The organism is Nocardioides sp., from assembly GCF_025965415.1.
Classification (GTDB): domain Bacteria; phylum Actinomycetota; class Actinomycetes; order Propionibacteriales; family Nocardioidaceae; genus Nocardioides.
The window spans coordinates 1-47,923 of record NZ_JAOPWY010000155.1; the positions used below are offsets into that span (position 1 = coordinate 1).

A 47,923-nucleotide genomic window follows, 5' to 3' on the forward strand; every position below is an offset into this window, starting at 1 on the left:
CCTCCAGGTGGTGGAAGCGGTTCTTAGACAGCTCCACTCCACGCCCGGAGGTCTTCGCCTTCCAAGCTCATTCAGATCGTGTCGTCACACGATCTCGACCAACGTGCCCGATCAGTACACCTAGGTCGTCCCGGGTGACCGAGACGACGTACGCCGACAAGCAGGGCGCGGTGCCGCCCGTCGATCGCATCGTCACCGTGCTGTTCCTGGTCGGGCTGGCCGTGCTGGCGCCGACCTATGGTTCCTCGGCGCTGTCATCACCTCGCCGCAGTCGGCTGAGGTTTCAGTCCCTTCGGTGCGCTTCTCGACCGTTGCAACGGGCGGGAACCTCAGCAACCACCGGCTACCCGGTGATCGCAACACCAACGAGGCGCTGACTCAGCCCACGACCCGTCGCACGAGGTCGTCCCAGCCCGCCTCCAGCCGCTCGACCGGGATGCGTTCGCGATCCACCTGCTGCTGCAGGACCACCAGCTCGAGCGGCGCTAGGATCGCGCTGGCCAGCAGCGGCAGGTCGCCGTCGACGCCGAGCTCGCGGAGCAGGTAGCGCACGTGCATGTTGGCGAACGACATCGCCGCCACCGACTGGGTGCCGGCTCGCCCCGCCGCCTCGATGAGGGAGGCGTGGGTCAGGTTGGTCCGCAGCCGCGAGTGGCCGAAGGCGAGCAGCCGCTCCATCGGGGGAGCGCCCGGCCCGAGCGGCGCAGGTCCGCCGATCACCGAGGCCTGCCACTGGGTCTCCGACGTGTTGAGGACCGCAGCCATCAGTCCCTCGCGGCTGTCGAAGCGCCGGAACAGCGTGCCCTTGCCGACGCCCGCCTCCGAGGCGACCGTGTCCATCGTCACGCAGTCGACCCCCCGCGTCTCCACCAGCCGCAGCGCCGCTGCGAGGATGGCCTCACGGTTGCGCGCCGCGTCGGCCCGCTCCGGGGCGGGCTCGTTCGCCAGCGGGAGCAGTCGGGTCACAGCGCCACCCTAGGCCGCGGAGAAGGTCCCAGTCCTCGGGAATAGAAGCGGACCATGGTCCGTTTTGGCCTGCATGACTTCTGACAAGCAGACCCGCGTCGCCGTGCTCCTCGGCTCCACCCGCACCGGCAGCCTCAACCGCCGGATCGCCGAGCACCTCCGCGACAACGCCCCCTCCGGTGTGACCGTCGACGTCGTCGAGGGCCTCGACTCCATCCCGTTCTACACCGAGGAGCTCGACGGCGAGACCGTTCCCGCCGGCGCCTCCTCGCTGCGCCAGGCCGTCGCCGCTGCCGACCGCGTCCTCGCCGTGACCCCCGAGTACAACGGCACCATGCCGGCCGTGCTCAACAACGCCATCGACTGGCTGTCGCGGCCCTACGGCCAGGGCGCCATAGTCGGCAAGCCCTTCGCGGCCATCGGCGCCACCCCGACGCCGTACGGCGGCAAGTGGTCGCACGAGCACGCCCGTCACTCCGCCACCATCGCCGGCGCGGTCGTCGTGGACGGCATCGTCGTCGACGAGTCCGCCGTCGCCGGTGACCCGCTGGCCGACGAGGCCGCCGTGCAGCGCCTGCTCGGTGCCCTCGACGACCTCGTCGCGCACGAGGTCGAGGCCGCGGCCTGACGCAAGCCGCTTGGTCGAGCCGGGCGCTGACCTCGGTTTCGACACGCTCGCTCCGCTCGCTGCTCAACCAGCGGACGGGGGCGAGGGTCCGCCCGCTGCTCGACCAGCGGACGGGGCTGCGACGCCGCTGGTTGAGCCGGGCGAGGAACGAGCCCGAGTCGAAACCGAGGCTCTCGGCGCTGACCTCGGTTTCGACACGCTCGCTCCGCTCGCTGCTCAACCAGCGGACGGGGGCGAGGGTCCGCTCGCTCGACCAGCGGACGGGGCTACGGTCGACGTGTGCTCCACGACCTGACCGCGCTCGAGCAGGGCGACGCCGTACGCAACGGTGACGTGTCGCCGCTCAACCTGGTCGAGCACTACGCCGACCGCGCGGACCACGTGGGTGCGTTCATCACGACGACCCACGACCTGGCGCGCGAGCACGCGCGCAGACTGACCGAGTCGGGACGCCCCGCGGACGCAGGTCCGCTCTGGGGCGTCCCGACCGGCATCAAGGACCTCCACCCGACGGCCGGGGTCCGCACCACCTTCGGCTCCGCGGCGTACGACGACTTCGTGCCCGACGAGTCCGACGAGCTCGTGCTCTCGGTCGAGGCGGCCGGCATGCCGAGCCTCGGCAAGACGAACACGCCGGAGTTCGGGTCGCCCTGCTACACCGAGCCCGACGTCGCCCCGCCCGCCGTCACGCCGTGGGACACCACCCGCACCGCGGGCGGCTCCTCGGGCGGTGCCGCCGCCGCGGTGGCCGCCGGGCTGCTGCCCGTCGCACCCGGTTCCGACGGTGGCGGCTCGATCCGGATCCCGGCCTCCTGCTGCGGCCTCGTCGGCCTCAAGCCCTCGCGTGGCCGGATCAGCGGCGCGCCTCGCTACGGCGACCCCGTGGGGCTCGCGACCGCCGGCACGCTCGCCCGCACGGTCCGCGACGCCGCCGCGCTGCTCGACGTTCTCGCCGGTCGTCGGGTGGGCGACCCGTTCTGGGCGCCGGCCCCGTCCGGACCGTTCCTCGACGCGTGCGACCGCCCGCCCGGCCGGCTGCGGGTCGCGCGCTTCATCGCGCCGGTCATCGCGGACGTCGAGGTCGACCCCTCCAGCGTGACCGCCTGGGAGGACGCCTCCCGGCTGCTCGCGTCGCTCGGCCACGACGTCGAGGACGTCGCCGTGCCGATCCCGCCCGCCGCGGTCGCCGACTTCGAGACCTGCTGGGCCGTGCTGACCGCGCTGTCGCCCGCGCCGCCCGGTCGCGAGGACCGGCTGCGCCCGCTGACGCGCTGGCTCGGTGGACGCGGACACGCCGTCAGTGGCCCGGAGTTCGGGCTCGCCATCGGCAGCCTCCGCCAGCACGCCGCCCGTGCCCTGGCCGCGCTCGCGCCGTACGACGTCGTCCTCACGCCCACCCTCGCCCGGCCGCCCGCGCTCGTCGGCGAGCTGCGCGACGACGCTGATCCCGCTCGCGACTTCGCCGACCAGAAGGCCTTCACGCCCTGGACCAGTGCCTGGAACGTCACCGGGATGCCGGCCGTCTCCTTGCCCCTGCACCGGACCGAGGACGCCCTGCCCGTCGGCGTGATGTTGGCCGCCCGACCGGCCGAGGAGGAGCTGCTGCTCTCGCTCGCCGCCCAGGTCGAGGCCGCGGCGCCGTGGGTGGACAGGCGCCCACCCGGCTGGTGAGGTGGACGGCATGGGTGAGCTCACGCCGTACATCTGCGTCGCCAATGCGCGCCGCGCCATCGACTGGTACGTCGACGTGCTGGGCGCCGAGGTCGCGATGGAGCCGATCGTCATGGACGACGGCCGCGTCGGTCACGTCGAGCTGGCCGTCGGCGGTGGGCGCTGGATGATGTCGGACGAGTTCGAGTCGGCCGGTGTCGCCGCACCGGACGCCGCCCGTGGGGCCGCGGTCTCGCTGCACCTGGAGGTCGACGACGTCGACGCGGTGTGTGCGCGGGTGAGCGCCGACGGCGTGATGGTCGATCGCGGGCCCGAGGACAATCCGCCGGTCGGCAGGGTCGCGGTGTTCCGCGACCCCTTCGGGCACCGGTGGTTCCTCAACCAGCGCTCCGGCTGATCAGTCGTCGCCGATCCCGCGCGCGTGCAGCGCGTCGCCCGACTCGTGGGCGCGGGCGACGACGCGGATGACGAAGGGGGAGAGGTACGCCCTCGGGTTGCGGTCGAGCCCTCGTGCCCGCGCGGCGTCCCGGGTCTCCCGGGCGATCGCGATGGTCCCGGGCAGCGCGCCGATCGTGAGAGCGACCGTCAGCGCCACCCGGTCCGGGTCGACGCCGACCACCCGCAGCGGCCGCGCCCACCGGGAGAGGGCGTCGACCATCTCGTTGACCGACGTGGTGGCCGTCAGCGACAGCGCCGCCAGCCCCAGGCTGAGCAGGTCGAGGAAGGTCTCGACCGCCTTCTCCCCGCCGTACCACCACCACTGGAAGGCGCTCGCGACGACCGCGATGACGAGCACGCCGCGCGCCGCGCGCCACACCGAGCGCAGCGGCACCCGCGCCAGCGCCGCCAGCAGCAGCGTGATCACGAGGAAGGCCACGGCCCACCGCACGTCGCGCACGACCACGATCGCCAGGCTGAGCGCGGCGAGGCCGAGCACCTTCGCGCCGACGGGCAGCCGGTGCAGGATCGTGTCGCCGGGCTGGTGCAGCCCCGCCATCAGGTCGCTCACGGGACGTCCACCAGCGCGGTGTAGCGCGCGATCGACTCCGCCGGCGCTCCGTCGGCGACCACGCGGGAGTCGTCGACCACGAGCACCCGGTCGCACCGCGCGGCCAGGTCGAGGTCGTGGGTGACGAGCACCAGCTGCTGGTCGAGCCCGAGCAGCGTGTCGCCGACGCGGCGGGTGTTGGCGCGGTCGAGGAGCGTGGTCGGCTCGTCGGCGACCACGATCGCCGGCTCGAGCGCCAGCACGCCGGCGAGTGCCAGCAGCTGTCGCTGGCCGCCGGAGAGGGAGTGCACGGAGTCGTGCGCGTGGTCCGCGAGCCCGTTGGCGGCGAGCACCTCGAGTGCGCGCTCCCGCCGAGCCGCCGTGCCGGTGATGGTCCGTCGCAGCGACAGCTCGATGTCCTCGACGCACGTCGGCATGACCAGCTGGGCGGCCGGGTCGGTGAAGCAGAACCCCACCATCCGGCGTACGGCCGCTCCGTCGCGCACCACGTCGCGGCCCTCGACCGTGACCCGCCCGGACGAGGGGCGGACCAGGCCGTTGAGCAGCCGCGCGAGGGTCGACTTGCCCGAGCCGTTGGCACCGATGACGCCGACGCGATGCTCGGTGAGGGTCAGCGTCGTGGGCGCGAGGATCTCGCGCTCGCCGCGGGCGGGCAGGGGGACGCGGACCGCCGCGGCGTCGAGCTGGATCGTGGGCAAGGAGTCGTCAGTCGCGGTGCAGCAGCTGCGGGAAGGCGCGGTGCACCTCGGCGGCGATCATCGCCACCAGCGACGTCTTGACGACGTCGCCGATCCAGAAGGGCAGGTCGTAGGTGCCCGCCTCGCGGAACGAGACGTCGAAGTAGAGCATCATGCCGAGGATCCCGAGGAGGTGGATGACCAGGATGCTGGCGGTGATCGAGCAGGCGAAGACGACGAGCGCACGCGTACGACGCTCGCGGGCGACGTACTTCACGAGGAAGCCGCCGAGGGCCGCGGCGATCGGGAACGCCACCAGGTAGCCGCCGCTCGGCCCGGAGAAGACGCCGATGCCCGAGGAGTGCTCGGCGAAGACCGGCAGGCCGACGGCGCCGAGCGCGAGGTAGAGCGTGACGGCCGAGAAGCCGCGCACGGGGCCGAGAATGCAGCCGGCGAGCATGACGGTCAGCGTCTGGAGCGTGATCGGCACGCCGGCGCTGCCGACGGGGATCGCGCCGACGTAGGCGCTCGCGCTGATGAGGGCGGCGAAGGCCGCGACCAGGGCGATGTCCCGCGAGGGCGACGAGGATCCGGCGCGGGTGTCGTGCTGGTCGGAGGTGGTCTCGGGCTGGGTGGCAGTCATCGGGGGAGTCCTTGCTGAGCGCTGCAGGCGACCTGAACGGTGTTCAGGTTAGGGTGGCCGGGAAGTCGGCGTCAACGCAGTCCGAGGACCGGGAGGGTGTGTGGCCCATCACCGCAGCGACGTGCTCGCGCACGCCGTCACCCTGCTCGACACCCACGGCCTGGCGGCGCTGACCATGCGCCGGCTGGGGGCCGAGCTCGACGTGCAGCCGAGCGCGATCTACCACCACTTCGCCAGCAAGCAGGCGCTGCTCGCCGCGGTCGCCGACGAGATCCTCGCCCGTGGCTCCCGGCCCCGGACGGCCGGCGCGTGGCCGGACCGGCTGCGCGAGGTCTGCTCGGAGCTGCGCGACGCGATGCTCGCGTGCACCGACGGCGCCGACGTGGTCGCGACGGTCTGGGCCTTCGGTCTCGGTGCCGCGGCCCCGGTGGCGGAGATGGAGAAGATCCTGACGGACGCCGACGTGCCCGACGAGCTCGTCGCGGTCGCGTCGCGGACGTTGGTCCACTACGTCTTCGGCCACGCCTTCGAGGAGCAGACCGCGCGCCAGGCCGTCCGCCTCGGTGCCGTCGAGCGCTCCCTGGAGTCGCTGCCCGACTTCGACCTCGGGCTCGACCTGGTCGTCGACGGCCTGCGCGCGCGCCTGGCCTGAGTCAGGCCGAGGTGTCGACGTCGGCCCCGTGGAGCTCCGCCAGCAGCACGGCGCCGGCGAGGTCGAGCCGGGTCCTCTTGAGCAGCGCGACCGACAGGTCGACGCCGTCGAGGCTCGCGCCGCGCAGGTCGGTGCGGTCCAGGTTGGACGCGCGCAGCGCCGTCCGGTCCAGGCGTGCCCGGGCCAGGGTGGCGAGGGTGAGGTCCGACATCGACAGGTCGGCCTCGCGCAGGTCGACCCCGGTCAGGTCGAGGCGGGACAGGTTGGTGCCGCGGATGGTGACGCCGAGCCACGAGCCGCCGGTCACGGTGAGCGGCCGCATCACGCACTCGGCGAAGCTGCTGCCCACCAGCTTGCAGCCGTCGAGCGTCGCGTCGAAGAACGACGTACGCCGGAAGTCGCAGCCGACGAACGCCGTGGCGGTGTGGACCGATGCGTTGAACCGCCCGCCGTGGAAGGTGCACCGCTCGAACACCGCCCCCGACGTGGTCGCCTCGGAGAGGTCGACGTCGGTGAAGGTGCACCCGACGAACCGGGCCGCCCCGAGGTCGTCGCCGTACCAGTCCTCGCTCCTGAAGTGCTCGTCGGTGGCTGTCCGGGGGTCGGTCACGCGTGCCACCGTATCCACGCGACCAGGAATGGTCCGACGGATAGGGTCATGCCCGTGATCGCGTCCCACCAGCACCGCTTCATCTTCCTCAAGACCCGCAAGACGGCGGGCACGAGCGTGGAGATCGCGTTGTCCAAGGTGTGCGGGCCCGACGACATCATCACCGAGATCAGCCCCGAGGACGAGGCGCTGCGCCAGGCCGCCGGCGGTCGCGCGCCGCAGAACTTCGAGTCGCCGCCCCAGCCCCGCAAGGCCTACAACCACATGGGCGCCAAGGCCGTGCGCGACCTGGTGGGGCCGGAGACCTTCGCCGACTACTTCACCTTCGCGATCGAGCGGAACCCGTGGGACGCGGTGGTCTCGCTCTACTTCTGGAAGTACAAGGACCGCCCCGAGCTCCCCGACTTCGAGACCTACGTCCAGGAGATCTGGATCGAGCAGCTCTCGAACAACCGCAGGCTCTACCGCATCCGCGGCAAGATGGCGCTCGACCGGGTCCTGCGCTACGAGAACCTCGACGCGGAGCTGACCGAGGTCTGGGAGCAGCTCGACCTGCCCGGCACGCCAGACCTGCCGCGGGCCAAGGGCAACGCCCGGCCGGCCGGGCACTACCGCGAGCTCTACACGCCGGCGTCGCGCGAGCGGGTGGCGACGGTGTTCGCCGACACCATCGAGGCGTTCGGCTACGAGTTCTGAGGTGTCGTGATTCCCATGACTCCGCTGGCGGCGAGCAGCCGCTCGCACTCCGCGATCAACCTCGCCCGCAGGGGAGCGCCGCGCTCGGCGAACGACCGCTGCGCCTCGACGTACGCCGCCTTGCCCTCCGTCGTCTCGATCGGGACCGGCTCGAAGCCCAGGTCCGTGAGGTCGTACGGCGCCGCACGCATGTCGACGACGCGGATGTCGCGCGCGAGCTCGAAGCAGTCGGCGACGAGGTCGCTCCGGATCATCGGCGTGAGCCGGAAGGCGTGCTTGTAGAGGTCCATCCCGGCGTGGAGACAGCCCGGCTGCTCAAAGTCGGGCCGGTCGTCGCGCCCCGGCCGGAGGGTGTTGAGCGGACGGGCGGTCGGGGTGAAGAACCGGAAGGCGTCGAAGTGCGAGCAGCCGATCCGGTGCGACTCGACCACCGCATCGGTGCCCTCCTGCCCCAGCCGCAGGGGCCAGTCGTGGCGCGTGCCGAGCTCCGAGGCCCGGTGCACCATCGCCCACTCGTGGAGGCCGAAGCAGCCGAACTGCGGCGCACGCCCGGCGGTCGCGGTGAGCAGCCCGTGCAGCTGCGTGAGCAGCCGCCGCTGCGAGACGACGTACGCCGTGGAGACGGCGACCGCATCCGCCGGTCGAGGAGCGAGCGCCGAGACCTCCGCCGGTCGAGCAGCGAGCGCCGAGACCTCCGCCGGTCGAGCAGCGAGCGAAGCGAGCGTGTCGAGACCCAGGACCTCGTAGCCCTTGAACCCCGCGTACTCGCCCGCCTCCTCGAGCCCGACGCCGTACCCCGGGTGCCAGCGCCGCAGCTGCGCGGGGCGCTGGGAGTAGTAGGCGAAGAGGAAGTCGTGCACCGGGTGCTTGACCTGCTCGGCGCGGCGCGCGAGGTGCGGTGCGACGAAGGCGTCGACGCGGGCGGCATGGGCCTCGGACAGGGGACCCCACTCGTCCGCCGACAGCACCACCACGTCGCCGAGGGTACTGGCCCGACCACCTGTCAGCACCCTCGACGGAGGGCCCCGCCGGGCCGACACTGACGAGATGGACAGTGACCGCAGCGCCGGACTCGACCGCGCCCACACCCTGGCCCTCGAGTGGCTCGACTCCCTCGCGGAGCGACCCGTGCCACCGCGCCTGACGAGCGAGGAGGTGGCCGCTCGCCTCGACCCCGTGCTCCCGGACGGTCCGACCGGTGCGGCGGCGGTCGTCGACGAGCTCGCCGCGGCCTGCGAGCCCGGGCTGACGGCGATGCCGGGCGGGCGGTTCTTCGGCTTCGTCATCGGCGGCACCCACCCCGCGGCCCTCGCGGCCGACTGGCTGGTGAGCGCCTGGGACCAGAACTCCGGCCTGCGCATCCTGACGCCCGCGCACTCGGCGGTCGAGGAGCTCGCGGAGACGTGGCTGCTCGACCTCCTCGGCCTGCCCCCCGGCAGCGCCGTCGGCTTCGTCACCGGCGGCACGATGGCCAACTTCACGTGCCTGGCCGCGGCTCGCGACGAGGTGCTCCGCCGCCACGGCTGGGACGTCGCGATGCAGGGGCTGGTCGACTCGCCCGGCGTACGCGTCCTGGTCGGCGCCGAGCGGCACGACACCATCGACCTGGCGCTGCGCTACCTCGGACTCGGCGCCCCCGAGCTCGTCGCGGCCGACGAGCAGGGCCGCATCGACCCGATCGCCCTCGCCGCCGCGCTCGAGGCGGGTGACGGCCGACCCACGATCGTGTGCCTCCAGGCGGGCAACGTGCACTCCGGTGCGTTCGACCCGTTCGCCGCCTGCATCGCCGCCGCCCACGACGCGGGCGCATGGGTCCACGTCGACGGCGCGTTCGGCCTCTTCGCCGCCGCCTCACCGCAGCGGCGCCACCTCGTCGCCGGGCACGGCGCGGCCGACTCCTGGGCCACCGACGCGCACAAGACGCTCAACGTCCCCTATGACTGCGGGCTCGCGATCGTGCGGGACCGGGCGGCCCTGCGGGCGGCGATGGGGATGCACGGCGACTACCTGATCCACGACGTGGTGGGGGAGCCGCTCGACAAGGTGCCCGAGATCAGCCGGCGCGGTCGCGCGTTCCCCGTCTGGGCGGTGCTGCGCTCGCTCGGGCGCGACGGCGTCGCGGACCTGGTCGACGGCTTCTGCCGGCACGCCCGCACGTTCGCCGACGGCCTCGCGGCGATCGAGGGAGTCGATGTCCTCAACGACGTCGAGTTCACCCAGGTGTGCGCGGCGTTCGGCGACGACGACCGCACCCGGGCGGTCGTCGACGCGATGCTGGCCGACGGCACGGCATGGACGACCGGCTCGCGGTGGCGCGGGCGGGCGGTGCTGAGGGTCAGTGTCAGCAACTGGTCGACCACCGCCGCGGACGTCGAGGCCAGTCTCGACGCGCTGCGACGAGCGGCGGGTGCCAATCCCTCCTCAAGGGTGTAGACCCTCGCCCGTCCAGCGGCACAATCGGGGCACGGGGGTGCGCGAGGGACCGGCCCGGCGACATGGGGGTGCACTCCGGGTCGGCTCCTCGCCAAATTGATCGATAGGCTCGGTCCCATGCGCATCTGTCGGTTCAGCACGGGCGAGGAACCCCGCTTCGGCGTCGTCACCGGTGAGGTCGACGAGTTCGGCCAGCCCGCCGACGACTCGGTCGTCGTCGCCCTCGCCGGCGACCCCCTCTACGTCGGGATCAAGATCCTCGAGGAGCAGCACGCGCTCAGCGACGTACGCCTCCTCGCCCCGATCATCCCGCGCAGCAAGGTCGTCGGCATCGGCAAGAACTACGCCGCCCACGCGGCCGAGATGGGCGGCGAGGTCCCGGCCGAGCCGCTGATGTTCCTCAAGCCGAACACCACGGTCGTCGGCCCGGGCGACCCGATCTTCTACCCGCCGCAGACCAGCAACCTCCACTACGAGGGCGAGCTCGCCGTCGTCATCGGCCGGATCTGCCGCGACGTCCCGGTCGAGCAGGCCACCGACGTGATCTTCGGCTACACGATCGCCAACGACGTGACCGCACGCGACCTGCAGAGGTCCGACGTGCAGTTCACCCGCGCGAAGGGCTTCGACTCCTTCTGCCCCCTGGGGCCGTGGATCGAGACCGACCTCGACCCCCAGGACTTCGTCGACGGCCGCGCCCTGCAGACCTTCCTCAACGGCGACGTCGTCCAGGACGGCTCGACCGCCGACATGATCTTCGACGTGCCCGCACTGGTCGCGCACGTCTCCTCCGTGATGACGCTGCTGCCCGGCGACGTGATCCTCACCGGCACCCCCGAGGGTGTCGGCCCGATGCAGGTCGGCGACGAGGTCGAGATCTCGATCGCCGGCATCGGCGCCCTGACCAACACCGTCTCCAAGAGAGCCTGAGCACCATGTCGAGCCCCGTACGCGTCCGCTTCTGCCCCTCGCCCACCGGCTCGCCGCACGTCGGCCTGGTCCGCACCGCCCTCTTCAACTGGGCCTTCGCGCGCCACCACGGCGGCTCGATCATCTTCCGGATGGAGGACACCGACAAGGAGCGCAGCACCCAGGAGTCCTACGACGCGATCCTCGAGCTCTGGCACTGGCTCGGGCTCGACTGGGACGAGGGCATCGTGGTCGGCGGCCCGCACGGCCCCTACAAGCAGAGCGAGCGGGGCGACATCTACGCCGACGTGCTGGCCCGCCTGCGCGAGTCGTCGTACACCTATGACTGCTACTGCCGCAACGACGAGGTCGAGGCGCGGCGCAAGGCCAGCGGCTCCAAGATGCAGGGGTACGACGGCTTCTGCCGCGACCTGTCCGCCGAGCAGGTCGCTGCCTTCGAGGCCGAGGGCCGGGCGCCGATCGTGCGCTTCCGGATGCCCGACGGCTCGATCACCTGGGACGACGCGGTCCGCGGCGACATCACCTTCGAGACCGAGAACGTGCCGGACTTCGCGCTCTCGCGAGCCAACGGCGACCCGCTCTACACCCTGGTCAACCCGATCGACGACGCGCTGATGGAGATCACCCACGTCCTGCGCGGCGAGGACCTGCTCTCCAGCACCCCGCGCCAGCTGGCCCTCTTCGAGGCCCTCGTCGAGCTCGGCATCGCGCGGGCGGTGCCGACCTACGGCCACCTGCCCTACGTCATGGGGCAGGGCAACAAGAAGCTCTCCAAGCGCGACCCCGAGGCGCACGCCCTGGCCTACCGCGAGCAGGGCTTCCTGCCCGAGGGGCTGCTCAACTACCTCGCGCTCCTCGGCTGGGCGATCGCCGCCGACCGCGACATCTTCTCCCTGGCCGAGATGGTCGAGGCGTTCGACATCAAGGACGTCAACCCCAACCCGGCGCGCTTCGACCTCAAGAAGGCCGAGGCCATCAACGCCGCGCACATGCGGCTGCTCAGCGTGGACGACATGACCCACCGGGTGCTGCCGTTCCTCAAGGCGGCCGGTGTCGTCGGCGACCCCGTCTCCGACTTGGACGCGCGGATGCTCGAGCTGGCGATGCCGCTGGTCGCCGAGCGGATCAACAAGCTCACCGAGGCGCCGGCGATGCTCGGCTTCCTCTTCGTCGACGAGGCCGACTTCACCCGCGACGAGGCCGACGTCGCCACGCTGCTCGACGAGACCGGCCGCGGCGTCGTCCAGGCGGCGTACGACGCCCTCGAGGGGCTGCACGGGTGGTCGGCCGCGGACATCGAGGAGGCGCTGCGCGTGGCGCTGATCGACGGCATGGGGCTCAAGCCCCGGGTGGCCTTCGGCCCGGTGCGGGTGGCCGTCACCGGCGCGCGGATCAGCCCGCCGCTGTTCGAGTCGATGGAGCTGCTGGGCCGCGACCGCAGCCTGTCGCGGCTGCGGTCCGCCGTGCACGTCGAGCCGGCCTGACGAGACCCCGGTGACGACTCCGCTGGCGCCCGACTTCCGGCCGCAGTACCACCAGCTGCACCGCGTCGGGCGCCCCGGCATCTGGCGTTCGCTCGTCGGGTCGCTGCTGGCGCTGGTGCTCGTCTTCGCGCTCGTCCCGCTCATCGCGGGCGGGATCGCCTTCGTGGCGCTGATGGCCGCGGGCAACACCTCGTCGGAGGCCGGTGCGGTCCTCGACGTGACCGCCGAGGCGACACCGACGGGCCTGGCCCTGCTCAACATCGTCATCGCCCTGGCGATCCCCGTGGTCTGGGCGGTCAGCTGGTGGCTGCACCGCCTCAAGCCGCGGTGGTTGTCGTCGGTCGGGCCCCGGCTGCGCTGGCGCTACCTCTTCGTCTGCCTGGCGCTGTCGGTGGTGGCGCTCGCCGCCTCCTTGGGCGTCGGCCTCCTGCTGCCGCTGGCCCCGGGTGAGTCACCCGTGGGCGGGGTCAACGAGTTCACCGACCAGACGCGCAACTTCCTGATCGTGATCCTGCTGCTGACGCCGCTCCAGGCCGCTGGCGAGGAGTACCTGTTCCGCGGCTACCTCACCCAGGCCTTCGGCTCCCTGGTGTGGGCGAAGCGCGCCTCGCAGGCGCTCGCCGTGCTGGGTCCGGCACTGATCTTCGCGCTCTTCCACGGACTCTCCCAGGATGCCCCGGTCTTCTTCGACCGGTTCGCGTTCGGCGTCGTGGCGGGCATCCTGGTGATCCGCACGGGGGGCCTCGAGGCCGCGATCGCGATGCACGTGCTCAACAACTTCCTGGCCTTCGGCCTGGCCCTCGCCTTCGGCGACCTGACCACCGCGCTCACCGCCACCGGCGGCAGCAGTTGGTGGATGATCCTCTCCACGCTCACGCAGTCCCTGGTCTACCTCGCCCTCGCGACCTGGGTCGCCAGGACCATGGGCGTGGTCACCGTCGGGCCGCCGGTCGGGGGAGCGCTGCCGCCTCCGCCGAAGGACCCCGTTTTGGAGGGCTCACCCCCGCGCGTGTAACGTTCGGGATCGTTCTGCAAAGGAACGACGTGGTGGTCAGGCGATCGCACTCCGGTCGATCTGATACCCCCATGGGGTATGGTGTAATTGGCAACACGGCTGGTTCTGGTCCAGTTGTTCTAGGTTCGAGTCCTAGTACCCCAGCGAGTTCGGATCCCCGGATCCGGATTTGGAGCGACACTCCATCTTCGATAGAGTTTCCTCCGCTGCTCACCGAGCGGCATCTGCAAGCCCCCGTCGTCTAGCGGCCTAGGACGTCGCCCTCTCACGGCGGTAACGCCGGTTCAAATCCGGTCGGGGGTACCAACGCAGGAACGAAGGGCCCGGTCTCCGACCGGGCCCTTCGTCGTTGGTCGTGCAGGTCGCTCAGTCCGCCGGCTTCACCGCCAGAACCGCGCAGTCGGCGCCGAGCAGGATCCGCTGGGCCACGCTGCCCATGAGCAGCTTGCCCACCGGTGTCCGCCTGCGCAGGCCGATGACGACGAGGTCGGCGGACACATCGTCCGCGACCGCCAGCACCTGGTCGCCGACGTCGGCACCCATGGAGCGTCGTACGTCGACCTCGACCCCCGCCGCGGCCAGCACGGTCGCCAGCCGGGACAGCTGGTCCTCGTCGGCATAGCGCTCGTCCACCAGCGCGTCGCCGCGGGTGGCGTTGACCACCACGACCCGCCCCTGACGCAGCCGGGCCTCCTCGACGCCGCGGGCGAGCGCGACCTCGCCGAACTCGTCGGGCGTCCAGCCCACCACGATCGTCGTCATCGCACCTTCTCCTCGTCGTCGACGGATGTGTCCAGGTCCTCGGCGACCGCCGCCGGCGCCGGCCGGACGGACCGGACCACGATCGGCGTGATGACCACGAGGGCGACGATCACGTAGATGACCACGGCGAGCGGCTCGCTCCACAGCGCCGCGACGTCACCGCCGGAGATCGCCATCGCCTCACGGAGCCGGAACTCCATCAGCGGCCCGAGAATGACACCCAGGATCAGCGGCAGCACCGGCAGCGCGAAGCGCCGCATCATGAGTCCGAGCAGACCCAGCACCAGGAGGAGCAGCAGGTCGAAGGCCTGGAGGTTGCTGGCATAGGCGCCCAACGTGGCGAAGAACAGGATCCCTGCGTAGAGCTGTGGCCGGGGGATGCGCAGCAGCTTGGCCCACACGGGTGCGAGCGGCAGGTTGAGCACCAGCAGCAGCGCGTTGCCGATCAGCAGGCTGGCCAGCAGCGCCCACACCAGCTCGGGCTGGTCGGTCATCAGGGTGGGACCCGGCTGGATGCCGTAGCCCTGGAGCGCCGCGAGCATCACCGCGGACGTCGCGGTCACGGGCAGGCCCAGGGCCAGCAGGGGCACGAAGGTGCCGGCGGCCGACGCGTTGTTGGCCGCCTCCGGGCCCGCGACACCCTCGATCGCACCGCGACCGAACTCGTCCTGGCCGCGGCGACCGGCGAGCTTCTTCTCGGTGACGTACGAGAGGAACGTCGGGATCTCCGCGCCGCCCGCCGGCAGGGCACCGAACGGGAAGCCGTACGCCGTCCCGCGCAGCCAGGGTCCCCACGAGCGTCTGAGGTCCGCGCCGCTCATCCACGGCTGGCCGACCGGGATCACGTGCAGGGGGCTGCGACGCAGGTGCGCGGCGACCCAGAAGGCCTCGCCCAGGGCGAAGATGGCGACCGCCACCACCACCACGTCGATGCGCTCGGCCAGCAGCGGCTGGTCGAAGCTGAGCCGGGTCTGGCCGGTGTTCAGGTCCAGTCCGACCAGGCCGATGGTGAGGCCGAGGAAGAGCGAGACGAAGCCACGCAGCCACGATCCGCCGAGCACGCTCGTCACCATGACCATCGCCAGCACCATCAGCGCGAAGTAGGACGGGGCGCCGAGCTCGTTGGCCACCGACGCCAGCGCCGGTGCGAAGAACACGACCAGCAAGGTGCCGATGGTGCCCGCGATGAAGGAACCGATGGCAGCCGTCGCCAGGGCCTGGGAGGCCCGCCCTGCCTTGGCCATCAGGTTGCCCTCGAGCGCGGTCATCACCGAGGCCGACTCGCCCGGGGTGTTGAGCAGGATCGCCGTCGTCGAGCCGCCGTACATCCCGCCGTAGTAGATGCCGGCGAACATGATGAAGGCCGGGATCGGGTCCAGGCCGTAGGTCACCGGCAGCAGCAGCGCCACGGCCATCGCCGGGCCGATGCCCGGCAGCACGCCGACGAACGTGCCGAGGAAGACGCCGATCGCGGCGAAGAGCAGGTTCTGCGGGGTGAGGACGGCACCGAAGCCGTCCACCAGCAGTCCGAGGTTGTCCATCAGAGCACCCCGTCCAGGATCCCGGCGGGCAGGATCACGCCCAGCACCTCGTGGAAGAAGTACCAGCTGCTCACCGACATCGCGATGCCGACGAGGACGTCACGCACGAGGGTGCGGCTGCCGAGCGCCCACGCGGAGCCGACGAACAGCACGGCGCCGCTGACCGCCCAGCCGAGGAGCGAGATCGTGGCCGCGGTGAAGGCGAGCACGCCGACGAGCTTGAGGACCGTGACCCAGTCGGCGGGATGCCGGAGGTCGACGTCCTCGCCGCCGTCGGCCTGGGGGAGGTCGCCGCGCAGGGTGGCCAGCACGAGCAGCAGCCCGAGGACCACCGTCACCGCGCCGATGACGTAGGGGAAGACGCGCGGTCCGACCGGGTCGCCGAAGCCGACCCGCAGGGTGCTCGCGTCGTAGAAGGTGTAGGCGCCGACGATGACGAGCATCGCCGCCAGTCCGAGCTGGGGCAGGTCCCGATCGGGGGACGGCGGCGCCGACTGCGGCGCGTCACGGGTGTCGAGTGGTGTGCTCACAGCAGGTCCAGCTCCTCGAGGGTGGTGGCGACGCGCTCGTCCTGCTCCTGGAGGAAGGTCACGAAGTCGTCGCCGGTCTTGAACTCGTCGATCCAGCCGTAGTCCTCGAGGGCCTGGCGCCACTCGGGGGTGTCGTGCATCTCCTCGAGCATCGCGATCAGCTCGTCGCGCCGCTCGTCACTGATGCCGGGGGGCGCGAAGACACCGCGCCAGTTGGTGAACACCAGGTCGATGTCGGACTCGACCAGGGTGGGGGCGTCGCCGACGACGTCACCGGTGAGCCGCTCCTCCCCGGAGACCGCGAGCAGGCGCAGCTCACCCGCGTCGAGCGCACCCTCGAACTCGCCGACGCCGGAGAAGCCGGCGTCGATCTTGCTGCCGAGCAGGGCGCTGGTCAGCGGCCCACCACCGTCGTACGGCACGTAGCGCACCTCACGGGCGTCGATGCCGACCGCGCTCGCGAGCTGCATGGGGAAGAGGTGGTCCGGGCCGCCGGGCGAGGAGCCGCCTCCTACGACGATCGCGCTCGGGTCGTCCTTCCACGCCGCCACCAGGTCGTCGATGGTCTCGAACGGCGAGTCCGCCGGGACGAGCACGCCTTCCTGGTCCTCGATGACCTGCGCGAGCGGCGTGGCGTCGTTGAGCTTGTAGGGCGCTCCGAAGGAGTAGAGCGACCCCACCACGCCGAGGCCGGCGGTCATCATGGTGCGCTCGTCGCCCTCGGCGTTCATCAGCCGCGTCATCGCGACCGAGCCGCCGGCGCCGATCACGTTGGTCACCTCGAACGAGCCACCGGTGATGTCGTCGTCCTCCATCACCGCGATGGCGGCCCGACCGGTCTGGTCGTAGCCGCCGCCGGGGCTGTTGGGGATCAGCATCGTCATGTCGCTGCTCTGGGCGCCCCGGGTGACTCCGCACCCGGTCGCCAGGAGAAGTGCGGCACCGAGCGACGCCGCCACCGCGACGGACCGCCTCGTGCGTGGGCGCATCATGTGCTCTCCGATCTGTTCCGGCGTCGCACCCTCGGTCTTGGGTGGGGTGTGACTCCCACGATGGTGGAGACTGCGTGTGGTGCCCGTCACGCTTGGGTAAGCAATGGAGGTTGTGGAACTTGTGGTCACGCTCGCGCTGGTGGCCGGCGACCCTGGCCGGACAGTTCCTCGTGCTCCAGCTCACGGTGCTGCTCGCCGTCGTGGCGGTGGCCAGCGTCGTCTCGGTCCAGCAGAGCGACGCCGACTTCCGGGACAACCGCGGGTCACGGCTCAGGGCCGCCGCTGAGTCGATGGCCAACATCCGCCTCGTGCGGAAGACCTTCCGCGAAGACGTCGTGGAGGGCCAGCGGGCATCGCTGACGTCGTACACCCAGCAGGTGCGCACCAACGTGCAGGCCAGCGGTGTCTACCTCGCCGACCCCGACGGTGTCGTCCTCGTCAGCAGCGACTTCGCCGGCCGCGAGCGCCGCATCGACCTGGGTGGGAGCACGGTGCAGCAGCTGCGCACCTGGACCGGTGACGTCGATGACTTCGGGACGCCGTCGATCGCGGCACAGGTGCCGATCATCAACCGCGGCGGCGAGCTCCTGGGGATCGCCATGGTCGCCGAGGAGTACCCCACCTGGGCCGAGCGCGCCCGCAGCGTGCTGCCCGACCTCCTCACCTTCGCGGGCCTCGGGCTGGCCCTCGGCGTCGCCGGCTCCTTCCTGCTCTCGCGCCTGATCCGACGGCGCACGCGTGGCCTCGAGCCCGCGGCCATCGCGGCCCTCGCCGACCAGCGCGAGGCACTGCTGCACTCGATCCGCGAGGGCGTCTTCGCGGTCGCCGACGACGGCACCATCACGGTCCTGAGCGACAGCGCCCGCGAGCTCATCGGCCTCGAGGGCGACGTCGAGGGCCGGCGGGTGGACGACCTCGACCTCGACCCGGCGATCCGCGGGCTGCTCGCCGACGACGCCGAGATCCGCGACCACGTCGTCGTCCTCGGCGACCAGGTGCTCGTCGTCAACCGCAACCCGGTGCTCGAGCGTGGCCGACGGGTCGCCTCGGTCACCACGCTCCGCGACCGCACCGAGCTCCTCGCCCTCCAGAGCGAGCTCAGCGCGCGCCAGTCGATCACCAACACCCTGCGCGCCCAGACCCACGAGTTCCACAACCAGCTCCACACCATCTCCGGCCTGGTGCAGCTCGGTGAGTACGACGAGGTGTCGCGGCTCGTCGGCACCCTGAGCCGGCGCCGCGCCGAGATCTCCGACGCGGTGACCGCGCGCGTCGAGGACCCGGCCGTCGCGGCGCTGCTGATCGCCAAGACCAGCCTGGCCGCCGAGCGGGGCGTCGACCTGCGGCTGGGCGCGGACAGCGAGCTGCCGCGGCTGGACCCCGAGTCCTCGACGGACGTCGGCACGGTGCTGGGCAACCTCGTCGACAACGCCGTCGACGCGTCGGTGTCGGTCGGCGGGACCTCCGTCGAGGTCGACCTGCGCCTCCACGAGGACACCGTGCGGCTGTCCGTCGCCGACACCGGGCCCGGCGTGCCACCCGACCGGATCGGCGAGATCTTCCGGCGCGGCTGGAGCTCGAAGGCGCCGACCGTCGAGGGCCGGGGTCTCGGGCTCGCGCTCGTGCAGGTGGTCTGCGAACGCCGGGGCGGCGGCGTCGCGGTGAGCGCCGGGCCGAACGGCAGCGGAGCGGTCTTCGAGGCGCGCCTGCCGGGCGTGCAGTCAGGAGTGGGGCCGGAAGTGGAGGCGCGATGACCGACGTGACGGTGCTCGTCGTCGACGACGACTTCATGGTGGCGCGCATCCACACCCAGTTCGTCGAGCGCACCGCGGGGTTCCACGTCGTCGGGGTCGTGCACACCGGCCAGGCGGCCCTCGACGACATCGCCCGGCTGCGACCCGACCTGGTGCTCCTCGACGTCCACCTGCCCGACATGACCGGCATCGACGTCATCCGGCGGCTCCGGGCGGACGGTGATGACATCGGCGTGCTCGTGGTGACGGCCGCGCGCGAGGCCGACACGGTGCGCGCGGCGGCGTCCGGGGGAGCGGTGCACTACCTCGTGAAGCCCTTCGACTACGACGACCTCAGGGTCCGGCTGGAGGCCTTCCGCACCGCCCACCTCGCGCTGTCGGGGTCGGCTGCGCCGGGGCAGCACGACATCGACGCGGTGTTCGGTGCGGCGGCCCCCGGTGCGCCCGTCGCGCTGCCCAAGGGGCTGAGCCCGGAGACGGCCGACGCCGTCGAGGCCGCGCTCCGCTCGGCGGGCGAGCTCTCCGCGGCCGAGTGTGCCGATGTCGTCGGCATCTCGCGCGTCTCCGCCCGGCGCTACCTGGAGCACTTCGTCGCCCGTGGCGCGGCGTCGGTCCGCCTGCAGTACGGCGGCGCCGGACGGCCCGAGCGTCGCTACCGGCCCGGCGCCTGAGCGGGCGTCCCTGCCGTGTCCGATTCCCGCTGGTAACCTGCGCACGGGCCGGGCAGACTCGTCCCCATGACGCCGACCGGACACCTCGACACGGAGGCCTGCTACCGCGCCGTGACGAGCCGGGACCGCCGCTTCGACGGGGTCTTCTACACCGCCGTGCGCACCACGGGCATCTACTGCCGCCCCTCGTGCCCTGCCCGCACCCCGGCGTCGGCCAATGTCAGCTTCCACCCCACGGCGGCCAGTGCGCAGTCCGCCGGCTACCGCGCCTGCAAGCGGTGCCTGCCCGACGCGACGCCCGGCAGTCCCGAGTGGGACGTCGCGGCCGACGTCGCGGGACGGGCGATGCGGTTGATCGCCGACGGGCTCGTCGACCGTGAAGGGGTCGGCGGCCTCGCCGAGCGCGTCGGCTACACCCCGCGCCACCTGGGTCGGCTGCTGAGCCAGGAGCTCGGCGCCGCGCCCCTCGCCCTGGCCCGTGCGCGCCGCGCCCAGACCGCGCGGGTGCTCATCGAGTCGACGGATCTCCCGATCACCGACGTCGCCTTCGCCGCGGGGTTCGCGAGCGTCCGCCAGTTCAACGAGACGGTCCGCGAGGTCTACGAGGCGTCGCCGACCCAGCTGCGCGGGGCCACACGTCGTACGCCCGGTCGATCGACCGCGACGGGTGCGGCCAACCTCAGCATGCGGCTGGCCGTGCGGACGCCCTTCGCCGGCCGCCGTCTCCTCGACTTCCTGGCCCACCACCTCGTGCCGGGGGTCGAGGTCGCCGGACGCGGGTGGTACGCCCGCACGCTCGACCTGCCGCACGGTCCCGGCACCGTCCGTCTCGAGCTCGACGACGTGGTGGCCAGCAGCGGCACCGGATTCGTCCTCGCGGAGTTCGCCCTCCACGACCTGCGCGACACCGCGGCGGCCGTCGAGCGCGTGCGCCGCCTCCTCGACGCCGACTGCGACCCGGTCGCCATCGACGAGCAGCTCGGTGCCGACCCGGTCCTGGGGGAGCTCGTGCGCGCGACCCCCGGCCTGCGTGTCCCCGGTCAGGTCGACGGTGACGAGACGGCCGTCCGGACCGTCATCGGGCAGCAGGTCAGCGTCACCGGGGCCCGCACCGTGGGCGGACGCATCGTCGCGGAGCACGGCCGGGCCGTCGTCGCACCGGTCGCGGGGCTGACGCACCTGTTCCCCGACGCCGCCACCCTGGCCGCCGTCGATCCGGCGAGCCTGCCGATGCCCCGGGCCCGCGGCCGCGCCCTGGTCGGCCTCGCGACCGCGCTCGCGGAGGGCACCGTGGTGCTCGACCGCGGCCCCGACCGCGACGACGTACGCCGTGGCCTGCTCGCGCTGCCCGGCATCGGGCCGTGGACCGCCGACTACGTCGCGATGCGCGCGCTGGGTCACCCCGATGTCTTCCTGCCCACGGACCTCGCCGTCCGCCGGGTCCTGACCGACCTGGCAGGCTCGGCCGGCACCACCCCCGATCCCGAGCGGTGGCGGCCGTGGCGCTCCTACGCCCTCATGCACCTGTGGAACACCCTCATGCCCGAGACGCCGCCCTCCGAAGGAGACCTGACATGTGGACCGTGATGCCCTCGCCGATCGGCGACCTGCGCGTCGTCGAACGGGACGGGTCGATCGTCGCGATCGAGTTCTCCCCGTTCCGGCCGCCCGCCGACGGACGTCCGCTCGGCGCGCGCTCCGACGACCAGCCCGTCCTGGCGGAGGCGGTGCGCCAGCTGACGGCGTACTTCGCCCGCGAGCTCACCGACTTCGACCTTCCGCTCGCGCCGGTCGGGACCGACTTCCAGCGCCGGGTGTGGGCGCAGCTCGAGAGGATCACCTACGGCGAGACCGCGTCCTACGGCGAGATCGCCGGTCGGCTCGGCATGACCAACGCCGCCTCCCGCGCCGTCGGCCTGGCCAACGGACGCAACCCGATCCCGATCGTGGTGCCCTGCCACCGGGTCATCGGCGCCAACGGCACGCTGACCGGGTACGCCGGTGGGCTGGAGCGCAAGCAGCAGCTGCTCGAGCTGGAGCAGGACGCCCTCTTCTAGCGGGGCTGGCGCCTCACTCAGCCGCAGCGCGGCGCAGCGACTCGGAGAGCCGGTCGGCCGCCGCGAGGACGGCCGGCGCGTGCATCCGGCCGGGCTGGCGCGAGAGGCGCTCGAGGGGACCCGACACCGACACCGCGGCGATGACCTTGCCGCCGGGGGAGCGGACCGGTGCGGAGACCGAGGCGACGCCCTGCTCGCGCTCGCCGACCGACTGCGCCCAGCCGCGGCGCCGGATGCCGGAGAGCGCGGTGGCCGAGAAGGCTGCGTTCTGCAGGCCCCGGTGCATGCGCTCCGGGTCCTCCCACGCCAGCAGGATCTGGGCGGCGGAGCCGGCGTTCATCGTCAGCTGGGACCCGACGGGGATGGTGTCGCGCAGGCCGGACGGGCGCTCGGCCGCGGCCACGCAGACGCGGTGCTCGCCCTGGCGGCGCCAGAGCTGGGCGGACTCCCCGGTGATGTCGCGCAGCCGGGCCAGGACCGGTCCGGCGGCGGCCAGCAGGCGGTCCTCACCGGCCGCGGCGGAGAGCTCGGAGAGGCGGGGGCCGAGCACGAAGCGGCCCTGCATGTCGCGGGCCACGAGGCGGTGGTGCTCGAGGGCGACCGCGAGGCGGTGGGCGGTGGGTCGGGCCAGGCCGGTGCCGGCCACCAGCCCCGCCAAGGTGGCCGGTCCAGCCTCGAGCGCGGCGAGCACGAGCGCCGCCTTGTCGAGTACGCCGACGCCAGATCCGTTGTCCATATGCCGATATTCTCATCTCAGAGAGTGGGATGCAAGGGCTAAGGTCTCTCCGTCGTCAGAAGAGAAGGAGTTTTCATCATGGGCAAGACCCTGTCCGAGAAAGTGTGGGACGAGCACGTCGTCCGCAGCGCCAGCGGAGAGCCCGACCTCCTCTTCATCGACCTCCACCTCCTCCACGAGGTGACCTCGCCGCAGGCCTTCGACGGCCTCCGGCTCGCCAACCGCGTCGTACGTCGTCCCGACCTGACCCTGGCCACCGAGGACCACAACGTCCCGACGATCGACTGGGACAAGCCGATCGCCGACCCGGTGAGCCGCGTGCAGGTCGAGACCCTGCGCAAGAACGCCGCCGACTTCGGCGTCCGCCTCCACCCGCTCGGCGACATCGAGCAGGGCATCGTCCACGTCGTCGGCCCGCAGCTCGGCCTGACCCAGCCGGGCATGACCATCGTGTGCGGCGACTCGCACACCTCGACCCACGGAGCGTTCGGCGCGATCGCCTTCGGCATCGGCACCTCCGAGGTCGAGCACGTGCTCGCCACTCAGACGCTGACCCAGGCGAAGCCCAAGACCATGGCGGTCACCATCAACGGCAGCCTGCCCGCGGGCGTCACCGCCAAGGACATGGTGCTCACGCTGATCACCCACACCGGCACCGGCGGCGGCCAGGGCTACATCGTCGAGTACCGCGGCCAGGCCATCGAGGAGCTCTCGATGGAGGGCCGGATGACGGTGTGCAACATGTCGATCGAGTGGGGGGCCAAGGCCGGCCTGATCGCCCCCGACCAGACCACCTTCGACTACATCGAGGGCAAGCCCGAGGCCCCGAAGGGCGCCGACTGGGAGGCCGCGGTCGCGCACTGGAAGACCCTGCGCACCGACGACGACGCCGTCTTCGACAAGGAGATCGAGCTCGACGCCTCCACGATGACGCCCTTCGTCACCTGGGGCACCAACCCCGGCCAGGGCGCCCCGCTGGGCGCCTCCGTGCCGAGCCCCGACGACTTCGACGAGCCCAACGACAAGGTCGCCACCGAGAAGGCCCTGCACTACATGGGCCTCGAGGCCGGCACCCCGTTGCGCGACATCAAGGTCGACACCGTCTTCGTCGGCTCCTGCACCAACGGCCGCATCGAGGACCTGCGCCTGGCCGCGTCGATCCTCGAGGGCCGCACGGTCGCGGCCGACACCCGCCTGCTGGTGGTGCCGGGATCGGTGCGCGTACGCCTGCAGGCCGAGGCCGAGGGCCTCGACCAGGTCTTCCTCGCCGCGGGCGCCGAGTGGCGCGGGGCCGGATGCTCGATGTGCCTGGGCATGAACCCCGACCAGCTCGCGCCCGGCGAGCGCAGCGCGTCGACGTCCAACCGCAACTTCGAGGGCCGGCAGGGCAAGGGCGGTCGCACGCACCTGGTCTCCGTGCCGGTCGCCGCGGCGACCGCCGTGCGCGGCACGCTGTCCAGCCCCGCCGACCTCGCGCCGATCGGGTGAGGGACGAACACGATCACCCGGCGCGAGATTGAGCAGCGACGCGGCTGAGCCAGCGAAGCCGTGACTCGCGTGTCGAAATCCTCACCTCAGCAAGGAGCCTGACCATGGATGCCTTCACCACCCACACCGGCGTCGGCGTGCCGCTGCGCCGCAGCAACGTCGACACCGACCAGATCATCCCGGCGGTCTACCTCAAGCGGGTCACACGTGCCGGCTTCGAGGACGGCCTCTTCGCGGCGTGGCGCAACGACCCCGACTTCGTCCTCAACAACCCGACGTACGCCCGGGGCTCGGTGCTGGTCGCCGGACCCGACTTCGGCACCGGCAGCTCGCGCGAGCACGCGGTCTGGGCACTGCAGAACTACGGCTTCCGCGTCGTGATCTCCTCGCGCTTCGCCGACATCTTCCGCGGCAACTCCGGCAAGGCGGGGATGCTCGCGGCGCAGGTCGACGAGAAGGTCGTGCAGCGCCTGTGGGACTGGCTCGACGACCACCCGGGCGGCGAGATCACCGTCGACCTGGAGAGCCGCACGGTCCGCGCCGGCGCCGGTGAGGACGCCGTCGAGGACTCCTTCGACATCGACGACTACACCCGCTGGCGGCTGCTCGAGGGCCTCGACGACATCGGCATCACCCTCGGCCACGACGCCGACATCGCTGCCTTCGAGGCCTCCCGGCCGAGCTGGAAGCCCGTCACTGCATGAAAAAACCCCTACAAATAGGGGCGATGGTGATTGTGGTCACCCTTCCATGTGCTTAGCGTGCCTCGGAGAGGTCGAGCACGAGCTCGGCATCCCATGGTTCATTGGAAGGGAAGCTAGTGAACAAGTCAGAGCTCATCGACGCGCTCGCCGCGCGTTACGAGGGGAACCGCAAGCAGGCGTCCCACGCACTGGAGTCGGTGCTCGACACCATCACGCGTGAGGTGGCCAAGGGTGAGAAGGTCGCCATCACCGGCTTCGGCTCGTTCGAGAAGGCGGTCCGCAATGCCCGCTGGGTCCGCAACCCCCAGACCGGCGAACGCATGAAGTCCAAGAAGAAGTCGGTGCCGAAGTTCTCCGCCGGCAAGGAGCTCAAGGACGTCATCTCGGGTGCCAAGAAGCTGCCCAGGCTGACCGCGGCGACCATGCCCAAGCCGCCGGCCAGCGTCCGTGCTGCCGCTGCCGCGGTGAGCGGTGCGGCCACCAAGAAGGCCGCCCCTGCCACGAAGGCCGCTCCCGCCAAGACCGCGGCTCCGGCCAAGAAGGCGGCACCCGCCAAGAAGACCGCTGCCAAGAAGGCTCCGGCCACCAAGGCTCCGGCCAAGAAGGCGGCACCCGCCAAGAAGACCGCTGCCAAGAAGGCTCCGGCCACCAAGACGGCTGCACCGGCCAAGACGGCTGCTCCGGCCAAGAAGGCCGCTGCCAACGCACCTGCCAAGAAGGCGGCACCGGCCAAGAAGACCGCTGCCAAGAAGGCCCCGGCGAAGAAGGCTCCGGCCAAGAAGACCGCCAAGAAGTCCTGATCCGGCAGCAGTTCTCCGCAGCTCCGACGCGAGGGCGGGTCACCCCAGTGGGGTGGCCCGCCTTCCGTTTGCCAGGGACGTGTGGGGACCGACGCCCGCCACGAGGGCGGCGCCGAGGTCGGCCAGGTCGTCGACATCCATCCGCACGCTCGGCGCGTCCGAGCCCACCTCGACGGCTCCGGCCCCCGCGTGCCGCCCGGCGGAGTCGAGGCCGAAACCCGGCGCGAACCGGTCGGCAGCGGCGGCGTACAGCGTCGTGCCCACGCCGCTCCGGTCGCGCACGAACACGGCCTCGCCCGCCGCCACGTGCCGGACGACCTCGGCCAGCACTCCCGCGAGCTCGACGGGTCGCAGCCCCGGGAGGTCGGCGAGCAGGGCCACCGGCACGGCGCCGGGCCAGCGGCGTACGACCTCTGCCGCGGCCTGCACGAGCGTCGCATTGAGGTCGTCGCTCGCCCCGTCGGGCATCACCTCGCACCCGAGTGCGCGCATCGACGCGGCCAGCCGGAAGTCGTCGGTGACGACGAGGACCGCGTCGACGCCGGGCGTGGAGGCCGCGGCCATCACGGTGTCGAGCGCGAAGGCCTCGGCCAGCTCGCGGCGGTCATCCTCGGCCAGGTCGGAGAGCCGGGACTTGCCGAGGGCGGGCGGCTTGACGGGTACGACGACGACGCAGCGCGGAGGTGCGGCATCGGCAGGGGAGGGGGGCGGCATCGGGTGGGACATCGCGACGATCCTGCCACCCGGGACCAGCGCGGCGGAGGGCTCGGTGGGCACTGGGGACCGAGTAGCCTGCTCGCGACGCAGGGAGCGTCCGGGCGTGGCCCGCGATCACGGGAGGCTGACCGGTGCGCGTCAGGAAGCTGGAGCAGCCGCGCGGATGGGCGATCACCGTCGCGGCGTCGATCCTCAAGCCCACGCTGTCCGCTGCCACCTCGCGCACTTGGATCGACGGCGAGAAGATCCCGCCCACCGGTGGGTGCATCGTCGCGATCAACCACGTCTCGCACCTCGACCCGCTGCTGTCCGCGCTCTTCGTCTACGACCACGGCCGGATCCCGCGCTACCTCGCCAAGTCGGGGCTCTTCACCAACAAGGCCCTCGGCGGCTTCCTCAGCTCCGCCGGACAGATCCCGGTCGAGCGGCTGAGCCGCAACGCCATCGGTGCCTACGACGCCGCGGTGCGCGCGATCGGTGACGGAGAGTGCATCGTCATCTACCCCGAGGGCACGTTGACGCGCGACCCCGACCTGTGGCCGATGCGGGGCAAGACCGGCGCCGCGCGGATCGCGCTCGCCACCGGGTGCCCGGTGATCCCGGTCGGGCAGTGGGGTGCGCAGGAGATCCTCCCGCCCTACACCAAGACGCCCCACCTGGTGCCGCGCAAGCACATCGTGATGAAGGCCGGAGACCCCGTGCCGCTTGACGACCTCGTCGCGCGGGCGACGACCCCGGAGAGCACCGCCGAGGCGACCGATCGAATCATGGCCGCCATCACCGGGATCGTGGCCGACCTGCGCGGCACGACCGCCCCCGCGGAGAGGTACGACCCGCGCGCCACCGGCGTACGGCCGATCGGCAACCCCCACGAGGACGCCCGACGGGCGAGCCACCGACCACGAAGGAAGCGCAGCCGATGAGCAAGATCGCCGTATTCGGCGCCGGATCCTGGGGCACCGCCTTCTCGTTGGTCCTGGCCGACGCCGGTAACGACGTGACCCTGTGGGCGCGTCGCGACGAGGTCGTCGAGGCGATCAACGGGCGCCGCGAGAACACCGACTACCTGCCGGGGATCGAGCTCCCGCCGACGATCAGCGCCTCGACCGACCCGGAGCAGGTCGCGGCCGAGGCCGACGTCGTCGTGCTGACCGTCCCGTCGCAGAGCCTGCGCCAGAACCTCACGGACTGGGCGCCGATCCTGCCCTCCGACGCCACGCTCGTCTCGCTGATGAAGGGCGTCGAGCTCGGGTCGCTGATGCGGATGAGCGAGGTGATCCAGGAGGTCACCGACGCCTCCGCCCAGCGGATCGCCGTCATCAGTGGTCCCAACCTGGCGCGCGAGATCGCGCGCCGCGAGCCCGCCGCCTCGGTGGTCGCGTGCCTCGACGAGGAGCGTGCCAAGCAGCTGCAGGCGATCACGCACGGCCCGTCGTTCCGTCCCTACACCTCCGTCGACGTCCTGGGGTGCGAGATCGGCGGCGCCTACAAGAACGTCGTCGGCCTCGCCGTGGGCATGGCCGTCGGGCTCGGCTTCGGCGACAACACCACCGCCTCGGTGATCACCCGCGGCCTCGCCGAGACCGCGCGCCTCGCGACCGCGCAGGGCGCCAACCCGTTGACCCTCATGGGCCTCGCCGGTCTCGGCGACCTCGTGGCCACCTGCTCCTCGCCCCTGTCGCGCAACCGCACCTTCGGTGAGCGACTCGGCCAGGGCATGACGACCGAGGAGATCTACGCCTCGACGCGTCAGGTCGCGGAGGGCGCCAAGTCCTGCAAGTCGCTGCTCGCGCTCGCCGAGCAGACCGGCGTGGACGCCCCGATCGCCGCGGCCGTCGACGCCGTCGTCGACGGCAAGATGACCGCGCTGGACATGATGAACTCCTTCATCGCCCGCGACACCAAGGCGGAGATGGGCTGAGGCGAGGCACGAGGTCAGGCCATCTCACCGGTGGTTGGCAGCGACCGAGGCTGAGGAACGAAGCCTCGACGCGTGTCGAAACCCGGTCAGCCGAGAAGCGGCCCCAGCAGCCGGGTTTCGACACGGTCGCTGCGCGACCTGCTCAACCAGCGAGGGACGTCAGCCCACGCACCCGTCGAGCGCGTCGCGCAGGTCCTCCCAGAGGTCCTCGACGTCCTCGACGCCGACCGAGAGCCGGACAAGCCCCTCGGGGATGGTCGCGGCCTCGGCCTTCCAGCGACGCCGCCGCTCGAGGGTCGACTCGACACCACCGAGTGACGTGGCGTGCACCCACAGGCGGGTCTTGCGGCTGAGGAGGTCGGCGGCCATCTCGCCCTGGGAGAGCACGATGCTGACGATGCCGCCGAAGCCCGGGTAGCGGACCTCGGAGAGGGCGGGGTGCTCGGCGAGCCGGCGTACGAGCTCCTGGGCGTTGGACTGCGCGCGCTCCACGCGCAGGTGCAGCGTGCGCAGGCCGCGCAGCGTCAGCCACGCCTCGAACGGACCGGGCACGGCGCCGACGAGGTCGCGGCGGCCCTTGAGGACGGCGTACAGCTCGTCGTCGCCGGTGATGATCGCGCCCATCTGCACGTCGGAGTGGCCGGCGAGGTACTTGGTCGCCGAGTGCACGACCAGGTCGACGCCGTCCTCGAGCGGACGCTGCAGCAGGGGAGTGGCGAAGGTGTTGTCGACGACCACGTAGGCGCCGGCCTCGTGGGCCGCCGCGGTGATGGTCGGGATGTCCGCGACCTCCAGCGCCGGGTTGGTCGGCGACTCCAGCCACACCAGCGCCGCGTCGGCACACGCCGCGACGACCGCGGCGGTGTCGGTGACGTCCACGAGCTCGGCCTTCAGCCGGCCGCGGGACTCGAGGTCGGCGAGCTGCATGATGGTGCCGGTGTAGGCGTGCTTGGGCACCACGACCGTGCCGTCGGCGCCGACCAGGTCGAGCACGGTCGCCACCGCGGCCAGGCCGGAGGCGAAGGTCAGGCAGCGGCCGCCCTCGAGCGCACCGAGGGCGTCCTCGAGCGCGGTCCACGTCGGGTTGCCGTAGCGGCCGTACTCCACCGGTCCGCCCGCGACGTAGGTCGAGGCCATGGTGATGGGCACGTTGAGCGGGGCGTCGGGCGTCCTGTCGGGCCGGCCGGCGGTGACGGCGATCGTGCCGAGCCTGTGGGGTGAGCCGGAACCCGGGTCGGGAGTCGTGTCTGCAGCCATGCGCGCCAGCGTAGGTGGATAGGGTCGTGGCGATGAACGACACCTCCCCAGGCAAGACCCGCAAGCCCCGCGTCGCCGTCGTGTTCGGCGGCCGCTCGTCCGAGCACGGGATCTCGTGCGTGACCGCGGGGAGCGTGCTGGCCGCGATCGACCGCGAGGCGTACGACGTGGTGCCGGTGGGGATCGCCACCGACGGCCGGTGGGTGCTCGAGGCCGACGAGCCCGCGCGCCTCGCCATCCGCGGCAGCGACCTGCCCGAGGTCGACGCCGACCGCTCGCCGGTCGCGCTGTTGGGGGCGACGACGGGCACCGACCTCGTGGTCACGGAGCCGTCGAGCGTGCCGTCGGTGATCGGCGAGGTCGACGTGGTCTTCCCGCTGCTGCACGGTCCGTGGGGCGAGGACGGCACCCTGCAGGGCCTGCTCGAGATGGCCGGCGTGCGCTACGTCGGCTCGGGCGTGCTGGCCTCGGCGATCGGCATGGACAAGGCGTACATGAAGATCGTGCTGCAGGCGGCCGGCCTCCCGGTGACGCCCGGCATCGTCGTCACGCGCACGGAGTGGGAGCAGGACCCGGTCGGCGTGCGCCAGCGGGTCGAGGACCTCGGCTTCCCGTCCTTCGCCAAGCCGGCCCGCGCCGGCTCGAGCATGGGCATCAGCAAGGTCCACGACGCCGACGAGGTCGCCGACGCGCTGGAGGAGGCGTTCCGCCACGACCCCAAGGTGCTCGTCGAGCAGTCGATGGAGGGCGCGCGCGAGGTCGAGTGCGGCGTGCTCGGCACCCTCGAGGGGCCGCCCGAGACGTCGCGTCCCGGCGAGGTCCGCACCGGCGCCGACCACGAGTTCTACGACTTCGAGGCCAAGTACCTCGCCGACCAGCACACTGAGATCGACATCCCCGCCGACGTCCCCGCCGAGATCGAGCAGTCGCTGCGCGCGATGGCGGTCCGCGCCTTCGAGGCGCTCTCGTGCGAGGGCCTGGCGCGCGTCGACTTCTTCGTGAGGCCCGACGGGTCGCTGGTGATCAACGAGCTCAACACGATGCCCGGCTTCACGCCCACGTCGATGTATCCGCAGCTGTGGGCCGCCACCGGGATGAGCTACCCCGAGCTCGTCGACCGGCTCGTCCAGCTCGCGCTGCGCCGCGACACCGGGCTGCGCTGAGCGGAGCAGTCCCCGCCTACAGGCACGAGAGGCCCTCGCCGAGGTGCTCCTTCAGCACCGGCGCCAGCTCGGCGAGGGCGCGGTCGATGCCCTCGGTGCGGTAGCGCGACGGCACCTGCACCTCGACGTACGGCGTGAGGCTGAGGGCGATCGGCGTGGCGTCGAGGCCCGGGTCGGACAGCTGGTCGTCGGAGACGTACCACCCGACGCCCTTGATGACGCTGCACTCCGCGGTCGGCTCGTAGTCGGTCGGCTCGGGGACACCGCACGTGAGGACGTACGCCGGGTCGCCCCAGGCAGCGCCGAGCGCGTCGTCCGGGTCGACCGAGCGCCGCTGCTCGCCGGCGAGGGTGTCGGGGAGGTCGTCGACCAGGGCCGCGCAGGTGGCGCGGTCGGCCGCGGAGAGGTCGTGCGCCTCGACGGACACGTCGTCCGGGCTGCAGGCCGCCAGCAGCAGGCACGCGAGTGCAGACGCGACGACGCCCCGGCCCGAGGACGGGCCGAGGCGTCGGGATGCGTGCACGTGGGTCAGATGTGGACGACCGGGCAGGTGAGCGTCCGGGTGATGCCGTCGAGGTTCTGCACCTTCGACACCACGAGCTTGCCCAGCTCGTCGACGTTCTTGGCCTCGGCGCGGACGATCACGTCGTAGGGACCGGTGACGTCCTCGGCAAGCGTGACGCCACTGACCTGGGCGATGGCCTTGGCCACCTCCGCGGCCTTGCCGACGTCGGTCTGGATCAGGATGTAGGCCTGGACGACCATCGTGGACTCCTCGGTCTCTCAGCGGGTGTGACCGGGCCAACCTACCGCGCCACGCGGGGCGCCCGACAGGGGATGGGTGACTGTGATCACCGGCCGCGTCTGGTGGGATGGGGGGATGGCCCCGACACCGGACGCAACCCTCGGCGAGGCAGGTGAGTTCGGCCTGATCTCCGAGCTCGTGGACATCTTCGAGGGCGACGAGCACGTGCTGGTCGGACCGGGTGACGACGCCGCGGTGCTGCGGATCAAGCACGGTCACGTGGTCGTCTCGACCGACCTCATGGTCGAGGGGCGGCACTTCCGACGCGACTGGGCCAGCGCCTCCGACGTCGGTCACCGCGCCGCCGCCCAGAACCTCTCCGACATCAACGCCATGGGCGGCACCGCGCGCCACCTCACCATCGGGCTGGCCGCTCCCGCCGAGCTGCCGCTCGAGTGGGCCCTCGACTTCGCGCGCGGCTTCGCCGAGGAGTGCGCGGTCGTCGGCGCCACCGTCGTGGGCGGCGACGTCACGCGCGCGAACGAGGTCGTGATCGCGGTGACCGTGCTCGGCCAGTGCACGCAGTCCCCGGTGCTGCGCTCCGGCGCCCGGCCGGGCGACGTGCTGGCGCTGGTGGGTCGCCAGGGATGGGCCGCGGGCGGGCTCGCCGTGCTGGGCCGGGGGTTCCGGTCGCCACGCGTGCTGGTCGAGGCCTACCGTCGCCCGGAGCCGCCGTACGCCGAGGGCACGGTGGCCGCCGAGGCAGGTGCGACCGCCCTCATCGACATCTCCGACGGCCTCCTCGCCGAGGCCGGGCACCTCGCGGAGGCCAGTGGCGTCGCGATCGACGTACGCACGGACGCCTTCGAGATCCCCGAACCCCTGCAGGCCGTGGGCGCCGCGCTCGGCGCGGACCCGCTCCAGTTCATCCTGACCGGGGGGGACGACCACGCGCTGCTGGCGACGTTCCCGGACGTCGCGTCCGTGCCCGCCGGGTGGCACGTCGTGGGTGAGGTGCGCGAGGGGGAGGGCGTCACCGTCGACGGGGCGGCGTACGACGGTCCCACCGGCTGGACCCACTTCTGAGGGCACGCGCCCGGGAACGACGAAGCCCCCGCCGCAGAGCGACGGGGGCGACGTGTGAAGAGCTCAGGTCAGCGCGAGACCTTGCCGGCCTTGAGGCAACCGGTGCAGATGTTGACTCGCTTGGGCGCACCGTTGATGGTCGCCCGGACGCGCTGGATGTTGGGGTTGAAGCGACGCTTCGTGATCTTGCGCGACCAGGGACGGTTGTTTCCGAAGCCCGGCTTCTTGGCGCAGATGTCGCAGACGGCAGCCACCGTGCACTCCGATCCGTTCGAGGGTGATGTTCTGATGGGCCCGATGGCCACCGGAGGGCGGCAACGGGCAACCGGGAAAGAGTAGCCGAGGACCCGCGAGGAGTTGAAATCGCAGCACGGTCGGACCGGGGCACTACCCTGTGGCGCGCACCACACTGCACCACCCACCCCTCACGACAGGCCCAGTCAGGCGGCCAGAGAACAGACCCGGGAGCACACTCACTCGATGGAGCCAGTCACCCACGGCATCACCCTGGACGGGGTGGCCCGGTTCGTCGACATCGCGACCGACGCCCTGTCCTCGGCGCGCGAGGAGATCGACGCGCTCAACGTCTATCCCGTCCCCGACGGCGACACCGGCACCAACATGTTCCTCACCGTCTCCGCCGCCCGTGACGAGCTGCGGGCCGCCCGCCTCGCCGACCCCGACCTGGACCTCGAGGCCGGCATGGCGCTGCTCGCCCGCGCCGCGCTGATGGGCGCCCGCGGCAACTCCGGCGTGATCCTCAGCCAGATGCTGCGCGCCTACGTCACCCACCTGGCCGGCGCGGCGAGCGAGGAGCCGCGAGTGCAGACGATCGCCGCGGCCATGGCGTCGGCCACCGACGCGAGCTACGCCGCGGTCGGGACGCCGGTCGAGGGCACGATCCTCACCGTGGCCCGCGCGGCCTCCGACGCAGCGCTCGCCACCGCCGAGCGTCCCGGTGCCCGGGCCCGGGACGTCTTCACCGCCGCGGCGGCGGCCGCCCGCGCGGCCCTCGCCCGGACGCCCGAGCAGCTCGCGGTGCTGGCCCAGGCCGGGGTCGTCGACGCCGGTGGACGGGGCCTCACCGTCGTCCTCGACGCCGTCGAGACCACGGCGACCGGCCGTCGCCCGATGCCGTACGCCACTCCCATCGGCACGCACCTCATCCCGGTCGCCACCGCCGTCCCCAGCGACGACCTCACCGCCGACGGGCCGGCCTACGAGGTGATGTACCTCCTCGACGCCAGTCCCACCGAGGAGGTCGACGCGATCCACACGCTCCGCTCGACCCTCGCCGGCCTGGGCGACAGCCTCGTCGTGGTCGGTGGCGACGGCCTGTGGAACGTCCACGTCCACGTCGACGACGTGGGTGCGGCGATCGAGGCCGGGATCGCCGCGGGCCGCCCGCACCGGATCCGGGTCACCCACTTCGCCGAGCAGATCGCCGACAACCGGCACAAGCTCTCCTCCACCCGCGCCGGCCGCAAGGTGGTCGCGGTGGCCGCCGGACCGGGGCTCGCCGACCTCTTCGCGTCCGCCGGTGCCGTGGTCGTGCCCGGGGGGCCGGGGCAGCGCCCGTCCACCGGCCAGCTGCTCGAGGCGATCACGGCCTCGGGCGCCGCCGAGGTCGTGGTCCTGCCCAACGACGCCGACACCGTGCGGGCCGCCGAGATCGCCGCCCGCACCGCCGAGGCGGAGCTCGGCGTCTCGGTCGAGGTCATCCCCACGCAGGCGCAGGTGCAGGGTCTCGCGGCGATCTCGGTCCACGAGCCCGGGCGGGGCTTCGACGCCGACGTGCGCGAGATGACGGCGACCGCCCGCCATGCCCGCCACGGCGCGGTGACGGTGGCCGCGCGCCGGGCGATCACGATGGCCGGTCCGTGCGAGCCGGGCGACGCGCTCGGCGTCATCGCCGGCGACTTCGCCGTGGTCGGTGCCGACCTGGAGGCCGTCGCCAACGACGTGCTCGAGCGGCTGCTCGCCGGCGGCGGCGAGCTGGTCACGATCGTCTCCGGCGAGGGCGGCGTGGAGCTCGCCGACCGGGTGGCCGCCCACGTGGAGGAGCGCCACCCGCACGTCGACGTGGCGGTCCACGAGGGGGGCCAGCCGCGCTACCCGCTGCTGGTCAGCGTCGAGTGAGCGGCAGGTAGTCGAGCATGGTCGCCATCACGCCGGACAGCCCGATCGCTGCGGTCTTCGGCAGCTCCCACAAGAAGCGCAAGCTGGCCGAGGAGGGCCTCGGCCTCGCCACGATCGGCGACCTGCTGCGCCACTTCCCGCGCCGCTACGTCGCCGCGACCGAGCTCTCCGAGGTCGCCACGCCCGTCGTCGGTGAGCAGCTGACGATCGTGGGGGAGGTGCGCTCGTGCGACAGCGCGCCGTTCACGGCCGGCAACCGCCGCCAGTGGCGTACGACGATCCGGTTGCGCACCGACGGCCCCGACTTCTCCGTGACCCTGTTCAGCCCCTACAAGAACCTCGCCGACCGGCACGAGGCCGAGTTCGGCGCGGGGAGCAGGGCACTCTTCACCGGCAAGGCCAAGCAGTTCCGCGGCGGCTGGCAGCTCGAGCAGGCCCACGGCTTCGCCCTCGACGGGGAGGAGGGCGCCATGCTGAGCAAGCTGATCCCCGTCTACCCGCTGACCGCCAAGCTCTACACGTGGGACCTCCAGAAGGTCATCGCGACGGCCCTCGACCTGGTGACCGGCGTGCCCGACGTCTTCACCCCCGAGCTCCGCGAGCGCTTCGAGCTGCTCACCGTCATGCAGGCGCTGCGCTGGATCCACGGCCCCGACGACTGGAGCCAGCTCGGTGCGGCGCAGAAGCGCTTCCGGTTCGAGGAGGCGCTCGTGCTCCAGCTGGTGCTGGCGCGGCGCCGCGCCGCGCACCGGGCGCAGGGCGCCCGGGGCCGGCCCGGTCGGCCCGACGGCGTGCTCGCCGCCTTCGACGCCAGGCTGCCCTTCGAGCTCACCGCCGGCCAGCGTGAGATCGGTGACCTCGTCACGGCCGAGCTCGCGCGCGACCACCCGATGAACCGTCTCCTCCAGGGCGAGGTCGGTTCCGGCAAGACCGTCGTCGCGCTGCGGGCCATGCTCCAGGTCGTCGACTCCGGCGGCCAGGCGGCCCTCCTGGCGCCGACGGAGGTCCTGGCCCAGCAGCACCTGCGCTCGATCTCCGCGATGCTGGGCGACCTCGCCCAGGGAGGGATGCTCGGCGGTGCCGCGGAGGCGACCTCCGTCGTCCTGCTCACCGGCTCGATGGGCAGGGCCGCCCGCCAGGAGTCGATGCTCAAGATCGTCACCGGCGAGGCCGGCATCGTCATCGGCACCCACGCGCTCCTCCAGGACGCCGTCGAGTTCGCCGACCTCGGCCTGGTCGTGGTCGACGAGCAGCACCGCTTCGGGGTCGAGCAGCGCGCCGCCCTGACCGACAAGGCGGGCACCCCGCCCCACGTGCTCGTCATGACCGCCACGCCGATCCCGCGCACGGTGGCGATGACCGTCTTCGGCGACCTGGAGACCTCGGTGCTCGCCGAGCTGCCCGCCGGCCGAGCGCCGATCCAGACCAACGTCGTGCCGCTGGCCGAGCAGCCGACGTGGATCGAGCGCGTCTGGCAGCGGGTGCGCGAGGAGGTGGAGAAGGGACACCAGGTCTACGTCGTGTGTCCGCGCATCTCCGGCGACTCCGGTGAGGAGGGCGAGAGCGACCAGCTCGACCTCGACGAGGACGGCAAGGAGGTCGCGCCCAGGCGGGCGCTGGCTGCCGTCGAGGAGGTGCACGCCGAGCTGTCCGCGGGACCGCTGGCCGGCCTGCGCTCGGCCGTCCTCCACGGCCGTCTGGCACCCGAGGAGAAGGACCGCACGATGCGTGCCTTCGCCGCCGGCACTCTCGACGTCCTGGTCTCCACCACCGTCATCGAGGTCGGCGTCGACGTCCACAACGCGACCACGATGGTGCTCCTCGACGCCGACCGCTTCGGGGTCTCCCAGCTCCACCAGCTGCGCGGCCGGGTGGGTCGCGGCGGCCTCCCCGGGTTGTGCCTCCTGGTCTCCCACGCGGAGCTGGGCTCGCCGGCCCGCGACCGCCTCAACGCGGTCGCCTCGACCACCGACGGGTTCGAGCTGAGCCGGGTCGACCTGGAGCAGCGTCGCGAGGGCGACGTGCTGGGTGCCAACCAGTCGGGCTTCCGCTCGAGCCTGGTCAGTCTCCGCGTGCTGCGCGACGAGAAGACGATCGTGCGTGCCCGGGAGGCCGCGGAGGCGCTACTCTCCGAGGATCCCGCGCTCGCGCAGGCGCCCGAGCTGGCCACCGCCGTGGCCGAGGTCGAGCGCTCGGCAGCGTCGGGCTTCATGGAGAAGGGCTGACACACGGGGACATGACTCGGATCATCGGGGGCACGGCGGGGGGGCGCCGCCTGGAGACGCCGCGCGGGCACACGACCCGTCCCACGAGCGACCGCGTGCGCGAGGCGCTGTTCTCGGCCATCGAGGCCCGCACCGGCTCGCTCGACGGCCTGCGCTTCCTCGACCTCTACGCCGGATCCGGCGCGGTCGGCCTGGAGGCCTGGTCGCGGGGTGCGGGCGTCGTGACCATGGTCGAGCAGGACCGGCGTACGGCCTCCCTCATCACCCGCAACGCCGCCGCCCTCGGCTTCTCCCGCGCCCGGGTCATCGCCTCGACGGTCTCGACGGTGCTGCAGTCGCCGCCCGCCGCCCCCTACGACCTGGTGTTCTCCGACCCGCCCTACCCGATGCCCGACGCCGACGTCGCCGCCGACCTGGTCGCGCTCGTCGTGCAGGGCTGGCTGGTGCCCGGCGCCCTCGTCATCGTCGAGCGCGCCGCCAAGCGCAGCCAGGTCGACTGGCCGGACGGCATCGAGGAGGACCGCACGAAGCGCTACGGCGAGACCGCCCTTTGGTACGGTCACGCCACCCCGGCACCCTGATCCCGTCCCGCCCGGGAGCTCCGCCGAAGGAAGGCCCGCATGCGCCGTGCTGTCTGTCCCGGGTCCTTCGACCCGGTGACCAACGGCCACCTCGACATCGTCGGTCGGGCCGCCCGGCTCTTCGACGAGGTCGTCGTCGCCATCGGCGTCAACATGTCCAAGAACCGGCTCTTCACCCCCGACGAGCGCATCGCGATGCTCGAGGAGGCCACGGCCCACATCTCCAACGTGCGGGTGTCGGGCTTCGACGGCCTCATCGTCGACTTCTGCCGCGAGCTCGACGCGGTCGCGATCGTGAAGGGCCTGCGCGGCTCGGGCGACTACGAGTACGAGCTGCCGATGGCCCAGATGAACTCGCACCTCACCAGCGTCGAGACGGTGTTCCTGCCCGGAGCGGTGGGCAACGCCTTCGTCTCCTCCAGCCTGATCAAGGAGGTCGCGGCGCTCGGTGGCGACGTACGCGGGTTGCTGCCGGAGCCGGTGCACGAGCAGCTCGTACGCCGTCTCGCCGAGCGCGACGCGTGACCGGTCGAGCACTCGTTTTGCCCCGTCGTGGGGGCGGCGGATACGATTCCGAGGTTGTGTTGGTGTCCAGAAGTGGGAGTTCGTCGTGAACAGCCTGGACCCGAGGGCGCCGCTCGTGCTCGATACTCGCGAGCTCGGCCGCCGCCCGGGGTCCCAGCGTGAACTCGAGCTCACGGTTCCGGCACCAGCGCAACTTGGCATCGAAGTCCTTTCTGTCCCCGAAGGATCGCCGGTCGAACTCGACCTGCGTCTGGAGGCGGTCATGGAGGGAGTGCTGCTCACGGGCACGGCCACGGCCGCGCTCGAGGGGGAGTGCGTGAGGTGCCTGGAGCCGATCGAGGACGAGATCTTCGCGCGGTTGCAGGAGCTCTACGTCTACCCCGACCAGCACACCAAGGCCGCGGAGCACGACGACCGCGACCTCGACGACGAGACCAGCCTCCTCGAGGACGACATGATCGACCTCGAGCCCCTGCTGCGGGACGCGGTGGTGCTCGCACTACCGTTCCAGCCGCTGTGCCGCGACGACTGTCCCGGGTTGTGCACCGAGTGTGGTGCCCGGCTCGCGGACGATCCGGACCACACGCACGAGGCACCGATCGACCCGCGCTGGGCAGGGCTGGTAGAGCTCCAGCAGGACACCCAGCACCACCAGGACTGACCACCTCACCGGGGTTCCCCGGCTGAAGCAAGCAACAGGAGACCACCATGGCTGTTCCGAAGCGGAAGATGTCGCGCAGCAACACGCGTCACCGCCGTTCGCAGTGGAAGGCCGTCGCGCCTGCCCTCGCGACCTGCGCCAACCCCGCCTGCGGTGCCAAGCACCTGCCGCACCGTGCCTGCGGCCAGTGCGGCCAGTACGGCGCCAAGGCCGACCGTCGCCAGGTCCTCTGACCACCGACGAGCTCCGCGCAGCGCTCGGTGATCCGGTCCTGGATCCCGAGCTGCTGCAGCGTGCGCTGACCCACCGCTCGTTCGCCTACGAGAACGGGCAGATCCCGACCAACGAGCGCCTGGAGTTCCTGGGCGACTCGGTGCTCGGGGTCGTGGTGACCGAGACGCTCTACCTCGCCCACCCGGACTTCTCCGAGGGCCGCCTGGCCAAGCTGCGCGCCGCGGTCGTCAACGCGCGCGCCCTGGCCGACGTGGCACGCGAGATCGAGCTCGGCCAGCACATCCTGCTGGGCCGTGGCGAGGAGACGACCGGTGGCCGCAACAAGGCCTCGATCCTCTCCGACACCGTCGAGGCGGTGATCGGCGCGATCCACCTCAGCGGCGGGATGGGCGAGGCCGCCAAGGTCATCCACCGGCTCTTCGACCCGGTGATGGAGGCCGCCGCGTCCATGGGCGCCGGCCTCGACTGGAAGACCTCCCTCCAGGAGCTCTCCGCCAACCTCGGCCTCGGCGTGCCCGACTACCTCATCGAGGACGACGGCCCCGACCACATGAAGACCTTCGTCGCCCGTGTCCGCGTGGGCGAGCGGGTGCTCGGCAACGGCACGGGCCGCTCCAAGAAGGAGGCCGAGCAGGGCGCCGCCGAGACGGCCTACCGCGAGATCCAGGCCGCGCAGGTCGCGCCCGGCACCAACGCGTCCCCCGACGCCGCGGCGCTCGGCACCGCCCCCGAAGACACCGCCTCGGACACCGCTCCCGACACAGCGGTCGCCGCCACCGACGCCTGAGCCGTGCCCGAGCTCCCCGAGGTCGAGGTCGTCCGCGCCGGGCTCGAGCGCCACGTCCTCGGCAGCGTGATCGAGTCGGTCGAGGTGCTGCACCCCCGACCGGTCCGCCGCGACCACCGCGGCTCGACGGGTTTCGTCGCCGCGCTGGTGGGCCAGCGCATCACCGCCGTACGCCGTCGAGGCAAGTACTTCTGGCTCGCCCTCGCCGACGGTGACGCCCTGCTCGGCCACCTCGGCATGAGCGGCCAGATGCTCCTCCACGAGCCCGGCACCCCCGACGAGCGGCACCTGCGCGTGCGGTTCACCCTCGTCACCCCCGAGGCGCGCCGCCTCGAGATGCGCTTCGTCGACCAGCGGATGTTCGGCGGCCTCGTCGTCTCCGCCGGCGGGGCCGACCTGCCCACGGAGATCGTGCACATCGCCCGCGACCCGATCGACCCGGAGTTCGACGACGACGAGTTCGTCCGCCGCGCGCGACGGCGTACGTCCGCCGTCAAGCGGCTCCTGCTCGACCAGGGGCTGATCTCCGGCGTCGGCAACATCTACGCCGACGAGGCGCTCTGGCGCGCGCGGCTGCACGGCGAGCGACCGGGGGACCGGCTCACCGGTCCGGTGCTGCGCGACCTGCTCGGCCACGTCCGCGCGGTCATGGGGGAGGCGCTGTCGCAGGGCGGCACGTCGTTCGACGCGCTCTACGTCAACGTCAACGGCGAGTCGGGCTACTTCGACCGCTCGCTCGACGCCTACGGCCAGGAGGGCGAGCCGTGCCGTCGCTGCGGTACGCCGATCCGCCGGGTCGCCTTCATGAACCGCTCGTCCTACTTCTGCCCGGCCTGCCAGCGCCCGCCGCGTGCCTCCCCGCGGCGCACCGGTGCCCGTTGACCGACCGCCACCTCGGTGGGACTCTGGGAGATGGCCGCCGAGCGCGGCCCCTGGCACCGGAACTCCCGAAAGGCACCCCATGGCCAAGGCTCTGATGGGTCATGTGACCACTGAGCTGCACTCCACCACGACGCTGGTCGTGGAGAACCGTCGACTGCGACGTCGGGTCACCGACCTCGAGACGATGGTGCTGCGGCTCCAGGCCGACAACGACCGGCTCGCGGCGGCGGCACGCGACGACGCCCTGGCGGTCGAGGACCTGCAGCCCGTCTGACGCGTCCCGCGTCACCTGCACGACACACCCGATGCACCCCGCCGCTCGCGCGACGTAGGGTCTCCGACTTGTGGGCACCCTCGTCGAGACCGTCTTCCCGGCCCGGCTCGGCACCGGGTTCCGCTGGCTCGTCGGCTCGTCCTGGGTGACCAACCTGGGCGACGGGATGCTCATCGCGGCCGGCCCGCTGCTCGTCGCCTCGCAGACCCGCAACCCGCTCCTCGTCGCCTCGGCCATGCTGGCCCTCCAGGCGCCGTGGCTCGTCGTCGGGCTGTTCGCCGGCGCTCTCGCCGACCGGCTCGACCGACGTCTCGTCATGGTCGTCGCCAACACCGTCCGGGGGCTCGTGCTCGCGGGGCTGTGCACCGTGATCGCCACCGGGCACGTCAACATCGCGATCGTGCTCGTGGCGATGCTGGCGCTGGGCACGGCGGAGACCTTCGTCGACGCCACGGCCGGGACGCTCACGCCGATGCTCGTCGACAAGCGCGACCTGGGCATCGCCAACTCGCGGCTGATGGCCGGCATGATCACCGGCAACCAGCTGGTCGGCCCCGCCGTCGGCGCGCTGCTGTTCTCGGTCGGGATGGTGTGGCCGTTCGCCGTGACGGTCGTGTGCATCGCCGTCGGCGTCGTCCTGGTCTCCCGCATCGGCACACCGCCGGGCGCGGTCCGCGCCGACGTCGACACGCACATCCGGCAGGACATCGCCGAGGGCGTGCGGTGGCTGATGGGCAACCCGCCCGTGCGCACCCTGGCGGTCATCATCGTGGTCTTCAACGTCACGTGGGCGGCACCGTGGTCGGTGCTGGTGCTGTGGGCGCTCGAGCGGGTCGGGATCGACGAGGCCGGCTTCGGCCTGCTGACCACGGCCTCGGCGGTGGGCGGCCTGCTGGCCACCTTCTCCTACGGCCGGCTCGAGCGGGTGGTGCCGCTCGCCACGCTCATGCGCACGGTGCTGCTGGCCGAGGTGCTGTTCCACCTCGCGATGGCGCTGACCACTTCGCCGTGGACGGCGTACCCGCTGATGGTCTTCTTCGGCGCCTACGCCTTCGTCTGGGGCACCCTCTCCCAGGCCGTGCGGCAGCGGGCGGTGCCGAGCGAGCTCCAGGGCCGGGTCGGCTCGGTCTACATGATCTGCGTGATGGGCGGCATGCTCGTCGGGTCGGCGCTGGGCGGCGTCATCGCCGGGGTGTGGGGCCTCACCGCGCCGTGGTGGTTCGCCTTCGTCGGCTCGGGCCTGACGCTCGCGCTGGTGTGGCGCTCGCTGGGCCACATCGCCCACGCGGACGAGAGCGCGCAGACCACCGCCTGATCCGCGGGATGGTTCGATGGGTGGATGGATGCCCTCGCCGCGCTCGTCGAGTCCCTGCCGGGTGGAGTGGTCGCCACCGACCCCGCCACGTTGGAGAACTACCGCTTCGACTGGGCGAGGGACCCCGGCGCCGGCACGCCCGTCGCGGTCGTCCGGGCCGAGGACGCGAGCCAGGTGCAGACGGCCGTGCGGTGGGCGGCGAAGCACGGCGTGGCCGTGGTGCCGCGCGGCGCCGGGTCGGGGCTGTCGGGCGGCGCGAGCGCCGTCGACGGCGGCATCGTGCTCAGCCTCGAGCGGATGTGCGCCATCGAGATCGACACTGACTGCCAGGTGGCCGTCGTCGAGCCGGGCGCGCTCAACGCCCAGGTCAAGGGCGCGGCCCGGGAGCACGGCCTCTGGTACCCGCCCGACCCGTCGTCGTACGAGATCTGCTCCATCGGCGGCAACGTCGCGACCAACGCCGGGGGGCTGTGCTGCGTGAAGTACGGCGTGACCACCGACTACGTCCTCGGCCTCGACGTGGTGCTCGCCGACGGCACGCTGGTCACCCTGGGCGGCAAGCGGATCAAGGACGTCGCCGGGCTCTCGCTCGTCAAGCTGTTCGTGGGCTCCGAGGGCACCCTCGGCATCGTGACGCGGGCGATCCTGCGGCTGGTCCCGCAGCCCCTTCCGCCGGCGACGCTGGTCGCGTCGTTCGCCTCGGTCGTGGCCGCGGCCGAGGCCGTGGTCGCCGTACGCCGCACGCTGCGGCCCTCGATGATGGAGCTGATGGACCGCGCGTCGATCAACGCCGTCGAGGACCACGCGCCCCGCGGGCTCGACCGGTCGGCCGGTGCCCTGCTGGTGGTGCAGTCCGACGCCGCCGGCGATGCCCGGGTCGCGGAGATCGCGACCGTCGAGGCGGCCTGTGCGGCTGCGGGCGCCACCGAGGTGGTGGTGACCGACGACCCGCAGGAGGGCGAGATGTTCGTCGAGGCGCGGCGCCTGGCCTTCCCGGCGGTCGAGGCCAGGGGAGCGCTGCTGCTGGAGGACGTCGGTGCGCCCGTGCCGGTGCTCCCGGACCTGCTCGCGGCGGTCGCGGAGATCGCGCGCGTGCACGACGTGGAGATCCCCACCGTCGCGCACGCGGGGGACGGCAACACCCACCCGATCATCGTCTACACCGCTGGGGACGCCGACTCCGAGCGTCGCGCCCGCGCCGCCTTCGACGACATCCTGCAGGCCGCGATCCGGCTCGGGGGCACGATCACGGGGGAGCACGGGGTGGGGCGCACCAAGAAGGCGGCGCTGCCCGACCAGCTCGGCGAGGACGTGATGGCCCTGACCCGGCGGGTCAAGGACGCTCTCGACCCGCAGGGGATCCTCAACCCGGGCGCCGTGCTGTGACGGGCCGGCCCCGGTGACTGGCCGTCGTTGGTTACGGTCGAGGGCATGATGCGCGAGCGCCACCTCTTCGGCCCCGGTCCGTCCAACCCCTACCCAGAGGCCACCCGTGCCCTGGCCGAGCCGTTGCTCGGTCACCTCGACCCGGAGTTCCTCCGGATCATGGACGAGACCTGCGAGATGCTCCGCACCGTCTGGGGGACGTCGAACGCCCGGACCCTCCCGCTGAGCGCGACCGGCTCGGCCGGCATGGAGGCGGCCTTCGTCAACACCGTCCACCCCGGCGACGTCGTCGTGGTCGCGGTCAACGGGCTCTTCGGCCAGCGGATGACCGACGTCGCCGCCCGTTGCGGCGCCGAGGTGATCGCGGTCGAGCACGAGTGGGGCCAGCCCGTCGACGTGGATCGTGTCCTCTCCGCCCACCCGTCGCCGGCGATCATCGCCGCGGTCCACGCCGAGACCTCGACCGGCGTCCGCTCCGACATCGCCGCCCTGGGGGCGGGCAAGGGCGACGCCCTCCTGCTCGTCGACGCCGTCACCTCGATCGCCGGCGTCGAGCTGCGCGCCGACGACTGGGGCATCGACCTCGGCTATGCCGGCACCCAGAAGTGCCTCGGCGTCGCGCCCGGCCTCGCGCCGTTCACGATCAACGACCGCGCCTTCGAGCGCCGGGTGGAGAAGCCGCGCTCGTGGTACCTCGACCTCGGCATGCTCGGCGGCTACGTCGGCGAGGCGGGGCTGAAGGAGGGAGGCAAGGCCCAGCGGACCTACCACCACACCGCCCCGACCGCGATGGTCGCGAGCCTCCACGCCGGCCTCACGCGCATCCTCGACGAGGGCCTCGATGCCGTGTGGGCCCGCCACCAGGCCGCCGGCGACGCGCTCCAGACGGGACTCGAGGCGATGGGCCTCGAGCTCTTCGCCGCCGAGGGGCACCGCCTTCCCGACCTGACCACCGTGAAGGTGCCCGAGGGCGTCGACTCCGCCGCGGTGCGCCGCGAGCTCCTCGAGCGCTACGACCTCGAGATCGGCGCGGGCGCCGGGGCGTACGCCGCCAGCGTGTGGCGGATCGGCCTGATGGGCCACAACGCCCGTCCCGACGCCGTGCTCCTCGTGCTGGCCGCGCTCGCGGACGTGCTCGGTCGTGCCTGAGCGCGGTGCCGTGCGGCTGCGGCCGATGACGCAGGAGGAGTACGCCGCCTACCGCGCCGGGGCCGAGCGCGAGTACGCCGAGGACATGGCCGCGTCCGGCCAGCTCGACCTCGCCGCCGCCGTCGAACGGTCCGCCGCGCAGTACGCCGAGCTCCTGCCCGACGGCCTGGACAGCCCGGGGATGCACCTGTGGACCGCGGAGACCGGCGACCCGGCCGAACCCGTCGGCCTGGGCTGGATCGAGCTGCGGCGGCGCAGGGCAGGCGTCTCGGCGTGGATCTACGACATCCACGTCGACGCCGCCCGGCGGGGCGAGGGGCTGGGCCGGGGGATCATGGAGGCCCTGCACGACGCCGCCCGCGGGCTCGGGGCGACCTCGGTCGCCCTCAACGTCTTCGGGCACAACGCCACCGCGATCCACCTCTACGAGTCCCTCGGCTACGCGGTCACCGCCCAGCAGATGAAGCGTGACCTCTGAGCTGTCGCTTCGGCTGTTCGCCCACGAAGTCCGCGGCCGCATGAAAACCTCGACCAGGTGTCCACCCTGGATCCTCCCGCGCACGCACACGTGCCCGCGCAGCTCGCCGCCCGTCGCGTCGACGCGACCGCGCGCGCCCTCGTGCGGTCGTGGCGGCTGACCGTCCTCGGGACCACGTGCTTCGTCGGCGTCTGGGTGGCGCTGATGGCGCTGGCCGTGGTGGTGGACGATCTGCTCTACCTGCCGGTGCTCGCCATGATGGCCGTGGCGAGCGCCTACAACGTCCGGCGGTTCGTGCCGCGTGCGAGCGACGAGCGACCCTCCGGCGTGGCCCTGGCGTCCCGCGACGCGGCCGAGGTCAGGACGCGCCTGCGGGCCCACACGGAGGTCGACGTCCCGGAGCAGATCCACCTGACCGCGGACCCGTTCGTGCGCATCGGCGACGACGGCGTGCTGCGCATCGGCCTGCCGGTCGCCCTCTGCCTCGACGCCGCCGACGTCAGCACCCTGGTCGAGGACGCGACCTTGGCCCACACCCTGGCCTCTCGTCCGCCCGCGGCCGGCGCCCGGCGCATCGCCGAGGGCCGGCTGGGCAGGGGGCTGCGCGACGGGCCGGAGCGGGCCAGCCGGCGGCTCCTCGCGGGGCTGGACGCCCGTGCCGACGCCTTCTACGAGGCGCTCGACGAGAGCGTGCAGGCGGTACGGGAGGAGCGGTCCGCGGCGTGGGCGCCGACCCTCGTGCGCCACGGGCTCGTGGTCGAGGCGTGGTGGCTGGTGCTGCAGCGGTGGGTGGTGCCCGCGCTCGAGGAGCGGCACCTGCCCGTGAGGGCGTTCAGCGGGGCGCGCGACCTGCTCGCCGCGGCGACCGAGCTGCGCCTCACGGACGTGCCGGTGGTCGCTGCTACGCCCCTCCTGCCCGCGCACCGGGCCGAGGCGTACGAGGAAGCGGTCGCCCGCACGCTCTCCGCCCGGCCGGACGGCCTCCAGGAGGTCACGTGGGTCGACCACGCTCCCGCGGTCCTGCTGCCGATGTGGCGCCGTACGGTCGCCCGCGGCCTGGTGGCGGTCGCCCGTGCGGTCGGCGAGCCCCGCCCGGCGACGCTGGGCACGTTGATCGAGGTCCTGGAGCAGGGGTGGGGAGAGACCATCGCCGCCAGCCTCGCCGACCCGCTCGGGGCACCGGACGACGTCTCCGGCGTCATCCCCGACCTGCTGGCCGCGGCGACCTGGCTGGCCGGCCTCGAGGCGCCGGGGGCACGACTGTCGTGGAGCTGGCCGTTCGGCCCGATGCTCGACACCCCGGACCGCGACGGGCTCGACGCCGGTGCCGCCGCTGCAGCGGCGCTCGGCGAGCTCGCGCGCACCGGGGGCATGTCGGGGTATCGCCACCTGCTCCGGGAGCACGGCGTCGACCTCGACACCCCGATGTGGCTGGACGAGGGGGCGGGCCCCGAGGCGGACCGGGTCATCGCCTCCGTGGTGGCCCACACCGGCTGGCGGAAGAACGTCGTGCTGGTGCTGTCCGAGCAGGCCCTCCGGGTCTTCGAGGACTCGTACGTCGAGTCGGTCCGGCGCGACGTACGGCTGCGGATGGTCGGGCCCCACGAGACGCTGGAGCCGCTGATGAGCGCCGTCGAGGACGGCGCGGCCGGTGATCCGACGGTCGAGGTGCAGGTGCGGGACGTCGTCCACGCCGAGCTGGCGTCCGTCCTGGGCGGGATCTACTGGCGGCTCCGGGTCTGGACGGTCGACGGCACCACGCGGATCCACGCTGCCGGCGACCCCGGGCTGGTCGAGCAGGTGCTCGAGCACCTCCTGCAGGACCGGTTGCGGACCAGGTGGACCCATCTGCCGACCCGTCTCCGGACGGCACGCTTCTGGTTCACGTCGATCGTCCTCGGGCTGGGCAACCTGCTGGTCCTGACCGGACCCATCGGGTGGGTCACCGGCGACGCGTCCGCCCCGGACGCCCTGGCCACGTCCGCCCTCGGGCTCGGCGTCCTGCTCCTGGTGCTCCTCCCCGGCGCCGTGCTGTCCGGGGTCGCCGCCCGGCGGGCCGCACGGGCGACCGGGCACCTGCGGCCGGCTCCGCGACACGCGGGCGCGCGGCGTCGGACCGGCGCGGGCTGACCGTAGGCTGGAGGAGCTGCCTTCCCCCGACGAGCAGTCTGCGAGGATTCGCCGACGCGTCGACGCGCACGTGCCCACGAAGGAAGCGAGACTCGGTGTACCTGAAGAGCCTGACCCTCAAGGGGTTCAAGTCCTTCGCGTCCTCCACGACGCTCCAGCTCGAGCCGGGCATCACGTGCATCGTCGGCCCCAACGGGTCGGGCAAGTCCAACGTCGTCGACGCGCTCGCCTGGGTCATGGGTGAGCAGGGCGCGAAGTCGCTGCGCGGCGGCAAGATGGAGGACGTCATCTTCGCCGGTACGTCGGGGCGGCCCCCGCTCGGTCGTGCCGAGGTCCAGCTCACCATCGACAACACCGACGGCGCGCTCCCGATCGAGTACGCCGAGGTCACGATCGGCCGCACCATGTTCCGCAACGGTGGTTCGGAGTACGCCATCAACGGCCAGCACTGCCGCCTGCTCGACGTGCAGGAGCTGCTCAGCGACTCCGGCATCGGCCGGGAGATGCACGTGATCGTGGGCCAGGGCCGGCTCGACTCGATCCTGCACGCGACGCCCGAGGACCGCCGCGGGTTCATCGAGGAGGCCGCGGGCGTCCTCAAGCACCGCAAGCGCAAGGAGAAGGCGCTCCGCAAGCTCGACGCCACCGACGGCAACCTGACCCGGCTGGCCGACCTGCTCTCCGAGATCCGGCGCCAGCTCAAGCCGCTCGGCCGCCAGGCCGAGGTGGCCCGCCAGGCAGCCACCGTGCAGGCCGACGTGCGCGACGCCCGCGCCCGGCTGCTCGCCGACGACCTCGTCACCGCCCGCACCGCCCTGG

The 47,923-nt window shown here is 72.5% G+C and carries 52 protein-coding genes and 2 tRNA genes; 38 read left to right on the plus strand and 16 right to left on the minus strand.

Translation table 11 applies throughout. The features are described 5' to 3' along the window. The first annotated feature begins 134 nt into the window (after positions 1–134). The gene (locus JWN97_RS15870) at positions 135–377 is read left to right on the plus strand and encodes a hypothetical protein (RefSeq protein WP_297624675.1); all 243 of its coding nucleotides are present in this window, start codon (positions 135–137) and stop codon (positions 375–377) included. A 1-nt stretch (position 378) separates the two neighbouring features. On the opposite strand, the gene JWN97_RS15875 is transcribed toward JWN97_RS15870, so the two are convergent. Next, positions 379–966, minus strand: a complete 588-nt coding sequence (locus JWN97_RS15875) for a TetR/AcrR family transcriptional regulator (protein ID WP_297624678.1) — start codon at positions 964–966, stop codon at positions 379–381. A gap of 73 nt (positions 967–1,039) precedes the next feature. Here JWN97_RS15875 and JWN97_RS15880 point away from each other — a divergent pair, with 73 nt between their 5' ends. From JWN97_RS15880 to JWN97_RS15890, 3 genes are all read left to right on the plus strand, one after another. Then, positions 1,040–1,594 (plus strand): NAD(P)H-dependent oxidoreductase, encoded by a 555-nt coding sequence (locus JWN97_RS15880; RefSeq protein WP_297624680.1) that lies wholly within the window; start codon positions 1,040–1,042, stop codon positions 1,592–1,594. Between the two features lie 279 nt (positions 1,595–1,873). Continuing rightward, positions 1,874–3,265, plus strand: coding sequence for an amidase (locus JWN97_RS15885; protein WP_297624683.1), 1,392 nt, complete (start codon positions 1,874–1,876; stop codon positions 3,263–3,265). A gap of 10 nt (positions 3,266–3,275) precedes the next feature. Further along, entirely contained in the window at positions 3,276–3,662 is a 387-nt protein-coding gene (locus JWN97_RS15890; RefSeq protein WP_297624686.1) for a VOC family protein, read from the plus strand. Here the strand turns inward: JWN97_RS15890 and JWN97_RS15895 are convergent, their stop codons facing one another. Genes JWN97_RS15895 through JWN97_RS15905 form a run of 3 tightly spaced genes read right to left on the minus strand, consistent with a single transcriptional unit; the run spans position 3,663 to position 5,594 of the window. Further along, entirely contained in the window at positions 3,663–4,274 is a 612-nt protein-coding gene (locus JWN97_RS15895) for an energy-coupling factor transporter transmembrane protein EcfT (RefSeq protein ID WP_297624689.1), read from the minus strand. It abuts the gene before it with no gap. Then, positions 4,271–4,972 (minus strand): ABC transporter ATP-binding protein, encoded by a 702-nt coding sequence (locus tag JWN97_RS15900; RefSeq protein ID WP_297624692.1) that lies wholly within the window; start codon positions 4,970–4,972, stop codon positions 4,271–4,273. Before JWN97_RS15900 ends, JWN97_RS15895 begins: the two co-directional genes overlap by 4 nt. 7 nt (positions 4,973–4,979) lie before the next feature. Beyond that, the gene (locus tag JWN97_RS15905) at positions 4,980–5,594 is read right to left on the minus strand and encodes a biotin transporter BioY (RefSeq protein ID WP_297624695.1); all 615 of its coding nucleotides are present in this window, start codon (positions 5,592–5,594) and stop codon (positions 4,980–4,982) included. 100 nt (positions 5,595–5,694) lie between these two features. On the opposite strand from JWN97_RS15905, the gene JWN97_RS15910 reads away from it, so the two are divergent. Then, on the plus strand, positions 5,695–6,246 hold the full coding sequence (locus JWN97_RS15910) for a TetR family transcriptional regulator (protein WP_297624698.1): 552 nt from the start codon (positions 5,695–5,697) through the stop codon (positions 6,244–6,246). A 1-nt stretch (position 6,247) separates the two neighbouring features. On the opposite strand, the gene JWN97_RS15915 is transcribed toward JWN97_RS15910, so the two are convergent. Further along, on the minus strand, positions 6,248–6,856 hold the full coding sequence (locus JWN97_RS15915; protein ID WP_297624701.1) for a pentapeptide repeat-containing protein: 609 nt from the start codon (positions 6,854–6,856) through the stop codon (positions 6,248–6,250). Between the two features lie 54 nt (positions 6,857–6,910). Between JWN97_RS15915 and JWN97_RS15920 the strand changes: the two genes are divergently transcribed. Next, positions 6,911–7,552 (plus strand): sulfotransferase family 2 domain-containing protein, encoded by a 642-nt coding sequence (locus JWN97_RS15920; RefSeq protein WP_297624704.1) that lies wholly within the window; start codon positions 6,911–6,913, stop codon positions 7,550–7,552. Here the strand turns inward: JWN97_RS15920 and JWN97_RS15925 are convergent. Beyond that, positions 7,540–8,526, minus strand: coding sequence for a 3-methyladenine DNA glycosylase (locus tag JWN97_RS15925; protein ID WP_297624706.1), 987 nt, complete (start codon positions 8,524–8,526; stop codon positions 7,540–7,542). The two genes, JWN97_RS15920 and JWN97_RS15925, sit on opposite strands and share 13 nt — an antisense overlap. Before the next feature lie 73 nt (positions 8,527–8,599). Between JWN97_RS15925 and JWN97_RS15930 the strand changes: the two genes are divergently transcribed. From JWN97_RS15930 to JWN97_RS15955, 6 genes are all read left to right on the plus strand, one after another. Beyond that, positions 8,600–9,985, plus strand: coding sequence for a pyridoxal-dependent decarboxylase (locus tag JWN97_RS15930; protein WP_297624708.1), 1,386 nt, complete (start codon positions 8,600–8,602; stop codon positions 9,983–9,985). 117 nt (positions 9,986–10,102) lie between these two features. After that, positions 10,103–10,915: a fumarylacetoacetate hydrolase family protein gene (locus JWN97_RS15935; protein ID WP_297624712.1), complete on the plus strand. Its 813-nt coding sequence runs from the start codon at positions 10,103–10,105 to the stop codon at positions 10,913–10,915. A 5-nt stretch (positions 10,916–10,920) separates the two neighbouring features. Beyond that, positions 10,921–12,399, plus strand: a complete 1,479-nt coding sequence (gltX, locus tag JWN97_RS15940; protein ID WP_297624715.1) for a glutamate--tRNA ligase — start codon at positions 10,921–10,923, stop codon at positions 12,397–12,399. A gap of 10 nt (positions 12,400–12,409) precedes the next feature. Continuing rightward, positions 12,410–13,414 carry a CPBP family intramembrane glutamic endopeptidase gene (locus JWN97_RS15945; RefSeq protein WP_297624718.1) on the plus strand — a complete coding sequence of 335 codons (1,005 nt, stop codon included), beginning with the start codon at positions 12,410–12,412 and terminating at the stop codon, positions 13,412–13,414. A 72-nt stretch (positions 13,415–13,486) separates the two neighbouring features. Further along, positions 13,487–13,558: transfer RNA gene (locus tag JWN97_RS15950), tRNA-Gln, on the plus strand. 86 nt (positions 13,559–13,644) lie between these two features. Beyond that, positions 13,645–13,720: transfer RNA gene (locus JWN97_RS15955), tRNA-Glu, on the plus strand. A gap of 60 nt (positions 13,721–13,780) precedes the next feature. Here JWN97_RS15955 and JWN97_RS15960 read toward each other — a convergent pair. Genes JWN97_RS15960 through JWN97_RS15975 form a run of 4 tightly spaced genes read right to left on the minus strand, consistent with a single transcriptional unit; the run spans position 13,781 to position 17,131 of the window. Further along, a complete protein-coding gene (locus tag JWN97_RS15960; RefSeq protein ID WP_297624721.1) occupies positions 13,781–14,176 on the minus strand; it encodes a universal stress protein in 396 nt (131 codons plus the stop codon). Further along, positions 14,173–15,717, minus strand: coding sequence for a tripartite tricarboxylate transporter permease (locus tag JWN97_RS15965; protein WP_297624724.1), 1,545 nt, complete (start codon positions 15,715–15,717; stop codon positions 14,173–14,175). The genes JWN97_RS15960 and JWN97_RS15965 overlap by 4 nt, the downstream gene beginning before the upstream one ends. Further along, complete coding sequence (locus tag JWN97_RS15970) at positions 15,717–16,247, minus strand: tripartite tricarboxylate transporter TctB family protein (protein WP_297624727.1); 531 nt, start codon at positions 16,245–16,247, stop codon at positions 15,717–15,719. The genes JWN97_RS15965 and JWN97_RS15970 overlap by 1 nt, the downstream gene beginning before the upstream one ends. Further along, a complete protein-coding gene (locus JWN97_RS15975) occupies positions 16,244–17,131 on the minus strand; it encodes a tripartite tricarboxylate transporter substrate-binding protein (RefSeq protein WP_297624730.1) in 888 nt (295 codons plus the stop codon). The genes JWN97_RS15970 and JWN97_RS15975 overlap by 4 nt, the downstream gene beginning before the upstream one ends. Before the next feature lie 227 nt (positions 17,132–17,358). Here JWN97_RS15975 and JWN97_RS15980 point away from each other — a divergent pair, with 227 nt between their 5' ends. The 4 genes from JWN97_RS15980 to JWN97_RS15995 all read left to right on the plus strand — a co-directional run bounded on the left by JWN97_RS15980 (position 17,359) and on the right by JWN97_RS15995 (position 21,721). Next, entirely contained in the window at positions 17,359–18,993 is a 1,635-nt protein-coding gene (locus JWN97_RS15980; RefSeq protein ID WP_297624734.1) for an ATP-binding protein, read from the plus strand. Then, entirely contained in the window at positions 18,990–19,664 is a 675-nt protein-coding gene (locus tag JWN97_RS15985; protein ID WP_297624737.1) for a response regulator, read from the plus strand. The genes JWN97_RS15980 and JWN97_RS15985 overlap by 4 nt, the downstream gene beginning before the upstream one ends. Positions 19,665–19,730: 66 nt before the next feature. Then, on the plus strand, positions 19,731–21,251 hold the full coding sequence (locus JWN97_RS15990) for an AlkA N-terminal domain-containing protein (RefSeq protein WP_297624740.1): 1,521 nt from the start codon (positions 19,731–19,733) through the stop codon (positions 21,249–21,251). Then, positions 21,239–21,721, plus strand: coding sequence for a methylated-DNA--[protein]-cysteine S-methyltransferase (locus JWN97_RS15995; RefSeq protein ID WP_297624742.1), 483 nt, complete (start codon positions 21,239–21,241; stop codon positions 21,719–21,721). The genes JWN97_RS15990 and JWN97_RS15995 overlap by 13 nt, the downstream gene beginning before the upstream one ends. Positions 21,722–21,734: 13 nt before the next feature. On the opposite strand, the gene JWN97_RS16000 is transcribed toward JWN97_RS15995, so the two are convergent. Then, a complete protein-coding gene (locus JWN97_RS16000; RefSeq protein ID WP_091196275.1) occupies positions 21,735–22,457 on the minus strand; it encodes an IclR family transcriptional regulator in 723 nt (240 codons plus the stop codon). A gap of 78 nt (positions 22,458–22,535) precedes the next feature. On the opposite strand from JWN97_RS16000, the gene leuC reads away from it, so the two are divergent. The 3 genes from leuC (at position 22,536) to JWN97_RS16015 (ending at position 25,449) form a co-directional block, all read left to right on the plus strand. Then, positions 22,536–23,945, plus strand: a complete 1,410-nt coding sequence (gene leuC / locus JWN97_RS16005; protein WP_297624753.1) for a 3-isopropylmalate dehydratase large subunit — start codon at positions 22,536–22,538, stop codon at positions 23,943–23,945. Between the two features lie 104 nt (positions 23,946–24,049). Further along, the gene (leuD, locus tag JWN97_RS16010; RefSeq protein ID WP_297624757.1) at positions 24,050–24,649 is read left to right on the plus strand and encodes a 3-isopropylmalate dehydratase small subunit; all 600 of its coding nucleotides are present in this window, start codon (positions 24,050–24,052) and stop codon (positions 24,647–24,649) included. A gap of 116 nt (positions 24,650–24,765) precedes the next feature. After that, complete coding sequence (locus JWN97_RS16015; protein WP_297624760.1) at positions 24,766–25,449, plus strand: HU family DNA-binding protein; 684 nt, start codon at positions 24,766–24,768, stop codon at positions 25,447–25,449. 39 nt (positions 25,450–25,488) lie between these two features. Here the strand turns inward: JWN97_RS16015 and cofC are convergent, their stop codons facing one another. Continuing rightward, positions 25,489–26,226, minus strand: coding sequence for a 2-phospho-L-lactate guanylyltransferase (gene cofC, locus JWN97_RS16020; RefSeq protein WP_297624763.1), 738 nt, complete (start codon positions 26,224–26,226; stop codon positions 25,489–25,491). A 71-nt stretch (positions 26,227–26,297) separates the two neighbouring features. On the opposite strand from cofC, the gene JWN97_RS16025 reads away from it, so the two are divergent. Then, entirely contained in the window at positions 26,298–27,089 is a 792-nt protein-coding gene (locus JWN97_RS16025; RefSeq protein WP_297624766.1) for a lysophospholipid acyltransferase family protein, read from the plus strand. Beyond that, positions 27,086–28,087 (plus strand): NAD(P)H-dependent glycerol-3-phosphate dehydrogenase, encoded by a 1,002-nt coding sequence (locus tag JWN97_RS16030; protein ID WP_297624768.1) that lies wholly within the window; start codon positions 27,086–27,088, stop codon positions 28,085–28,087. The genes JWN97_RS16025 and JWN97_RS16030 overlap by 4 nt, the downstream gene beginning before the upstream one ends. Positions 28,088–28,246: 159 nt before the next feature. Here JWN97_RS16030 and JWN97_RS16035 read toward each other — a convergent pair whose 3' ends face one another. Beyond that, entirely contained in the window at positions 28,247–29,344 is a 1,098-nt protein-coding gene (locus JWN97_RS16035; protein WP_297624771.1) for an aminotransferase class I/II-fold pyridoxal phosphate-dependent enzyme, read from the minus strand. A 32-nt stretch (positions 29,345–29,376) separates the two neighbouring features. Between JWN97_RS16035 and JWN97_RS16040 the strand changes: the two genes are divergently transcribed. Next, the gene (locus tag JWN97_RS16040) at positions 29,377–30,507 is read left to right on the plus strand and encodes a D-alanine--D-alanine ligase family protein (protein WP_297624773.1); all 1,131 of its coding nucleotides are present in this window, start codon (positions 29,377–29,379) and stop codon (positions 30,505–30,507) included. 16 nt (positions 30,508–30,523) lie between these two features. Here JWN97_RS16040 and JWN97_RS16045 read toward each other — a convergent pair whose 3' ends face one another. Together JWN97_RS16045 and JWN97_RS16050 are read right to left on the minus strand one after the other, a co-directional pair. Beyond that, the gene (locus tag JWN97_RS16045) at positions 30,524–31,030 is read right to left on the minus strand and encodes a DUF3515 domain-containing protein (RefSeq protein WP_297624776.1); all 507 of its coding nucleotides are present in this window, start codon (positions 31,028–31,030) and stop codon (positions 30,524–30,526) included. A gap of 5 nt (positions 31,031–31,035) precedes the next feature. Further along, the gene (locus JWN97_RS16050) at positions 31,036–31,272 is read right to left on the minus strand and encodes an Lrp/AsnC ligand binding domain-containing protein (RefSeq protein WP_091196254.1); all 237 of its coding nucleotides are present in this window, start codon (positions 31,270–31,272) and stop codon (positions 31,036–31,038) included. 115 nt (positions 31,273–31,387) lie between these two features. Here JWN97_RS16050 and JWN97_RS16055 point away from each other — a divergent pair, with 115 nt between their 5' ends. Then, on the plus strand, positions 31,388–32,338 hold the full coding sequence (locus tag JWN97_RS16055) for a thiamine-phosphate kinase (protein WP_297624784.1): 951 nt from the start codon (positions 31,388–31,390) through the stop codon (positions 32,336–32,338). Between the two features lie 68 nt (positions 32,339–32,406). On the opposite strand, the gene rpmB is transcribed toward JWN97_RS16055, so the two are convergent. Beyond that, the gene (gene rpmB / locus JWN97_RS16060; protein WP_297624787.1) at positions 32,407–32,592 is read right to left on the minus strand and encodes a 50S ribosomal protein L28; all 186 of its coding nucleotides are present in this window, start codon (positions 32,590–32,592) and stop codon (positions 32,407–32,409) included. A 226-nt stretch (positions 32,593–32,818) separates the two neighbouring features. Here rpmB and JWN97_RS16065 point away from each other — a divergent pair, with 226 nt between their 5' ends. The 15 genes from JWN97_RS16065 to JWN97_RS16135 form a co-directional block, all read left to right on the plus strand. Continuing rightward, positions 32,819–34,477 carry a DAK2 domain-containing protein gene (locus tag JWN97_RS16065; protein ID WP_297624789.1) on the plus strand — a complete coding sequence of 553 codons (1,659 nt, stop codon included), beginning with the start codon at positions 32,819–32,821 and terminating at the stop codon, positions 34,475–34,477. 17 nt (positions 34,478–34,494) lie between these two features. Further along, the gene (locus JWN97_RS16070) at positions 34,495–36,702 is read left to right on the plus strand and encodes an ATP-dependent DNA helicase RecG (protein ID WP_297624792.1); all 2,208 of its coding nucleotides are present in this window, start codon (positions 34,495–34,497) and stop codon (positions 36,700–36,702) included. An 11-nt stretch (positions 36,703–36,713) separates the two neighbouring features. Beyond that, positions 36,714–37,283, plus strand: coding sequence for a 16S rRNA (guanine(966)-N(2))-methyltransferase RsmD (gene rsmD, locus JWN97_RS16075; protein ID WP_297624796.1), 570 nt, complete (start codon positions 36,714–36,716; stop codon positions 37,281–37,283). Between the two features lie 39 nt (positions 37,284–37,322). Beyond that, positions 37,323–37,808 (plus strand): pantetheine-phosphate adenylyltransferase, encoded by a 486-nt coding sequence (gene coaD / locus JWN97_RS16080; RefSeq protein ID WP_297624799.1) that lies wholly within the window; start codon positions 37,323–37,325, stop codon positions 37,806–37,808. Between the two features lie 85 nt (positions 37,809–37,893). Continuing rightward, positions 37,894–38,469 (plus strand): YceD family protein, encoded by a 576-nt coding sequence (locus tag JWN97_RS16085; protein ID WP_297624802.1) that lies wholly within the window; start codon positions 37,894–37,896, stop codon positions 38,467–38,469. 47 nt (positions 38,470–38,516) lie between these two features. Beyond that, positions 38,517–38,702, plus strand: coding sequence for a 50S ribosomal protein L32 (rpmF, locus tag JWN97_RS16090; protein WP_207082025.1), 186 nt, complete (start codon positions 38,517–38,519; stop codon positions 38,700–38,702). After that, the gene (gene rnc, locus JWN97_RS16095) at positions 38,699–39,490 is read left to right on the plus strand and encodes a ribonuclease III (RefSeq protein ID WP_363321303.1); all 792 of its coding nucleotides are present in this window, start codon (positions 38,699–38,701) and stop codon (positions 39,488–39,490) included. Before rpmF ends, rnc begins: the two co-directional genes overlap by 4 nt. A 3-nt stretch (positions 39,491–39,493) precedes the next feature. After that, positions 39,494–40,372 carry a bifunctional DNA-formamidopyrimidine glycosylase/DNA-(apurinic or apyrimidinic site) lyase gene (gene mutM / locus JWN97_RS16100; RefSeq protein WP_297624811.1) on the plus strand — a complete coding sequence of 293 codons (879 nt, stop codon included), beginning with the start codon at positions 39,494–39,496 and terminating at the stop codon, positions 40,370–40,372. Between the two features lie 94 nt (positions 40,373–40,466). Beyond that, a complete protein-coding gene (locus JWN97_RS16105; protein ID WP_297624833.1) occupies positions 40,467–40,646 on the plus strand; it encodes a hypothetical protein in 180 nt (59 codons plus the stop codon). A gap of 70 nt (positions 40,647–40,716) precedes the next feature. Then, positions 40,717–41,961, plus strand: coding sequence for an MFS transporter (locus tag JWN97_RS16110; protein ID WP_297624814.1), 1,245 nt, complete (start codon positions 40,717–40,719; stop codon positions 41,959–41,961). Positions 41,962–41,985: 24 nt separating this feature from the next. Continuing rightward, a complete protein-coding gene (locus JWN97_RS16115) occupies positions 41,986–43,347 on the plus strand; it encodes an FAD-linked oxidase C-terminal domain-containing protein (protein ID WP_297624817.1) in 1,362 nt (453 codons plus the stop codon). A gap of 45 nt (positions 43,348–43,392) precedes the next feature. Beyond that, entirely contained in the window at positions 43,393–44,496 is a 1,104-nt protein-coding gene (locus JWN97_RS16120; protein WP_297624819.1) for an alanine--glyoxylate aminotransferase family protein, read from the plus strand. Next, positions 44,489–44,974, plus strand: coding sequence for a GNAT family N-acetyltransferase (locus JWN97_RS16125; protein WP_297624823.1), 486 nt, complete (start codon positions 44,489–44,491; stop codon positions 44,972–44,974). Before JWN97_RS16120 ends, JWN97_RS16125 begins: the two co-directional genes overlap by 8 nt. Positions 44,975–45,031: 57 nt before the next feature. Beyond that, entirely contained in the window at positions 45,032–47,104 is a 2,073-nt protein-coding gene (locus JWN97_RS16130) for a hypothetical protein (protein WP_297624825.1), read from the plus strand. 95 nt (positions 47,105–47,199) lie between these two features. Then, the coding region (locus tag JWN97_RS16135) for an AAA family ATPase (protein ID WP_297624829.1) at positions 47,200–47,923 on the plus strand (724 nt) is incomplete at its 3' end.

Coding starts and splice junctions, on each gene's coding strand:
- JWN97_RS15880 (WP_297624680.1), top strand. CDS start 1,040: ATGACTTCTGACAAGCAGACCCGCGTCGCCGTGCTCCTCGGCTCCACC.
- JWN97_RS15890 (WP_297624686.1), top strand. CDS start 3,276: ATGGGTGAGCTCACGCCGTACATCTGCGTCGCCAATGCGCGCCGCGCC.
- JWN97_RS15905 (WP_297624695.1), bottom strand. CDS start 5,594: ATGACTGCCACCCAGCCCGAGACCACCTCCGACCAGCACGACACCCGC.
- JWN97_RS15930 (WP_297624708.1), top strand. CDS start 8,600: ATGGACAGTGACCGCAGCGCCGGACTCGACCGCGCCCACACCCTGGCC.
- JWN97_RS15935 (WP_297624712.1), top strand. CDS start 10,103: ATGCGCATCTGTCGGTTCAGCACGGGCGAGGAACCCCGCTTCGGCGTC.
- gltX (WP_297624715.1), top strand. CDS start 10,921: ATGTCGAGCCCCGTACGCGTCCGCTTCTGCCCCTCGCCCACCGGCTCG.
- JWN97_RS15960 (WP_297624721.1), bottom strand. CDS start 14,176: ATGACGACGATCGTGGTGGGCTGGACGCCCGACGAGTTCGGCGAGGTC.
- JWN97_RS15965 (WP_297624724.1), bottom strand. CDS start 15,717: ATGGACAACCTCGGACTGCTGGTGGACGGCTTCGGTGCCGTCCTCACC.
- JWN97_RS15975 (WP_297624730.1), bottom strand. CDS start 17,131: ATGACGATGCTGATCCCCAACAGCCCCGGCGGCGGCTACGACCAGACC.
- JWN97_RS15985 (WP_297624737.1), top strand. CDS start 18,990: ATGACCGACGTGACGGTGCTCGTCGTCGACGACGACTTCATGGTGGCG.
- JWN97_RS15990 (WP_297624740.1), top strand. CDS start 19,731: ATGACGCCGACCGGACACCTCGACACGGAGGCCTGCTACCGCGCCGTG.
- JWN97_RS15995 (WP_297624742.1), top strand. CDS start 21,239: ATGTGGACCGTGATGCCCTCGCCGATCGGCGACCTGCGCGTCGTCGAA.
- JWN97_RS16000 (WP_091196275.1), bottom strand. CDS start 22,457: ATGGACAACGGATCTGGCGTCGGCGTACTCGACAAGGCGGCGCTCGTG.
- leuC (WP_297624753.1), top strand. CDS start 22,536: ATGGGCAAGACCCTGTCCGAGAAAGTGTGGGACGAGCACGTCGTCCGC.
- leuD (WP_297624757.1), top strand. CDS start 24,050: ATGGATGCCTTCACCACCCACACCGGCGTCGGCGTGCCGCTGCGCCGC.
- JWN97_RS16030 (WP_297624768.1), top strand. CDS start 27,086: ATGAGCAAGATCGCCGTATTCGGCGCCGGATCCTGGGGCACCGCCTTC.
- JWN97_RS16035 (WP_297624771.1), bottom strand. CDS start 29,344: ATGGCTGCAGACACGACTCCCGACCCGGGTTCCGGCTCACCCCACAGG.
- JWN97_RS16040 (WP_297624773.1), top strand. CDS start 29,377: ATGAACGACACCTCCCCAGGCAAGACCCGCAAGCCCCGCGTCGCCGTC.
- JWN97_RS16050 (WP_091196254.1), bottom strand. CDS start 31,272: ATGGTCGTCCAGGCCTACATCCTGATCCAGACCGACGTCGGCAAGGCC.
- JWN97_RS16055 (WP_297624784.1), top strand. CDS start 31,388: ATGGCCCCGACACCGGACGCAACCCTCGGCGAGGCAGGTGAGTTCGGC.
- JWN97_RS16065 (WP_297624789.1), top strand. CDS start 32,819: ATGGAGCCAGTCACCCACGGCATCACCCTGGACGGGGTGGCCCGGTTC.
- JWN97_RS16070 (WP_297624792.1), top strand. CDS start 34,495: ATGGTCGCCATCACGCCGGACAGCCCGATCGCTGCGGTCTTCGGCAGC.
- rsmD (WP_297624796.1), top strand. CDS start 36,714: ATGACTCGGATCATCGGGGGCACGGCGGGGGGGCGCCGCCTGGAGACG.
- coaD (WP_297624799.1), top strand. CDS start 37,323: ATGCGCCGTGCTGTCTGTCCCGGGTCCTTCGACCCGGTGACCAACGGC.
- rpmF (WP_207082025.1), top strand. CDS start 38,517: ATGGCTGTTCCGAAGCGGAAGATGTCGCGCAGCAACACGCGTCACCGC.
- JWN97_RS16105 (WP_297624833.1), top strand. CDS start 40,467: ATGGGTCATGTGACCACTGAGCTGCACTCCACCACGACGCTGGTCGTG.
- JWN97_RS16115 (WP_297624817.1), top strand. CDS start 41,986: ATGGATGCCCTCGCCGCGCTCGTCGAGTCCCTGCCGGGTGGAGTGGTC.
- JWN97_RS16120 (WP_297624819.1), top strand. CDS start 43,393: ATGATGCGCGAGCGCCACCTCTTCGGCCCCGGTCCGTCCAACCCCTAC.